We start from the raw sequence: 57671 nt of genomic DNA, 5'->3' as shown, positions 1-57671 counted from the left end.
TGCCTGCGCTTTTGGGTTGACGAGTGCCACGTCGACGGCTTTCGTTTCGACCTCGCCTCGGTGATGGGGCGGACGCCGGCGTTTCGTCAGGATGCGCCGCTGTTTGAGGCCATCCGTAACGACCCGCGTCTGGCTGAGGTCAAGCTGATCGCGGAACCCTGGGATATCGGCCCGGGCGGCTACCAGGTGGGTAACTTTCCGCCGCTGTTCGCCGAGTGGAACGACCATTTCCGCGATACCGCGCGTCGATTCTGGCTGCAGCAGAACGTCTCGCTGGGCGACTTCGCTCAGCGTTTTGCCGCATCCAGCGACGTTTTTCAGCGTAACGGCAGAGCGCCTTCGGCGGCGGTTAACCTGGTCACCGCGCACGATGGTTTCACCCTGCGCGACTGCGTTTGTTTCAATCAGAAACATAATGAGGCAAACGGGGAGGAGAATCGCGATGGGACTAACAATAACTACAGCAACAATCATGGTATAGAAGGATTAGAAGGGAGTCTTGCCGTGATTGAACGGCGCCGTGCCAGCGTTCACGCTCTTCTGGCGACGCTACTGCTGGCGCAGGGAACGCCGATGCTGCTGGCGGGTGACGAACACGGTCACAGCCAGCATGGCAACAACAATGCTTACTGTCAGGACAATGCGTTGACCTGGCTGGACTGGAACCATACTAACCGCGGGCTGACCGCGTTCACCGCCGCGTTGATTCATCTGCGCCAGCGCGTTCCGGCTTTAACCGAGAATCGCTGGTGGCAGGAGGGAGACGGCAGCGTTCGCTGGTTAAACCAACATGCGCAGCCGCTGTCCGCCGATGAATGGCAGCACGGTGCGCCGCGTATGCAGATCATATTGTCCGATCGCTGGCTGATAGCGCTCAACGCCACCGCCGAGGTGGCAGAGATGGTTTTACCCGCGGGGGAATGGCGCGCCATTCCACCTTTCGCCGGAGAGGATAATCCGGTCACTATAGCTGTCTGGCATGGGCCCGCGCACGGAGTGTGCGTATTTCAAAGGTCGTAACCTCGGGGCTTCCGGTTGGTCTCGAAGCGGCGGCGCGACGAGAAGGGCAGGCAAGCTGGGGAGTAAAAAAGGAGTTAATTATGGTTGGGGTAGAAAAGAACGATCCATTGATGCTGGCGCGTCAGTTGCCGATCAAATCCGTTGCGCTGATCCTTGCCGGGGGACGTGGTACCCGTCTGAAGGATCTGACCAATAAACGCGCGAAACCTGCTGTCCATTTCGGCGGCAAGTTCCGCATTATCGATTTTGCGTTATCTAACTGTATTAACTCAGGCATTCGACGCATCGGCGTCATCACCCAGTATCAATCGCATACGCTGGTGCAGCATATCCAGCGCGGTTGGTCGTTCTTCAATGAAGAGATGAACGAGTTTGTTGACCTGCTGCCCGCCCAGCAAAGGATGCAGGGGGAAAACTGGTATCGCGGCACGGCGGATGCGGTGACGCAGAACCTCGACATCATTCGTCGTTACAAGGCGGAGTACGTCGTTATCCTCGCGGGCGACCATATTTACAAACAAGACTACTCGCGCATGCTTATCGATCACGTCGAAAAAGGCGCGCGTTGCACCGTGGCCTGTATGCCGGTGCCTATTGAAGAAGCACGGGCGTTCGGGGTCATGGCGGTGGACGAGAGCGATAAGATTATCGATTTCGTCGAAAAACCGGCTAATCCGCCTGCGATGCCGGGCGATGCCAGCAAATCGCTGGCGAGTATGGGTATCTATGTCTTTGACGCGGATTACCTTTATGAGCTTCTGGAAGAAGACGACAGCGATGAAAGCTCCAGCCACGATTTTGGTAAAGACATCATTCCGAAAATCACCAAAGCTGGCATGGCTTATGCACATCCTTTCCCGCTTTCCTGCGTGCAGTCCGATCCGCAGTCTGAGCCCTACTGGCGTGATGTCGGGACCCTGGAAGCGTACTGGAAAGCCAACCTCGATCTGGCTTCGGTGACCCCGGAACTGGACATGTACGATCAGAACTGGCCGATTCGCACCCATATGGAGCCTTTGCCTCCGGCAAAATTCGTCCAGGACCGCTCGGGCAGCCACGGGATGACCCTGAACTCGCTGGTTTCAGGCGGCTGTATTATCTCCGGTTCGGTGGTTGTGCAGTCGGTGCTGTTCCCGCGCGTGCGGGTGAATTCATTCTGTAATATTGATTCGGCAGTCTTGTTGCCAGAGGTTTGGGTTGGCCGTTCGTGCCGCCTGCGTCGCTGCATTATTGACCGCGCCTGCGTGATCCCGGAAGGTATGGTTGTTGGGGAGAACGCGGAAGAGGATGCACGCCGTTTCTACCGCTCGGAGGAAGGTATCGTGCTGGTCACCCGCGACATGCTGCGGAAATTGGGGTATCCACAGGAGCGCTAATGCAGGTATTACATGTATGTTCAGAGATGTTCCCGCTGTTAAAAACCGGTGGACTGGCGGATGTGATCGGCGCGCTGCCTGCAGCGCAAATTGCCGGGGGCGTCGACACGCGCGTACTGCTGCCCGCATTTCCTGATATCCGCCGCGGCGTGACGGATGCGCAGGTGGTGACGCGCCGGGAGACGTTTGCCGGGCGCATCACTTTGCTGTTCGGTCACTTTAACGGCGTGGGCATCTATTTGATTGATGCCCCGCATCTCTACGATCGCCCAGGGAGCCCTTACCACGATACCAATCAGCACGCCTATACCGACAACGTGCTGCGCTTTGCGCTGCTGGGATGGGTCGGTAGCGAGATGGCCTGCGGCCTGGATCCTTTCTGGCGCCCTGACGTTGTTCACGCCCACGACTGGCATGCGGGCCTGACGCCGGCTTATCTGGCGGCGCGCGGCCACCCGGCTAAGTCGGTCTTTACGGTGCATAACCTGGCCTACCAGGGGATGTTCTACTCGTGGCATATGAACGACATTGAGCTGCCGTGGTCGTTCTACAACGTTCATGGCCTTGAATTTAACGGCCAGATCTCCTTTCTGAAGGCGGGGCTCTACTACGCCGACCATATTACGGCGGTCAGCCCGACCTATGCGCGCGAAATCACCGAGCCGCAGTTCGCTTACGGCATGGAAGGGCTGCTGCGTCAGCGGCAGCATGAGGGCCGTCTTTCCGGGATCCTCAACGGGGTGGATGACCATATCTGGAATCCGGAAAGCGACCTGCTGCTGGCCGCGCGCTACGATCGCGATCGGCTGGAAGAGAAAGCGGAAAACAAACGCCAGCTGCAAATCGCCATGGGGCTGAAGGTGGATGACAAAGCGCCGCTGTTTGCCGTTGTCAGCCGTTTGACCAGCCAGAAGGGGCTGGACCTGGTGCTTGAGGCGCTGCCGGGCCTGCTGGAGCAGGGCGGTCAGCTGGCGCTGCTGGGGGCGGGCGACCCGGTGCTGCAGGAGGGCTTCCTGGCCGCCGCGGCCGAGCATCCGGGCAAGGTCGGCGTACAGATTGGCTACCATGAAGCCTTCTCGCACCGCATTATGGGCGGCGCCGATGTGATTCTGGTGCCCAGCCGTTTTGAACCGTGCGGCTTAACCCAGCTGTACGGCCTGAAGTACGGCACGCTACCGCTGGTGCGGCGTACCGGCGGACTGGCGGACACCGTGTCCGATTGCTCGCTGGAGAACCTCGCCGACGGTCTGGCTACCGGCTTTGTTTTTGAAGATAGCAACGCTTTGTCGCTGCTGCGGGCTATTCGACGCACATTCGTCCTGTGGTCGCGCCCGTCGCTCTGGCGCTACGTCCAGCGTCAGGCGATGAATATGGATTTTAGCTGGCAGGTTGCCGCAAATTCTTACCGCGAACTTTATCAACGCTTGCTGTAACCAGGAGCCAAAGCTATGAATGTACCTTTTAGCTACTCATCACCCACCCTGAGCGTTGAGGCGTTAAAGCACTCTATTGCTTATAAGCTGATGTTTATCATCGGCAAAGATCCGGCTATCGCTAACAAACATGAATGGCTCAACGCCACGCTGTTCGCCGTTCGCGATCGCATGGTTGAGCGCTGGCTGCGTTCAAACCGGGCGCAGCTCTCTCAGGAAGTGCGCCAGGTTTACTATCTGTCGATGGAGTTTTTGATTGGCCGTACCTTGTCCAACGCGCTGCTATCGCTCGGTATTTATGAGGACGTGAACAGCGCGCTGGAAGAGATGGGGCTAAATCTTGAAGAGCTGATTGACGAAGAGAACGACCCGGGCCTGGGCAACGGCGGTCTTGGTCGTCTGGCTGCCTGCTTCCTCGACTCGCTGGCGGCGCTGGGTTTGCCGGGCCGCGGCTACGGTATTCGCTACGACTACGGGATGTTTAAGCAGAATATCGTCGACGGGCGGCAGAAAGAGTCCCCGGACTACTGGCTGGAGTACGGCAACCCGTGGGAGTTCGAGCGCCACAATACGCGCTACAAAGTGCGCTTCGGCGGCCGCATTCAGCAGGAAGGTAAACATTCCCGCTGGGTGGAGACCGAAGAGATTATTGCCGAAGCTTACGATCAGATCATCCCGGGTTTCGACACCGATGCCACTAACACGCTGCGTCTGTGGAGCGCGCAGGCCAGCAGCGAGATCAACCTCGGTAAATTCAACCAGGGCGACTACTTCGCGGCGGTGGAAGATAAAAACCACTCCGAGAACGTGTCGCGGGTGCTCTATCCGGATGACTCCACCTATTCCGGGCGCGAGCTGCGCCTGCGCCAGGAGTATTTCCTCGTGTCGGCGACGGTACAGGATATCCTCAGCCGTCACTACCAGCTGCATAAAACCTACGCCAATCTGGCGGACAAAATCGCGATTCACCTCAACGACACGCACCCGGTGCTGTCGATTCCGGAGCTGATGCGCCTGCTGATTGACGAGCATAAGTTTAGCTGGGATGAGGCGTTCGAGGTGACCTGCCAGGTCTTCTCCTATACCAACCATACCCTGATGAGCGAAGCGCTGGAGACCTGGCCCGTCGATATGCTGGGTAAAATCCTGCCGCGTCATTTGCAGATTATTTTCGAGATTAACGACTACTTCCTGAAGACCCTGCAGGAGCAGTATCCCAACGATACGGCGATGCTGGGCCGTACGTCGATTATCGACGAGTCTAACGGGCGTCGCGTACGCATGGCGTGGCTGGCGGTGGTGGTAAGCCACAAGGTCAACGGCGTGTCGGAGCTGCACTCCCGGCTGATGGTCGAGTCGCTGTTTGCCGAATTTGCCAAAATCTTCCCGATGCGCTTTACCAACGTCACGAACGGCGTCACTCCGCGCCGCTGGCTGGCGCTGGCGAATCCGCCGCTGTCGAAAGTGCTGGATGAAAATATCGGCCACACCTGGCGTACGGATTTAAGCCAGCTGAAGGAGCTGGAGCAGCATATTGACTATCCGAAGGTTAACCAGGCGGTGCGCCAGGCCAAGCTGGAAAACAAGCAGCGGCTGGCGAACTACATCGGCCAGCAGCTTAACGTGGTGGTCAACCCGAAAGCCCTGTTCGATGTGCAGATCAAGCGTATTCACGAGTACAAACGCCAGCTAATGAACGTGCTGCATGTGATCACCCGCTACAATCGCATTAAGGCCGATCCCGACGCCGAGTGGGTACCGCGCGTGAATATCTTCGCCGGCAAGGCGGCTTCGGCTTACTACATGGCGAAGCATATTATTCATTTAATCAATGACGTCGCGGCGGTGGTGAATAACGATCCGGACGTTGGCGATAAGCTGAAAGTGGTGTTCATTCCTAACTACAGCGTAAGCCTCGCGCAGCTGATCATTCCAGCGGCGGATCTCTCCGAGCAGATCTCGCTGGCGGGGACGGAGGCGTCCGGTACCAGCAACATGAAGTTCGCGCTTAACGGCGCGTTAACCATCGGTACCCTGGACGGGGCTAACGTTGAGATGCAGGAGCACGTCGGGGCGGATAATTTCTTTATCTTCGGTAATACGGCGGAAGAGGTTGAAGCCCTGCGGGCTAACGGCTACAAACCGCGTGATTACTATGAGCAGGATGAAGAGCTGCACCAGGCGCTGACGCAGATCGGCACCGGCCTGTTCAGCCCATCGGAGCCGGGACGCTACCGTGACCTGCTGGATTCGCTGATTAACTTCGGCGACCACTATCAGGTTCTGGCGGATTACCGTAGCTACGTGGATTGTCAGGATAAGGTGGATGAGCTGTACCGTCATCCGGAGGAGTGGGCCAATAAAGCGATGCTGAATATCGCCAATATGGGCTACTTCTCTTCTGACCGCACTATTAAAGAGTATGCCGACCATATCTGGCATATCGATCCGGTAAGGTTGTAACGGATTAGCCATAAAAAACGGGGCCCGCAGGCCCCGTTACTGTTTGCGGTGTTACGACGCCAGCGACAGCTCAGACTTTCCCGCGTGCTGCGCCAGCCACTCGCTGATGCGCGCCTGCTGCTCGTCATTCAGCCACATACCTTGTTTAGTGCGACGCCAGATCGCGTCATCCAGCGAACGAACCCATTCGTGCTCAACCAGATAGCGCAGTTCGGCTTCAAAAAACTCATGGCCGAAATGCTCACCCAGATCGTCCAGTGAGGTCGCCTTATCAAGGATTAGCTCGCTGTTGCTGCCGTAGGTGCGGGCGTAATGGCGGGCCATCGATTCGCTGATAAACGAAAAGCGGCGGCGCAGTTTCGCCGCGTAGTCGTCACGGTCGCTGCCGATATCGCCGCCGGGCAGCACCGCGGTTTTGGTCCATGCCGGGCCGATGCCTTTGTAGTAAGGCGTCAGTTTCTCCAGCGCGTGCTCGGCCAGCTTGCGATAGGTGGTCAGCTTGCCGCCAAAGACCGACAGCAGCGGCGCCTGCCCGTTATCATCATGGATATCAAGAGTGTAATCGCGGGTGATCGCCTGCGGCGAGTCGGATTCATCGTCGCACAGCGGGCGCACGCCGGAGTAGGTCCAGACGATATCGTCCCGCGTGAGAGGCTTTTTAAAGTGGGCGTTATAGACGTTCAGCAGGTAGTTAACTTCGTTGTCGTCGATCGCTACCGCTTTCGGATCGCCTTTATACTCCACGTCGGTGGTGCCGATGATGGAAAATTCATCCATCCACGGGATCACAAACACAATGCGTTTATCTTCATTTTGCAGGATGTAGGCCTGTTTCTGCGTGTGCACGCGCGGCACCACGATATGGCTGCCCTTGATCAAGCGAATACCGTACGGCGAGCGCAGATGCATCCCTTCGTCGAAGAACTGTTTGACCCACGGGCCGGTGGCGTTAACCAGACCGCGCGCCTGCCAGGTAAACTTCTCGCCGCTATCAATATCTTCGGCTTCGACAATCCACAAACCGTTTTCACGTTTTGCCGAGATGGCGCGGGTCCGCGTGCGCACTTCCCCGCCTTTACGCACAACCATCTGGGCATTGGCCAGCACCAGACGCGCATCGTCAACCCAGCAGTCGGAATATTCGAAACCGCGCACGATTTCAGGTTTAAGTACCGGTTCTGTGCCAAAACGCAACCCGGTTGAGCCGGGTAAGCTGGTGCGCTTGCCCAGATGATCGTACATAAACAGGCCAATGCGGATCATCCACGCCGGACGCAGGTGCGGGCGATGCGGTAAACGAAAGCGCATCGGGAAGGCGATATGCGGGGCCATTTTCAACAACACTTCGCGTTCGGCCAGCGCTTCGCTCACCAGGCGGAACTCATAGTGTTCAAGGTAGCGCAGCCCGCCGTGAATCAGCTTTGAGCTGGCGCTGGATGTGGCGCAGGCAAGGTCGCTTGCCTCCAGCATCAGTACGGATAAACCACGCCCTGCGGCGTCTGCCGCGATACCGGCACCGTTGATGCCTCCCCCTATCACAATCAGATCTTTGGTTTCCACGCTCGCCACCTCTTACACTTTCGTTTAAGCTCACAAATGTTCGATATCGCTCAATATAGCAAACAATCGCGCTATTGGTAACATCAAAAAAACATTTCAGAGTGATGCGTGTAACATATTGGCGTTTATTTAGCGCCAGGCTGTACACTAGACGCTAAAATCCAGGGCGTTTCGCCGCCTGCCTGTATATCCGTATATAAAGAAGAGAGCTTATGGATCGCTTTGAATGTATTAACGTAGAAGAAGCCCACCAGAAAATGCACCAGCAGACGGCGGTGCTGGTCGATATTCGCGACCCGCAAAGCTATGCGATGGGCCACACGCCGGGCGCATTCCATCTGACCAACGATACGCTGGGCGCGTTTATGCGCGACAACGACTTTGATACGGCGGTCATGGTGATGTGCTATCACGGCAATAGCAGCAAAGGCGCCGCGCAGTATCTGCTGCAGCAGGGTTACGACAAGGTTTACAGCGTGGACGGCGGGTTTGATGCCTGGCACCGGCATTTTCCGGCGGAAGTCGCGCATGGCGCACTTTAGGCGTTAGCGCCGGTTGTGGCTATAATATCTCCCTTTGTGTGGAATAAGCGATCCGCTGCATGTTAATGATTACCTCTTTTGCCAACCCGCGCGTGGCCCAGGCGTTTGTCGACTATATGGCGACGCAGGGCATTATTCTGACTATTCAGCAGCATACGCAGAGCGATATCTGGCTGGCTGATGAGTCCCAGGCCGGACGCGTACAGGCCGAACTGGCCCGCTTTCTGGAAAATCCCGCCGATCCGCGTTACCTCGCCGCCAGCTGGCAGTCGGGGCACACCAATAGCGGGCTGCACTACCAGCGCTTTCCCTTTTTAGCGACGCTTCGCCATAACGCCGGGCCGGTGACCTGGGGCGTGCTCTTCGCCTGCATCGCCGTCTTTGTCCTGCAAACGGTCATTGGCGATCAACCGGTCATGCTGCTGCTGGCCTGGCCCTACGATCCTTCGCTGAAATTTGAAGTCTGGCGCTACTTTAGCCATGCGCTTATGCACTTCTCGCTGATGCATATTCTGTTCAACCTGCTATGGTGGTGGTACCTCGGCGGAGCGGTAGAAAAGCGCATCGGCAGCGGCAAGCTGGTGGTGATTACGGTGATCGCCGCTTTGCTGAGCGGCTTTGTGCAGCATCAGTTCAGCGGCCCGTGGTTTGGCGGACTCTCCGGCGTAGTCTATGCGCTAATGGGCTATGTCTGGCTACGGGGCGAGCGCGATCCGCAGAGCGGCGTTTATTTACAGCGCGGCTTGATACTCTTCTCTTTAGTATGGTTAATTGCTGGATGGTTTGATGTTTTCGGCATGTCGATTGCGAACGGTGCGCACGTGGCCGGTCTGGTGACCGGGCTGGCGATGGCGTTTGTTGATACGCAGAATGTGCGAAAACGAACGTAGAGATTCCCAGGGATATTTCATGAAACAAACACAACGTCATGACGCGATTATCGAGCTGGTAAAAAAACAGGGATACGTCAGTACCGAAGAGCTTGTCGAGCAGTTTGCCGTCAGCCCGCAGACCATTCGCCGCGATCTGAATGATTTAGCCGATCAGAAAATGATTCTGCGTCATCACGGCGGCGCTGCGCTACCGTCCAGCTCGGTGAATACGTCCTGGCACGACAGAAAATCGACCCAGACCCAGGAAAAAGAGCGCATCGCCCGCAAGGTGGCGAGCGAAATCCCCGATGGCGCGACGCTGTTTATCGATATCGGTACCACGCCGGAAGCGGTGGCCCACGCGCTGCTTAACCATAACGACCTGCGCATCGTCACCAATAACCTCAACGTCGCCAATACGCTGATGGTGAAAGAGGACTTCCGCATTATCCTGGCCGGCGGCGAGCTGCGCAGCCGGGATGGCGGTATTATCGGTGAGGCCACCCTGGACTTTATCTCCCAGTTTCGCCTTGATTTCGGCATTCTCGGCATCAGCGGTATCGACAGCGATGGCTCGCTGCTGGAGTTTGACTACCACGAAGTGCGCACCAAACGGGCGATTATTGAAAACTCCCGCCACGTGATGCTGGTCGTTGACCATTCTAAATTTGGCCGTAATGCGATGGTCAACATGGGCAGCATCAGCATGGTTGATGCGGTCTATACCGATGTGATGCCGCCCGCCGGCGTACTGAAGGTGATTACCGATAACAACCTTCAGCTGGAGCTGTGCTGAACCTTTAGCATTTCCGGGTCATGCCAGAGCGTTGCTCCGCCTGACGCGCGCGATTGATGGCGTGGTGTTGATGAGTGACAGGATTATCTCCGCCGTCAGGCGGAGGGAAACCTGCCGCCGGCGATGACGTAACGGTTATGTTGCCTGAAGCGAGCCGATAGCGGCTTAAACCCCGTATCCCATCATTTTCAACAGCTGCTGGGCATGCTGAACGGCATCCTGGCGGTGCGCCACGCCCAGCTTCTGATACAAGTTACGGATATGCGTTTTAATCGTAGTGGCGGCCACGTCCAGCTCACCGGCAATCTGCTCGTTGCTGTAGCCGGAATAGATAAGTCCCAGGACCTGCCATTCGCGCTGGGTCAGCGGGCTGGTGCGGATAAGCTCCGGCACTTCCGGGTGGTTCAGCAGCCGTTCGACGAAGCTCTCGTCAAAGTGGGCGAACTTATGCCGATGATGCTGGTTGATATCGCGCAGAATACGCTGGGCGCGGTGCTGCTCCAGCTCCGGCAGCGTATTGAGCTGAATCAGCTGGCGCAGCTGCTGCGCCATCGCTTCGCCTTCAATGACAAAATGATTAATAAACCCGGTGCGGTTAGCGAGGGTGAGCGCTTCCAGCAGCGCTTTTTGCGCTTCGCTCTTACGCCCGGCCTGCCAGTAGAGCTGGTTGAGCAGCAGCAGGTTGCGGTTCAGGTCGCTCATCAAACGCAGCGAGCGGGCGTTATCGTTTAGCTCTTCCAGCACCATTTCGGCGGAATCAAAATCGCCGAGCAGGATCTGCGCGCGGGCGATATTGCGCCACTGGCTCTGCAGGAAATGGTTGTTAGCGAATTCCGGTTTTGGCGTCTGGCGCAGCCAGTTTGCCGCGGCGGCTTTATCGCCGATCATCTGCCAGTAGATCACCCGGACTTTGTCGGCATTGGATACCCAGTCGCTATGGTAATGGCCGTTGCCAAGCAGGTTTTCCAGGCGATTCAAATGGCTGCGGGCGTTATCCAGGTCGCCCCGCGCCAGCGAGCACTGTACCATCAGCGTCAGGCACTGCAGCTGCTGCTGCGGCTGATAGGAGGAAAGCACGTTCATGCCGCTGCGCGCGGAGGTCTCCGCTTCATCCAGCCGCGCCCAGGCCCACAGCAGCTGGGAGCGAATCCGCAGCAGGAACTCGTGCATCGGCAGCTGCTCAAGGTGCTGTTCGCGAATCAGCTGGAACGCTTTTTCCTGAATTTCCCAGGCGGCCTGCAGGAACCCCTGCGCAAAGAGGATTTCGCTTTGCTGGATCATGCTCCATAACGCGTAGTGCCAGACGTCATGACGGCGGGCCATCTGTTCCGTCTGCTGCATGACCGCCAGCGATTTGCTCAGCTGGCCTTTGCAGTGCAGAACTTCACCGTGTACGGATGTGGCAACGATACGGCTGTAGTAGCTGGCCAGCGGCAGTTCATCAAGGGCCACCATCGCCAGGCGCTCGGCTTCGTCCTGATCGCCCGCGTTGATCGCCACCTGGGCGCGCAGGGCGTTGAAATCCCCGTGCATGGCGGTGTCCATTTCCGTATCCATCTCCTGCTCGGCGCGCGCCAGCAGGGTATTCACTTCGCTATAGCGGTGCTGGCTCTGCATCAGCCAGGCCTGCAAAAGAATTAAACGCGGGTTTTCCAGCAGGTTTGACCACGGCAGCGCGGCGAGGGACTGCTCCAGCAAACTCAGTTCGCTGTGGTTAAACATGCCCCACGCGTGGTTGAGCAGAATATCGCGCAGCATTTTGGCGTCACCCGCGGCCAGGGCGTGATGAATGGCTTCGCTCGGGAAGCCTTGCGCCATCCAGCTTTCTGCCGCCGCACGGTGAATTTCCGGTAGCTCAACCGCCAGCTCCCACTGGCAGCGCTGGCGCAGGAAGTTGCCGAACAGCGGATGGTAGCGGAACCATTCGCCGGAATCGTCCATCCGCTGCAGGAATAAGCCCTGACGTTCAATTTCTTCCAGCTGCATCTGGCCATTCTCTTCGCCGGTAACGCGGACGATGAGCGCATCGTTCATTGAACGCAGTAGCGAACTTTTCAGCAGGAAATTACGCGTCCGCGGGTCCACGTTGTCCAGCACCTCATCGACCAGGTAGTCAGAAAGATGGCTGGCGTTAATGCCGGCAAGACGACGGGCGGAGTGGTGGGCGGAAGTATTGTTCTGGCGCGCCGAGAGGGCAATCAGCTGTAGCGCGGTGGCCCAGCCGGCAACATCGTCGCACAGCCTTTTGCTGTCGTCGGCCTCAATGGGCGAACTGAGACGACAGTCGAAAAACTGCTTGGCTTCCTGATGGGTAAAAGCCAGCTGCTGGCTGCCGATTTCCAGCAGCTGATCGCGCACGCGCAGGTTGGCGATACCCAGCTGCGGCAGATTACGCGACAGCACCACCAGCGTCATATTTTCTGGCTGATGGCGGAGGAAGAAACGCATTGCGTCATGAATCACCGGATTGCTGATCAGATGGTAATCATCAATCACCAGGAACAGCGGGCGCTGCCAGTCGGCCAGTTCAATAAACAGTTGTGCGAAGAGGGAAGGCAGGCTGGCGTACTGGCGTTTTTGCACCATCGCTTCACTGGCCGCGCAGTGGCCGCCGGTTGCCTGTTGAACGGCGGCGATAAGATAGCTGGCAAAACGCTCCTGTTGGTTATCGCCTTCATCCAGGGAGAACCAGCCGAGATCGTTTTTCCCCGCCGCCCATTGAGACACGAGCGTGGTCTTACCGTAGCCAGCCGGGCTGGTCACCAACGCGAGACGATAATTGTTCGCGCCGGAAAGTTTCGCCAGCAATCGCTCACGAACCACAGTGTGTTCAAGGCGGACCGGGCGACTTAATTTAGACGGAATCAACATAGTTCTTCATTTCGCTGTGCAAGGGAGGAGTTGCGAATTTTTTTGCGCTTCGTAATTAATATCCAATAAGGTCGGCCATAATGAATTTTATTGCAAGTTATGTCCGAGTTTTATGCTCTTGAATTTGCTCTATGTCACAAATTTGGACATAGAGATAAATTCACAGAAATCCGCGTCAGCGTGCGCGGTTGTTGGGATTGCGCAGGTTACAGACACAATAAGCTAATGTTTTATTACAAAATTAGTAGCTGTTTGTTTTTAATAAAATATTATCAGCGAAATCTTATAAGTCATCCTTTTGAGCTATTTCTACATTAAAGTACGTTTATTCCCCTGATATTTACTTTTATTTGTCGATATTTACACAACGGCGTTTCGCTTGCTTTTATCGTCCTGGCTTGTAACAAAATTTTGAGCGCCAGGCGGGCCGGTTTGTTGTTCCGGTATGGCGAATTTTGCAGCATAATTTTGGCCGGTAGGCTAACGTAATAGTGGCCACGATCACACTTTTCGCTCATCCCTGCTACTCCTCCCCGGCTAATCCCTGGCGGGATGAGGACGTGACTCCGGGAGGTCGGCACACTAACGCTAACGTTTTAGTAAAGGACCCGGATTACTTATGTCACAGACTTCTTTTAACAAAGCTCAGTTTCAGGCTGCACTGACGCGTCAGTGGCAGCATTTTGGTTTACAGTCCGCTTCCGAGATGACCCAGCGTCAGTGGTGGCGCGCCGTTAGCGGTGCGCTGTCCGAGCTGTTGTCGGCTCAGCCGGTAGCGAAAGCGGCCGAAGGGCAGCGCCACGTAAACTATATCTCCATGGAGTTTTTGATCGGTCGCCTGACCGGCAACAACCTGCTTAACCTTGGCTGGTATCAGCAGGTCAGCGATGAGCTTCAGGCCCACGACATTAATTTGACCGACCTGCTGGAAGAGGAAATCGACCCGGGTCTGGGCAACGGCGGTCTTGGCCGTCTGGCGGCTTGTTTCCTTGATTCAATGGCTACCGTTGGCCAGTCGGCGACCGGCTACGGCCTGAACTACCAGTACGGTCTGTTCCGCCAGTCTTTCGCTGACGGCCAGCAGATGGAAGCGCCGGATGACTGGGGGCGTAATAGCTACCCGTGGTTCCGCCACAACGAAGCGCTGGACGTGCAGGTTGGCCTCGGCGGTAAAGTGACCAAAAGCGGTGAGTGGGTACCGGCATTCGTGATTACCGGCGAAGCCTGGGATCTGCCGGTGCTGGGCTACCGCAACAACGTGGCTCAGCCGCTGCGCCTGTGGCAGGCTAAGCACGCGCATCCGTTTAACCTGACTAAATTCAACGACGGCGATTTCCTGCGTGCCGAACAGCAGGGCATTGACGCCGAAAAACTGACGAAAGTTCTCTACCCGAACGATAACCATCAGGCGGGTAAAAAACTGCGTCTGATGCAGCAGTACTTCCAGTGCGCCTGCTCGGTTGCCGATATTCTGCGTCGCCATCATCTGGCGGGCCGCAAGCTGGCGGAGCTGGCGGATTATGAAGTCATCCAGCTTAACGATACTCACCCGACGATTGCGATTCCGGAACTGCTGCGCGTGCTGATTGATGAGCATCAGCTGAGCTGGGACGACGCCTGGGCGATTACCAGCAAAACCTTCGCGTATACCAACCACACCCTGATGCCGGAAGCGCTGGAGTGCTGGGATGAGAAGCTGGTGAAAGCGCTGCTGCCGCGCCACATGCAGATCATCAAACAGATTAACGACCGCTTTAAAACGCTGGTGGATAAAACCTGGCCGGGCGATAAGCAGGTATGGGCGAAACTGGCGGTGGTGCACGATAAACAGGTTCGCATGGCGAACATGTGCGTGGTGAGCGGCTTTGCGGTTAACGGCGTTGCCGCGCTGCACTCCGACCTGGTGGTGAAAGATCTGTTCCCGGAATATCACCAGCTGTGGCCGAATAAATTCCATAACGTCACCAACGGTATTACCCCGCGCCGCTGGATCAAACAGTGCAACCCGGCTCTGGCCGCGCTGCTGGATAAAACCCTGAAGAAAGAGTGGGCCAACGATCTCGACCAGCTGATCAACCTCGAAAAATATGCCGATGACGCTAAGTTCCGTCAGACGTATCGCGACATTAAGCTGGCCAACAAGGTTCGTCTGGCGGAGTTTGTGAAGCGGCGTACCGGTATCGAGATTAATCCGCAGGCGATTTTCGATATCCAGATTAAACGTCTGCACGAGTACAAACGTCAGCACCTCAACCTGCTGAACATCCTCGCGCAGTACAAAGAAATCCGCGAGAACCCGCAGACGGACCGCGTACCGCGCGTGTTCCTGTTCGGTGCGAAAGCGGCGCCGGGCTACTACCTGGCGAAGAATATTATCTGGGCGATCAACAAGGTTGCCGCAGCGATCAATAATGATCCGCTGGTTGGCGATAAGCTGAAAGTGGTATTCCTGCCGGACTACTGCGTCTCGGCGGCGGAAATGCTGATCCCGGCGGCGGATGTCTCCGAGCAGATCTCTACGGCGGGTAAAGAGGCCTCCGGTACCGGCAATATGAAGCTGGCGCTGAACGGCGCGCTGACCGTGGGAACCCTGGACGGGGCGAACGTGGAAATCGCTGAGCAGGTGGGTGACGAAAACATCTTTATCTTCGGTCATACCGTGGAAGAAGTGAAAGCGCTGAAGGCCAAAGGCTACGATCCGCTGAAATGGCGTAAGAAAGACAAGCTGCTGGACGCGGTGCTGAAAGAGCTGGAGAGCGGCAAATATAGCGATGGCGATAAGCATGCCTTTGACCAGATGCTGCATAGCCTGCTGAAAGGCGGCGATCCGTACCTGGTGCTGGCGGATTTTGAAGCCTACGTGGCGGCGCAGAAGCAGGTTGATGCGCTGTATCGCGACCAGGAGGCCTGGACGCGCGCAGCGATCCTGAACACCGCGCGCTGCGGCATGTTCAGCTCCGACCGCTCGATTCGCGATTATCAGCAACGTATCTGGCAGGCAAAACGCTAAGGACAGGCCTATGGAGACTAAACGCCTTGATAACGCTGCCCTGGCGGCGGGAATAAGCCCAAGCTACATCAACGCTCATGGAAAGCCGCAGTCCATTGCTGCGGTGACCAAGCAGCGGCTGCTTGATGCGATGCATCGTACAGCGAGCGCCGTGAAGGCGGCGGTTAACCCGCTGCCTGCGGTGCAGGTGTTCACCTACGGCAAAAAGATGTCTCTGCCGGTGGCGGGCCAGGGGGAGTTCCACTGGATCCTCACCACCGAAGAAGGGAAACAGTATCAGGGCCAGGCGCGCGGCGGTGAAACGCTGCCGCTGCCGGCAAGATTGCCGGAAGGGTACCACACGCTGACGCTGACTCAGGACGGCGACCGCTGGCACTGCCGGGTCATCGTCGCGCCCGCGCGCTGCTACGAACCGCAGGCGCTGAAGGATGGCAAGAAGCTGTGGGGAACCTGCGTACAGCTGTATACGCTGCGCTCGGAGAAGAACTGGGGGATTGGCGACTTCGGCGATTTACGCGCGATGCTGCCGGAAATCGCCCGCCGCGGCGGTGCGTTTATCGGGCTTAACCCGATTCACGCGCTCTATCCGGCTAATCCGGAGAGCGCCAGTCCGTACAGCCCCTCTTCGCGCCGCTGGCTCAACGTTATCTATATAGACGTCAATGCGGTAGAGGATTTCCGACACAGCAAAGAAGCGCAGAAATGGTGGCAATCACCGGCTACGCAGCAGGCCCTACAGGCCGCGCGTCAGACCGATGATGTTGACTATACCGCCGTGACCGCCCTTAAGCTCACTGCGCTGCGCATGGCCTGGAAAGGTTTTTCCGCACGTAACGATGAGACGACGGCGGAGTTCCGTCAGTTTGTGGCGCGCGAGGGGGAAAGCCTGTACTGGCAGGCGGCGTTTGACGCGCTGCACGCCTGGCAGGTTAAGCAGGATCCGCTGCGCTGGGGCTGGCCCGCGTGGCCGAAGGCTTATCAGGATACCGATAGCCCGGAGGTTAAAGCGTTCTGCACCGAACACGCCGATGAGGTGAATTTTTACCTGTGGCTGCAGTGGCTCGCTTTCACTCAGTTTGCCGAATGCTGGCATACCAGCCAGAACGACGCCATGCCGATCGGCCTGTATCGCGACCTGGCGGTGGGCGTTGCGGAAGGCGGGGCGGAAACCTGGTGCGATCGCGAGCTGTACTGCCTGAAAGCTTCCGTCGGCGCGCCGCCGGATATCCTGGGCCCGCTGGGACAAAACTGGGGCCTGCCGCCGATGGATCCGCATATCATCGTGGCGCGCGCCTATGAGCCGTTTGTCGAACTGCTGCGCGCCAACATGCAAAACTGCGGGGCGCTGCGCATCGATCACGTGATGTCGGTGCTGCGTTTGTGGTGGATCCCTTACGGTGAAACGGCCGATCACGGCGCCTATGTGCAGTATCCGGTCGACGATCTGTTGTCGATTCTGGCGCTGGAGAGTAAGCGTCATCGCTGTATGGTGATCGGCGAGGATCTGGGAACCGTACCGGTAGAGATCGTCGGTAAGCTGCGTAAAAGCGGCGTTTACTCTTACAAAGTGCTCTATTTCGAAAATGACCACGAGAAGACTTTCCGTGCGCCGAAGGCGTATCCGGAGCAATCAATGGCTGTGGCTACGACGCATGACCTGCCAACGCTGCGCGGCTACTGGGAAAGCGGCGACCTGACGCTGGGTAAATCGCTTGGCCTGTATCCGGATGCGGTGGTACTGCGCGGACTGTATCAGGACCGCGAGCGGGCGAAGCAGGGGCTGCTGGACGCTCTGCACCGCTACGGCTGTCTGCCGAAGCGTACCGGGCACAAAGCGTCGCTGATGGCGATGACGTCGACCCTCAATCGTGGAATGCAGCGCTATATTGCCGACAGCAACAGCGCCCTGCTGGGCCTGCAGCCGGAAGACTGGCTGGAGATGGCCGAGCCGGTCAATATTCCGGGCACCAGCACGGAGTATCCAAACTGGCGTCGCAAGCTCTCCACCACCCTCGAGGCGATGTTTGCCGATGAGCAGGTGAATAAGCTGCTTAAGGATCTGGATAAGCGGCGCAAGGCGGCGAGTAAGAAGAAGCCAGCGTGATGTCAACGCGATAAAAAAGCCGGGAAGCGATTCCCGGCTTTTTCATTGTCATCCCTAAACCACCTCCTAGGGAGGTGGTGATTGCTCCTGTAAGGCTTTAGCCTGAAGAATGCCCATGTCGGAATATCTCTGCTTACTCACCACAAGTAAAAGGAGACAAACCGACATGGGACTTTACAGGAGTTCATCACATGTATATTGGCGTTGCAAATACCACATAGTCTGGACACCCAAGTACCGATTCAGGATCCTGAAAGATAAGCTGGGTAAGGAGCTGTACAGGACGATCTATATCCTCTGTGGAATAAAGGATTGTGAGGTTCTGGAGCTAAATGTTCAGCCCGATCATGTACATCTGGTCGTCATCATTCCACCAAAGATCTCGATATCAACTCTGATGGGCCATCTAAAAGGACGCAGTGCCATCAGGCTTTATAACCGTTTTCCACATATCAGGAAGAAGCTATGGGGAATCATTTTTGGTCGCGAGGCTACTTTGTCGATACGGTGGGAGTGAATGAAGAAATTATCAGACGATATGTGAGGCATCAGGAGAAAACGGAACAAACGTATGAACAGCAGATGGAATTGCTAGAGTAATCAGCGGAAGGTGACAATAGCCCCCCTTACAGGGGGCATTCTCAAAAGCCACCTTCTCAGAAGGTGGTCTTTTACTTCTGCGGACCCGATTAGCGTTTCGGCCCCGCGGCCACCAGCGCAGCGCCCGCCGGCGTATCGGTGTACTTCTCGAAGTTCTCGATAAACAGCTTCGCCAGCTGTTCCGCTTTCTCCTGCCACTGCTCCGGCGATCCGTAGGTGTTGCGCGGGTCAAGGATATGGGTATCCACGCCGGGAAGCTCGGTCGGGATCTGCAGCTCAAACATCGGCAGAGTGAAGGTTTCGGCGTTGTCCAGCGAACCATCAAGAATGGCGTCGATAATGGCGCGAGTATCTTTGATAGAGATACGTTTACCGGTACCGTTCCAGCCGGTGTTGACCAGATAGGCCTGCGCGCCGGACGACTGCATGCGCTTCACCAGCACTTCCGCGTACTGCGTCGGGTGCAGCGACAGGAACGCCGCGCCGAAGCAGGCGGAGAAGGTTGGCGTCGGCTCCGTGACGCCGCGCTCGGTACCCGCCAGTTTGGCGGTGAAGCCAGACAGGAAATGGTACTGGGTCTGGTCGGCGGTCAGGCGAGAAACCGGCGGCAGGACGCCAAAGGCGTCGGCGGTCAGGAAGATAACCTTGGTGGCATGACCGGCCTTAGAGATCGGCTTAACGATGTTCTCGATATGGTTGATCGGATAAGAGACGCGGGTGTTTTCGGTCTTCGAACCGTCGTTAAAATCGACGGTGCCGTCGGCCAGCACCACCACGTTCTCCAGCAGCGCATCGCGGCGAATCGCATGGTAGATATCCGGCTCTGCGGCTTCGGAAAGCTTAATGGTCTTGGCGTAGCAGCCGCCTTCGAAGTTGAAGACCCCGTCGTCATCCCAGCCGTGTTCGTCATCGCCAATCAGACGGCGTTTCGGATCGGTAGAGAGGGTGGTCTTGCCGGTACCGGAAAGGCCGAAGAAGATGGCGACATCCTCTTTTTCCCCTACGTTGGCGGAGCAGTGCATGGAGGCGATGCCCTTCAGCGGCAGCAGGTAGTTCATGATCGAGAACATCCCTTTTTTCATTTCGCCGCCGTACCAGGTGCCGCCGATGAGCTGAATGCGCTCGGTCAGGTTGAACGCGACGAAGTTCTCGGAGTTCAGACCCTGTTCTTTCCACTGCGGGTTGGTGCACTTGGCGCCGTTCATCACGATGAAGTCCGGCTTGAAGTTTGCCAGCTCTTCATCGCCTGGTCGGATAAACATGTTCTTCACGAAATGCGCCTGCCAGGCGACTTCGGTAATAAAGCGGACGCTCAGGCGGGTGTCGGCGTTGGCGCCGCAGAAGGCGTCAACGATAAACAGACGCTTGCCGGAGAGCTGGCGGGTCACCAGCCCCTTCAGGTGCTGCCACGTTTCCTCAGAGAGCGGCTTGTTGTCGTTCTTGCCTTTGCCTTTATCAGCCCACCACACCGTATCGCGGGTGGTGTCATCACGAACGATATACTTATCTTTTGGAGAACGGCCGGTAAAAATACCGGTATCTACGGCGATTGCACCAAGATTTGTTAATACGCCACGTTCATAGCCTTCCAGATTGGGGGCGAGCTCTTCTTCATACAAAGTATCGTAGCTGGGGTTATGAACGATATCCTGGACGTCATTGATACCATAAGCCTTGAGATCCTGCGGGGTTAAACCATTATTAACGCGCATGTCACTGCTCCTTAGCCAATATGTACTGCTTTAAATTGTAGGGTTTATTACGGGGTATAGACCGCGACCAGGCTCATAGATTTACGTATCTCGACAAACGGCGGACTTACGAAAAACGTTGTGACTCCTGTCACGAGGCGTAGGGGATTATCTCAGGAATTGGGGCATAGTTGGGGGTAGATGTTTCTTAATGGTTAAAAAGTAATTAAAAAAACTGTTGAAATGTGAATGTAATCGCTTACCTGAAAGAAAATTACGTAACTCTTTCATGGGGAATCGATTCACCACGCGCAGAAAAAGCGTTGACGCCAGGCGCGAAAAGGGAAACCGCGCCTGGCGAAGCGATGATTAGTGGAGCTGCGGGTCGGCCGGGGAGGCGTTGTTACGAATTTCGGCAATATCCATCGCATTAAAGATGTAGTGATTACCGCAGTAGTCGCAGTGCATATCGATTTCACCTTCATCGGCCAGGATGCTATCGATCTCCTCATCCGGCAGCGTTTTCAGCGCGCCGGCGCAGCGCTCGCGAGAGCAGGTGCACTTAAACTCGACGTTCTGCGGCTCGTAAACGGTGACTTCTTCTTCGTGATACAAGCGCCAGAGCACATCGTTCGCTGGCAGGGTAAACAGCTCTTCAGCTTTGATGGTCTCAGTCAGGGTGCTCAGATGTTCGAAATCCGCCGCCTGTGCGTCCTGCGCCGGCAGAACCTGCAGCAGCATGCCGCCGGCCATCGGTTTACCGTCGTGTTCACCGCTACGAATGATCAGTCGGGTCGGCAGCTGTTCGGAGCGCTGGAAGTAATCTTCGAGGCAGGCCGCAAGGGTATCCCCCTCGAGACCGACCACGCCCTGATAGCGCTCGCCCTCTTCCGGAGAGATGGTAATGACCAGATATCCGTTACCGACCATGGTTTTCAGGTCCGCCCCTTCCGGGATCTCGCCCTGGACGCGGGCTACACCGCGCATCTGCTGCTGGTTGTTGCCGTTGATCACCGCCAGCGACAGCGGGCCATCGCCCTGCAGCTGAACGGTAATATCGCCGGCGAACTTCAGCGTGGCGGTCAGCAGGCTGGTGGCAACCAGCAGTTCCGCCAGCACGGTTTTCACCGGCTGCGGGTAGCTATGGTTGGTCAGAATCTGTTCTAAAGTTTCTGAAACGGTTACCAGCTCACCGCGTACGGCATAGTTTTCAAACAGATAGCGGTGTAATTGATCGTGTTGAGTCATAATCATCTCTCTTGCGGGCCACAGTTATTCACTATCGCCGTGTTTAAATCTCATCAGGTCGCGGCGCTCTTTCTTATCCGGTCGCCTGTCGGGATGCGGCATGGTTAACGCGTTCATCTTCCGCGCCAGCGCCATTTTCTCGCGTTTCTCGATGCTCTCCGCCGTCTCTTCATAAAGCGCGACGGCTTCACTGGCGGGTCTGCGCTGTTCGGTAATGCCCTTTACCACGATGGTTCGTTCGTCATTACCCTGGCGAAGCAGCAGGGTCGCGTTCAGCTCGACCACTTTGCCCGGCTTACTGCGTTGTCCGTTATAGTGCACCTTGCCGCCTTCAATCATCTCGCGCGCCAGCGCACGGGTTTTATAAATGCGGGCTGCCCACAGCCATTTGTCCAGCCTGACGGCTTCGACGGGTTTTTCTTTCATGGCCTCTCCTGTAGGGTCAGCGAGGGGATCAGATGCCGGTAGTCATTCAACCCCGGATGGCGAGCGTAGCTTTTTTCCGCCAGCCCGGAGTCGGGGTTGGTGATACCGAGGCAATAGCGGATGCCGTACTCCGCCGCCGCGTCCAGAATCGCCTCGTTATCGTCGACGAAGAGCGTATTACGCGCGTCGAAGCCGGTTTCTTCAGCCACGGCGTGCCACAGCCGCTGATCTTCTTTCGGATAACCAAATGTGTGGGTGGAAAGCAATAAATCAAGGTGTGCATCCAGCCCGGTGTGCTTTAGCTTCACCGCCAGATTATGCGGATGGGCGTTGGTCAGCAAAATCCGCCGTTTGCCGCTGTTTTTTAGCGCCTCGAGGAACGGCACGGTATCTTCACGCAGCGCGGCCCTTGGCCCCTGCTCGCTGGTCATCGCACAAATATCCAAACCAAGGCGCTCGCTCCAGTAGTCCAGGCAGTACCAGTTTAGCGTATGTTGCACCGCGTGGTACTCCTGGCGCATCGCGTCCCTGGCTTCCTGCAGGTTGAGACCCCGCGCGGCGCCCCAGGTTTCCGGCACCAGTTTTTGCCAGAAGTAGTTGTCGAAGGCGAGGTCGAGCAGCGTGCCGTCCATATCCAGCAGAACGGTATCAACCTCCTGCCAGGCGATATCAAAATGCATGGTGGGTCTCCAGCGAGGGGGAAATTGCGCGACAGGGTATCATACCCGGTCGCGCAGAGAATTATTCTTGCGGGTCCGGCGAGGAAAGGAGATCCGGATTCAGGCAGCTTTCGTAGTATTTCTGAATCTCTTCCTGACGCTGGCGATGGCGCTGATAGCGACGAAAAGCCTGAAGGCCGTGATACGCCGTACAGCCCAGCATGGTCAGCAGCAGCAGCGTGGTGCCGAGATAGCGCCACAGACCGGTGCGATCGGGAATACGATGCAGGTTGATGTGCTGCGTCCCGTTGGCATCGGTATAAAGATTGGTGACGATGCCTTCTGCCTGGAACGGCGTGTGCATTAACATGCCCGCCAGGCGCTGAAGTTCGCTCCACTGCTGGTGTGCAGGGAAGTCGTATAACCCGGTGCCTGGCCATGGCTGATTCACCAGGTCGCTGCCTTCATCGCTGGCAATCAGGAAACCGCCGGGCGCCGGGCTATTCAGCGCCTGCGCCGCGCGCGAGGTTTCACGGCTGATGAACGGGGCGGTGGAGGTGGTGACCAGATTCTCCAGCGACTCCGCGCTTACCGGGCGTAACAGGACGTTGACGCCATCCAGCTTGCCCGCGTTTGCGCGTTTGGTCAGGGTTTCCCAGTTGCGGGTATTACCGAGGTTAACCAGCGCATTCTTCAAACGAACGCAATCGTCTTTCGCAGAGCACAGGTCGTTAGTTTTGGTGACGATATCGCCAAAGTCATCCAGCAGCACCATGCCTGACTTCTGAATGGCGGAACGCAGCGCCGGGCTGACGCGCGAATCGTCATCGGATTCGGGATGGAGCTGTCTCTGAACGGTCTGCATCAGGGCGGTGGCCTTACTGACGATATCTGACTCCGGCAGCGGCAGGGGAGGGGCATCATTCCAGACGATTTGTGAACAATCGAACGGCATAAACGGCGAGTTCTCTTTTGCCGTCCAGGCGCCCGGCGAGTGGATGTTGCACATTCCAGTGCCTTTCAGGCGCAGCGTGTCGCCGATGCGAATCTTTGACTTCTCCAGCTGGGCAACCGTCGTGGCTTCGATAGTTTGTGCGCCCTTGAGCCATGAAAGGGTGAATTTAAAGGGCATATTCAGCGGTACGCTGGCCCACAGCATCACGACGACCAGCAGCGCGCCCAGGGCGATAATCGCGCTGCGGAGCCAGTACTGAAGCGGGAAGTTTTTGACCTCATCATGCAGCGACAGGAAGCGCCCCTGGCGGACAACGTGGCGGCTAAGATAGATGTCGATATCCGTTTGTTGGCCGAGGTCCTGCGCGATCCACGGCTGCCAGTGGCGCGGGTAGATAAGATCGATAATGCCGAGGGAAATATTATTGATATGTTCCTGGTCGTTTTCACCAAACAGCCCCCAGCGTTTAGGCATGCCGCGCAGGCAGTGAATTTCCCGCAGCGATGTTTTACGTGGGGGGGCGTAAATACCCCATATGCCCGCAAGCAGGAGAAGCAACCCGCCGCCCAGTAGCCAGGGGGAAAAAACGTTGGGAGTCATCAGGCTGCAATAAAACAGCAGGAAAGCGGTGACCACCAGGATGGCTTCGCGCAGACCGTCAGGGCGGCTGAGCGCGTGCTCTTCAGGGGTTTCCGGGCGGATGTTCAGCAGCTCAATTTGTTCGCTCTCTTCTCCGCGGATGGAAGCCTGAGGCACGGAGGATTTTTCAAGCGCCAACCCTCGGGACTCGTGCGGGTAGTCGCTGAGGGTTTGCCCGTTGAGAGCAATCACCAGCGGCAGGCTATCGGTGGAGATTAATTCGACGCTGTTTTCATCATTGATGTGTTGTTCCCAGAAGGGAGGAAGATGAATTTCAACGGAATCAAGGAAGTAGCGCCATTTGTTGAGCTCGTCGGTGGTGATGCCGTAGCGAGTGATGGCTCGGGTGACGCTATAAACGGTGCCGCTCTGTTCGTTCAGGGTCAGGTTTACCGGCGCGCTGCTGGCGCCTGATGCCGGCAGCTGCTGGTTGCGGCTGAGACGGTCGAGGTATTTTTCTACGGCGCTGCGCTCTTCATCGGAAAGCTTGCGCGTCGCGGCATCGCTAAAGGCCTGCAGCAGCGGCAGGCGACGACGTCTTGCATGCGTGCGATACCACCACCCGATAAGCAATGCGCAGATTAGCAGAGCTATCAAAAATATCAGAAAGGTGCCCATGCCCATCCCATCATAGTTATTCTTTTCTTACTGGTATCGTCGGTTGCCATTCATCAATGGAGGTAAAACAGCCGTCGCAATCGGCACTCTGTTAAAGCGGGAACATCTCTTATGCAAAGCAGCAGCATACAACCTTATCAAAAACGTTAAAATCCAGGAATCAGTATATTCTCAAATACTATTCAACCTATTGACTTTTTAGTCATTGTGATAATCGGGCTCGGGACGGGAAAGTTGCAACTATGTAAATTAGTAGCGATTAGGATTGCCGAAACCGTGCTGCGTATCGCACAATGGCCGCTGTAATCACAGCATAGACCGATGACAATGAGCAAATCATTACAAAAACCCACTATTCTCAACGTTGAAACAGTCGCGCGCTCGCGCCTTTTTAATGTTGAAAGCGTGGACCTCGAGTTCAGCAACGGCGTGCGCCGAGTGTATGAACGGATGCGGCCTTCTACCCGTGAAGCCGTGATGATTGTGCCGATTGTCGATGACCATATAATCTTGATTCGCGAATACGCTGTCGGTACGGAATCCTATGAGCTGGGCTTCTCAAAAGGCCTGATCGATCCGGGTGAAAGCGTACTGGAGGCCGCCAACCGCGAGCTAAAAGAAGAGGTCGGCTTTGGCGCGCAAAAACTGACGTTTTTGAAAAAGCTGAGCATGGCCCCCTCCTACTTCTCCAGCAAGATGAACATTCTGGTGGCGGAAGATCTTTATCCGGAATCGCTGCCCGGCGACGAGCCCGAGCCGCTGCCCCAGGTTCGCTGGCCGCTGTCGCAGCTGATGACGCTGCTTGATGAAGAAGACTTTAACGAAGCGCGTAACGTTAGCGCGCTGTTCCTGCTGCGCGAATGGCTGCAGGCGCAGGGGCGGCTGTAGCGTCACTCCCGGATAACGAAAAATGCCCCACGGCGGGCCTTACGGAGCCGTTGCGGTAGGTCGTGGTAAAGGCGCCAGCCGTGGCACGATATCTACAACCGGTTTTCCGTCAGCCAAAAAAAAGCGCCCGCAGGCGCTTTTTTTGTCAGAACAGTTCGTGGGTTTCCCCCCCGCCATCGGTAATGGTGGTGCCGACTTCATGAACCGCCTGCTGGGTAGGCTGAGTGCCCTCAATAAAGTACTCAGCGCGGCTGTTACCGCCGCTGGCCAACTGACCGGTACTGCGGTCAATGTTGACCGTAATAATACCCGGCGGCGGCGTAAGCGGTTCTTCCGGTACGCCTTGCAGCACGTTTTTCATAAAGTCATCCCAGGCCGGCTGAGCGCTTTTGGCGCCGCCTTCATAGCCCGATATCTGATCTTTGATTGCCCCGGAGGCGGTGGTGCGGCCAAGGTCGCGACGGTGGTCATCGAAGCCAATCCATACCGACGTCACCACGCCAGGGCCGTAGCCCGAGAACCACGCATCTTTTGAACTGTTGGTGGTCCCGGTTTTGCCGCCGATATCGTGACGCTGCAGATCGCGCCCCGCTCGCCAGCCGGTGCCCATCCAGCCCGGTTCGCCGAAAATATTAGTGTTCAGGGCGCTTTTAATCAGGAACGCCAGCGGGGTGTTGATCACGTGCGGCGCATACTCGGGTGCGCCACTTTGCGCCACCAGCGACTGGTTCGCCTGCGCCAGCTGCGGCTGCGGAGGAACGCCGGGGTTTTGCGGGTCCTGAGAGGTCGCTACGTCCTCAACGTCTTTGTTCTCGAGCACATCGGACTTCGGCGTATCGCCATAAATCACCGGAATATTGCACTGCGGGCAGGCAATTTTTGGCCGCTCTTCAAAAATGACGCCGCCCTGATCGTTCTCGATTTTGCTGATGAAATAAGGGCTGACCAGGAAACCGCCGTTAGCCATCACCGAATAGCCGCGAGCAACCTGAAGCGGGGTGAAAGACGCGGAGCCCAGCGCCAGCGATTCTGTCCGCACGATGTTCTGCGCCGGGAAGCCGAAGCGCTGAAGATACTCTGCCGCGTAGTCCACACCCATGGCGCGCATCGCGCGAACCATGACAACGTTCTTTGATTGACCCAGCCCCTGACGCAGGCGGATAGGGCCCGCATACTGCGGCGGAGAGTTTTTTGGCCGCCAGTCGGAGCCGGAGCCGGCATCCCAGCGGGAAATCGGCACATCGTTGAGCATGCTCGCCAGCGTTAAGCCTTTATCCATTGCCGCTGTGTAGAGGAACGGCTTAATGTTAGAACCGACCTGGCGCAGCGCCTGAGTCGCGCGGTTGAACTTGCTCTGGTTGAAATCGAAGCCGCCGACCAGCGCAATGATCGCCCCGTTTTGCGGGTTGATCGATACCAGCGCCGAGTTGACATCAGGCACCTGCGATAGCCACCAGCTGCTACCCACCTGACGGACCCACACCTGCTGCCCGGCCTGCACCACATCGTTCACTTTACGCGGCGTGGCGCCCTGTTGGGTATCAGAGATAAACCGACGCGCCCAGCGGACGCCTTCCATATTCAGCGACACCGAGGTGCCGTTGCTCATGAGTGCGACGGCTTCCTGCGGGCTTGCCGAAGTGACTACCGCCGGAGAGAGCGGTCCGGTACTCGGGGTTTTTTTCAGGGTATCGAGGATTTTCTGGTTATCCCACGGCGTTTCGCCCACCTTCCACAGCACCTTTTCCGGGCCGCGATAGCCGTGGCGCATGTCGTAATCCAGCACGTTATTCCGCACCGCCTGCTGGGCGGCCTGCTGATTTTTACGGGTAATGGTGGTGTAGACGCGATAACCGTCTTCATAAGCCTGCTCGCCGTAGCGGCTGACCATTTCCTGACGCACCATTTCGCTAAGATACGGGGAGGAGAAGGCGATTTCCGGCGTATGGTAGCTGGCGTCAATCGTCTGGCTACGCGCCTGATCGTACTGCGACTGCGTGATGTAGCCTTCGCTCAGCATCCGTGAGAGAACAACGTTGCGGCGGGCGGTTGCGCGATCCATGGAGTAGAGCGGGTTAAACGTCGACGGCGCTTTAGGCAGGCCCGCAATGACCGCCATTTCGCTCAGCGTAAGCTGGTCGACGGATTTCCCAAAATAGACCTGCGCGGCCGCGCCGACGCCGTAGGCGCGGTAGCCAAGATAGATTTTGTTCAGGTACAGCTCAAGGATTTCATCTTTATTGAGCAACTGCTCGATGCGGATCGCGAGGAAGGCTTCTTTCACCTTACGCATCAGCGTCTTCTCAGGGCTCAGGAAGAAGTTGCGCGCCAGCTGCTGAGTAATCGTACTGGCGCCCTGCGAGGCGTGGCCGGAGAACATCGCGACGCTGGCCGCGCGGAAAATCCCGACCGGGTCAACGCCATGATGCTCATAAAAACGGCTATCTTCGGTGGCGATAAACGCTTTTATCAGCTCAGGCGGCATTTGCTGCAGCGTGACGGGAATACGGCGTTTTTCGCCATATTGCGCAATCAGCTCGCCATCCGCGCTATAGACCTGCATCGGGATCTGCAGGCGCACATCCTTCAGGGTTGCGACGTCGGGGAGCTGCGGCTCTATATATTTATAGAGACCAAAAATCGAGCCTGCTCCCAGCAGTACGCAACAGACTGCAAGGATAAAAAGATACTTTACGAACTTCACCGGAGATTTCTCATTTAGTTTTCATTGGGCAGTTTATAAACAAACGCGCAGTAGTATAAAGGCAAGCCTGGAGCATTGATATAGCGAAGCATATCGGCGGATAAGGAGATCGTAGGCATGGCTTTTAGAAACTGGCGCATAGGAATGCATATTCAGCAGGACCATATTGCTATCGTCGCGTTATTACTCGAGCGTTCACGCTGGGCGCTACGTCGCTGGTGGAGTATCCCGCTGATGCCCGGCACCGTGCGGCAGGGCATCGTGGTGGACGTTGAGTCGCTGGCCCGCCAGCTGCAGCCCTGGCGGCGGGAGCTGCCTTTGCAGCATCAGGCGTGTATTGCCTTCCCGGCGGCGCGAACGCTGCAAAAGCAGCTTCCGCGCCCGCAGATTTCATTACGAGAAAGCGAGCAGGCGACCTGGATCGCCAGCGCGATGGCGCAGCAGCTGGAAATGCCCGCGTCATCGCTCTGCGTCGATTATGTGGACGCCAGAGCGGTGGATGGCTGGCGGGTCACCGCCGCGCAGCGCCTGGATATTAACGCCCTCGGCCAGCTGGCAAGCCGCCTTAAGCTGAAGGTGGTCGGAATTGTGCCGGACGCCAGCGCGCTTGGCGCCTTTTTCCCCTGGCTGCCCGTCGAGGTTCAGGGGCTGGCGTGGCGTGACGAAGCGAGCTGGCTTTGGGCGACCGCTGATAGCTGGGGATGCTGTCCATGCAGCGACGTACCCTCTTTTCCCGGCCTGGTTTCCCGGGTGAACGCCGGAGAGTTTCGCCTTTGCACCTCTGCCTCGCTCGACGGCCAGAATTTTGACGCATGGAGCGTCATTCATCGCCTGCAGCCCCCGCTCCCGGCCCGTGGCGATAGCTTTACCGTTGCCCTCGGCCTGGCGCTGGGAGCGGGTCAGCCATGAGCCACATCGTTAACTTCCTTCCCTGGCGCGAAACGCGTCGACGGCAACGTCTGCGGATGGCAGGACTGCTGATTGTGGGTTTGCTGCTTATTCTGCTTGCGGCGATCCTCGCCTCACGGCTCAACAAACGGGCCAGCCACTCGCTTGAAACGGCGAGGATAAGCGCTGATGACCTGCTTTATAGCGCATTACAGCAGCGTGAACGCGCCATGCGCCAGCGCCTGCAGCAGCAGGAACAACGGCGCCTGCGCTATCTGCGGCGCGAGAGAACCGCCGCCTGGCAGCCAACGTTACAGGCGATAGCGTCGCGTATGCCGGAGCACGCCTGGTTAACGCTGCTGGAATACCGACAGAATACCCTGGTACTGAGCGGACTCACGTTGCATCTAAAGGGGCTGGCTGAGCTTGAAAAGGCGCTGGGGAGCGTTGCCGGCTTGCGTCCGCCAAAGGCGGGAGAAACGCACCGCGACAGCGAAGGGCGCTGGTTATTTCACTTCTCCATGGCCGAAGAGGACGACAATGCAGTGGGACGTTGAACGTTGGCTGACGGGGCGCAAATATCTGTTCATGATATCCGTCGCTCTGGTCCTCATCGCCGTAATCGGGTTCTGGCTACTGCTGCCTCTCAAGGCCGAAACGCCGGCGGGGCGCTCGCCGCAGGTACAGGCGCAGTGGCGAAAACTGCTGCCGCTGCGTAGCGCTTTACAGACCGCCGGCATGGAGGAAGACGCGACCCAGGTTTTTACGCCAATTGATCTTCCTATTGCCGGGGCGACGCTTATCGCCTGGCGGCCAGGGGGCTCCGCAGGCGAGATGCAGCTGGCGGTTGACTGGCAAGCGGTGCCCGCGCTCTTTTCCTGGCTGGCTCGCTGCGGGATGCGCGCTACGGCTTTCTCCCTGCAGCCGGAAAAGCAGGCGTTACGGTTGACCCTGCATCTGGAGGCGGAAGATGCGCCTTAAATGGTGGTGTTGGCTGCTGTTCCCGCTCCCGCTGCTGGCTGAAGAGCGCGATCCGTTCCAGCCCCCGGTGGACCGCTGCCGGACGGCGCAGCTTAGCCAGTGGCGCTACGGCGGTGCTATCGGCGATTCGCTGGCGCTTATGGGTATCGTGCAGGATAGCGCCGGGAAATGGCGTCGCGTGAGGGCGGAGGCGATTTTGCCCACGGGCTGGCGGGTGACGCGCCTGACGCCAGAGAAAATGACAATATCAACCGGTCCTGGGTGTGAACCCGCACAGTGGGTCTGGCTGCGAAAGGGAATAAAGAATAATGCGATGGACAAGCCTGCTGTTTCTGCTCCTGCCGCTGATGGTCGTCGCGGCCAAAAAGGATCTTCCCGTGTCGCTGGTCGTCGATGATGCGCCGGTGTCCCAGGTACTGCAAACGCTGGCGGAGCTGAAGCAAAAAAATCTCGTGGTGGCTCCTGACGTCAGCGGTACGGTATCTCTTCATCTGAAGGAGGTGCCCTGGTTACAGGCGCTGCGCTCGGTTATCGACAGCGCCGGTCTGGCCCTGACTCAGCAAGGTTCGGTCCTGTACGTGCACACTCAGGCGTGGCAAAAGGCGCAGCAGCTGCAGCTGGAAGCGGAAAAAGCAAAGCGTCTGCAGAACCTTCCTTTGCAGGGGCATAGCGTGACCTTGCATTATGCGGATGCAGAAGATTTGGCGAAGGCGGGTGAAAAACTGCTGAGCGCTCGCGGGCATATGATGGTCGATAAGCGAACCAACCGCCTGTTGATTCGTGATGATGCCCGGCACCTCCCGGCGTTAAAAGCGTGGGCCCGGGAGATGGATGTGCCCGTCGGCCAGGTTGAGCTGGCGGCGCACATCGTCTCAATGAGCGAAACCAGCCTGCGCGAACTGGGCGTTAAGTGGAGCCTGGCCGACGCCAGCAGCCCGCCGGGCTCCGGTAAATTAACCACCTTGAGCAGCAACCTGGCGGTAGGGGATGCCAGCACGAGGGCCGGGTTTAACATCGGCCGCATCAGCGGGCGGCTTCTGGAGCTGGAACTTTCCGCGCTTGAGCAGAAGCAGCAGGTGGACATTATCGCCAGCCCTCGGCTGTTGGCTTCCCATATGCAGCCCGCCAGCATTAAGCAGGGCAGCGAGATACCTTATCAGGTCTCCAGCGGCGAAAGCGGGGCGACCTCCGTTGAGTTTAAAGAGGCGGTGCTGGGGATGGAGGTGACGCCGACGGTGCTGCATCACGATCGCGTGCGTTTAAAACTCAGGATTAGCGAAAATACGCCGGGCCAGGTGCTCAAACAGGAAAATGGTGAAGCGCTGGCTATCGATAAACAAGAAATAGAAACGCAGGTTGAAATGAAAAGCGGCGAGACCCTGGCGTTAGGCGGGATCTTTGCGCAGAAAAATAAAACGTCTCGCGATGGTATTCCTCTCCTTAGCGACATCCCCTGGCTTGGTCAGTTATTTCGCCGTGACGGTAAGGATAACGAACGACGTGAACTGGTTGTCTTCATCACTCCACGTATTCTGGCAGTGCATTAAGCGGGTTTTTCATGCTAAACACGTTTCAGGTGTTTGACGTGAGGACGGATTTAGCATACAAGGGGTACCGATTTGAGAGTCGGGTACGACATCAATCCTCCCTTTCTTGTCCGGTGATTTATTCTGTTGCCAAACCAGCCGGAGTATTGAGATAATTTTTAGTCTGACTCTCGCTCTAATTGCATATGAGGTTTCAGTTCATGTCCTGCTGCGCTGGGTGTCTGCGAAGCGGGTTTACCATTAACGAATAGTCTTAGTAGTACCGAAAAAATGGCAGAGAAACGCAATATCTTTCTGGTTGGGCCTATGGGTGCCGGCAAAAGCACTATTGGGCGCCAGTTAGCCCAACAGCTCAACATGGAATTTTACGATTCCGATCAAGAAATTGAGAAACGCACTGGCGCAGATGTGGGTTGGGTCTTTGATGTAGAAGGCGAAGACGGCTTCCGCGACCGTGAAGAAAAAATCATCAATGAGTTGACGGAAAAACAGGGAATCGTGCTGGCAACCGGCGGTGGCTCTGTAAAATCCCGTGAAACGCGTAACCGTCTCTCCGCCCGCGGCGTGGTGGTCTACCTGGAAACAACTATCGAAAAGCAGCTTGCCCGTACGCAGCGCGATAAAAAGCGTCCTTTGCTGCAGGTTGATGCTCCGCCTCGCGAAGTACTGGAAGCGCTGGCGGATGAACGCAATCCGCTGTACGAAGAGATTGCAGATGTCACTATCCGCACTGACGATCAAAGCGCGAAAGTGGTAGCAAACCAGATTATTCATATGCTGGAAAGCAACTGATTCTGGCTTAATAAAGTGCGTCAGAGTAAAAGCAACTGAGGTGGACGTCGCGTTATGGAGAGGCTTACTGTAACCCTCGGGGAACGTAGTTACCCGATTACCATCGCGGCTGGTTTGTTTAACGATCCAGCTTCCTTCCTGCCACTGAAATCAGGCGACCAGGTCATGCTGGTCACCAATGAAACGCTGGCGCCGCTTTATCTGGATACCGTACGCTCCGTACTTGAGCAAGCGGGCGTAAAAGTCGATAGCGTGATTCTTCCCGACGGCGAGCAGTTTAAAAGCCTGGCGGTGATGGATACCGTTTTTACCGCGCTATTGCAAAAACCACACGGCCGCGACACGACGTTAGTGGCGCTCGGCGGTGGGGTGATTGGTGATTTAACGGGATTTGCAGCGGCCAGCTACCAGCGTGGCGTGCGCTTTATTCAGGTTCCTACCACTCTGCTGTCGCAGGTGGATTCTTCGGTCGGCGGCAAAACGGCCGTCAACCATCCTCTCGGCAAAAACATGATTGGCGCCTTCTGGCAGCCGGTTTCTGTTGTTGTCGATCTTAACTGTCTCAAAACGCTGCCGAAGCGTGAGCTCTCTTCCGGCCTGGCTGAAGTGATCAAGTACGGCGTTATTCTTGACGGCGAATTCTTCGACTGGCTGGAAAATAATATTGATGCATTGCTGGCGCTGGATGAAAAAGCGATGGCGTACTGTATCCGTCGCTGCTGTGAGCTGAAAGCTGAAGTTGTCGCCGCCGACGAGCGCGAAACCGGGTTACGTGCTTTACTCAATCTTGGCCATACTTTTGGTCATGCTATCGAAGCTGAGATGGGCTACGGTAACTGGTTACATGGTGAAGCGGTCGCTGCCGGTATGGTGATGGCGGCGCGTGCATCCGAACGTCTGGGGCGGTTTAATCCGCAGGATACGCAGCGCATTATTCATCTGCTGCAGCGTGCTGGCTTGCCGGTAAGTGGCCCGCAGGAGATGGCAGCAGAGGCGTATTTGCCCCATATGATGCGTGATAAAAAGGTGCTGGCGGGCGAGATGCGGCTGGTGCTACCCCTCGCGATAGGGAAGAGCGAGATACGCGGCGGAGTCCCGCATGATGTTGTTCTTGGCGCGATTGCTGATACTCAGCAGGCGCAACAATAAGAAGGTCTGGCCGCGTTCGCGCGGCGTTATCATTTCGGGTGACGTGCAATAGTCGTGAGCATAAGCCTTTTAGTGGGGTGTTAAATGGATGAATTAAAACCAGAAGACGATATGAAAGCCGATCGCAGCGATCGTCGTACTGGTCGTTCTCGTCAGTCTTCAGAGCGTGATGCCGATCCGCAAATCAATTTTGATGATGTCGAACTTGATGATGCAGACGATGGTCGCCCGACGCGCGGCGGCAAAGCACGCCGTGAGCGCGATGAAGAACAGTATGAAGAGTACGAAGAAGAAGTAGAGTCTGACGAAGACGATGACGAAGAGCGTCAGGTTGAGCGTCGTCCTCGTAAGCGTAAGAAGGCGCCTGCGAAACCGGCTTCCCGTCAGTACATCATGATGGGCGTGGGGATCCTCGTTCTGCTGCTGCTGATCGTTGGCGTGGGTTCCGCGCTGAAATCACCATCCTCATCCAGCGAGCAAACGGCTTCCGGCGAGAAGAGCATCAACCTGTCCGGCGAGCAGGACAATAATAATACCCAGCCTGCTGCTCAGGATTCATCAGCGGCAAACAACGCGCAGCCGCAGGATGTTTCTCTGCCGCCTATCGCGTCTAACCCGACTCAAGGTCAGGCGACGGCTGAACCCCAAGGCCAGCAGCGCGTTGAGGTTCAGGGCGATCTGAACAATGCGCTGACCCAGCAGCAGGGTCAGATTGATAGCGCGGTTGCGAATTCTACTCTGCCAACTGAACCTGCCACCGTTGCGCCAGTGCGCAATGGCACCGCGGCCCCGCGCCAGGCGACGACAGAGCGTCAGACGGCGGCGACACCGCGTCCGGCGGAGCGTAAGCATACGGTTATCGAACCGAAACCGCAGGCCACGGCGAAAGCGCCGACCCAGCCGAAGCCGGCAGCGGTCCAGCCTAAGCGTGTCGAAAACGTCGCGACCACGAAGCCGGCAGCCGCGCAGCCGACTAAGCCTGCCGCAACTGCCCAGGCCAAACCAGCCGCGACTACCGCGCCTGCTGCGACCGCGACCACCGCGCCAGCAGCAACTGCCGCTCCGGCTGCTACGGCCGCTGCGGGTAAAAGTGCGGGTGACGTCAGTTCGATGAAGTCTGCGCCGTCCGGCCACTACACGCTGCAGCTCAGCAGCTCTTCTAACTACAACAACCTCAACAGTTGGGCGAAGAAAGAGAAGCTGGAAAAATATGTTGTCTATGAGACTACGCGTAACGGACAGCCCTGGTATGTCCTGGTGAGCGGCATCTACGCTTCGAAAGATGAAGCGAAACGTGCTGTTGCTACGCTGCCAGCAGATGTACAGGCAAAAAATCCGTGGGCAAAACCGCTGCATCAGGTTCAGTCTGACCTGAAATAATGCCGCAGTGTAGTCTGAAGCGCAGGATGCTGTCGGAGCTTTCTCCACAGCCGGAGAATGTGTAATTAGTTAGGCAGCATGAAAAAGAATCGCGCTTTTCTGAAATGGGCAGGGGGTAAATACCCCCTGCTTGACGATATTAAGAAGCATTTGCCGCAGGGCGACTGCTTGATTGAGCCTTTTGTGGGCGCCGGGTCGGTATTTCTGAATACCGACTTTTCTCGTTATATCCTCGCTGATATCAATAGTGATTTGATTAGTCTGTATAACATCGTCAAGCTGCGTACCGATGACTATGTTACGGCGGCGCGTGAGATGTTTACGCCAGAGAACAACGTCACAGAGCAGTATTATCGGTTCCGTGATGAGTTCAACCAGAGCCAGGAGCCGCTGCGTCGCGCGGTGCTGTTCCTGTATCTGAATCGTCATGGCTACAATGGCCTGTGTCGCTACAATCTGCGCGGTGAGTTTAACGTGCCGTTTGGTCGCTATAAGAAGCCCTATTTTCCCGAAGCTGAGCTGTATCATTTCGCGGAGAAGGCGCAGCATGCAGAGTTTCATTGTGAATCTTATGAAGAGTGCATGAAGCGGGCAGATAACCGCTCCGTTGTTTACTGCGATCCGCCCTATGCGCCGCTGTCATCAACGGCGAATTTTACGGCTTATCATACGAATAGCTTTAGCCAGGAGCAGCAGGAGCTGCTGGCTAAAAAGGCGGAATCGCTGATGAAAAAGCGCATTCCAGTGCTGATTTCAAACCATCGCACGCCGCTTACTGAGGAGTGGTACAAAAACGCCGCTGAGACGCATATTGTGAAGGTTCGACGCAGCATCAGCAGCAACGGTGGTACACGTAAGAAGGTGGACGAGCTTCTGGCTCTGTACCGTCCGCCCAAGACCAAATAAATTTCAAGGAGATGCGGATGAAGCAGTATTTGATTGCCCCTTCGATTCTGTCGGCTGATTTTGCCCGTCTGGGCGAGGATACCGCCAATGCGTTGGCTGCGGGTGCGGATGTTGTGCACTTTGACGTGATGGACAACCACTACGTGCCGAATCTGACCATTGGTCCGATGGTGCTTAAATCACTGCGAAATTACGGTATCACCGCGCCGATTGATGTGCATTTGATGGTCAAGCCCGTTGACCGCATCGTTCCTGATTTTGCCGCCGCGGGCGCCAGCATCATTACTTTCCATCCGGAAGCTTCTGAACACGTTGACCGCACGCTGCAGCTTATCAAAGAGCACGGCTGTAAAGCCGGTCTGGTGTTTAACCCGGCCACTTCCCTGAGCTACCTCGACTACGTGATGGATAAGCTGGATGTCATCCTGCTGATGTCCGTCAACCCAGGCTTTGGCGGCCAGTCTTTTATTCCGCACACCCTGGAAAAACTGCGTGAAGTTCGTCGTCGCATTGATGAATCCGGCTACGACATCCGTCTGGAAGTCGACGGCGGCGTAAAAGTCAGCAATATCGCTGAGATTGCCGCAGCCGGTGCGGATATGTTTGTTGCCGGATCGGCCATTTTCGATCAGCCTGACTACAAAAAAGTGGTCGATCAAATGCGTAGCGAATTAGCAAAGGTTAGCCATGGATAAGTTACAAAATATTCGCGGCGTAGCGTTCGATCTCGACGGGACGCTGGTAGACAGCGCGCCGGGATTGACCGCTGCCGTTGATAACGCCCTGTATGCGCTGGAACTGCCGATGGCGGGCGAAGAGCGCGTCGTGACCTGGATTGGCAACGGCGCTGACGTTCTGATCCAGCGGGCTCTGACCTGGGCCCGTCAGGAGCGCGCGGCGCTGAGAGCGGCGCAGGGTAAACCTTCCGTCGATCATGACGATATCCCGCAGGCTGAACAGCAGGCCATTTTGCGCAAGCTGTTCGATCGCTACTATGGCGAAGTGGCGGAAGAGGGAAGCTTTTTGTTTCCTGCCGTTGCCGATACGCTGGGTGCGCTGCACGCAAAGGGCCTGCCGCTGGCGCTGGTAACCAATAAACCGACGCCGTTTGTCGCGCCGATTCTGGCGTCGCTGGATATCGCGAAATATTTTACCGTTGTTATCGGCGGCGATGATGTAAAAAACAAAAAACCGCATCCGGAACCGCTGCTTCTGGTCGCGGAGAAACTGGGGCTGGCACCCGCGGATCTGCTGTTCGTTGGCGACTCGCGCAACGATATTCAGGCCGCGAAGGCCGCGGGCTGCAGCTCGATCGGCCTGACCTACGGCTACAACTACGGCGAGCCGATTTCGCTGAGCGAGCCGGATTATATCTTTGACCAATTTAATGAACTCTTGCCTGCTTTCGGGCTACCGTACAGTGAAACTCAGGAATAAAAAATGACTAAGCCCATCGTTTTTAGTGGCGCACAGCCCTCCGGTGAATTGACCATTGGCAACTATATGGGTGCGCTGCGTCAGTGGGTAAACATGCAGGACGATTACCACTGCATTTACTGCATCGTTGACCAGCACGCGATTACCGTTCGTCAGGACCCGCAGCAGCTGCGTAAGGCCACGCTGGACACGCTGGCGCTGTATCTGGCGTGCGGTATCGACCCGCAAAAAAGCACCATCTTCGTTCAGTCCCACGTGCCGGAGCACGCGCAGCTCGGCTGGGCGCTGAACTGCTACACCTATTTCGGCGAACTGAGCCGTATGACCCAGTTTAAAGACAAGTCATCGCGCTATGCGGAAAACATTAACGCCGGTCTGTTTGACTATCCGGTACTGATGGCTGCCGACATTCTGCTGTATCAGACTAACCAGGTCCCGGTTGGCGAAGACCAGAAACAGCACCTGGAGCTGAGCCGCGATGTCGCCCAGCGTTTCAACGCTATCTACGGCGACGTGTTTAAAGTGCCGGAACCGTTTATTCCAAAATCCGGCGCGCGCGTGATGTCGCTGCTGGAGCCGACCAAAAAGATGTCCAAGTCAGATGATAACCGCAACAACGTTATCGGCCTGCTGGAAGACCCGAAATCGGTGGTGAAGAAGATCAAACGCGCGGTCACCGACTCCGACGAGCCGCCGGTTGTTCGCTACGATATCCAGAACAAAGCGGGCGTCTCGAACCTGCTGGATATCCTCTCTGCCGTTACCGGACAGAGCATTCCAGAGCTGGAGCAGCATTTTGAAGGCAAAATGTACGGTCACCTGAAGGGCGAAGTGGCTGAAGCCGTTTCCGGCATGCTGACCGAACTGCAGGAGCGCTATCACCGATTCCGCGGTGATGAAGCATTCCTCAATCAGGTCATGAAAGAGGGTGCGGAGAAAGCCAGCGCTCGCGCTTCCGTTACCCTGAAAGCGGTTTACGAAGCGATTGGTTTCGTCGCTAAACCCTGAGCAATTTGCTGGTCTCAGCGCAATAAAAAGCCGGGTGCAATGCATCCGGCTTTTTAATTTGTGAGCGGTTTTGAGCTACATCAGCGTCATTAATGGTTGGAGAACCAGTTCAGCTTATCGCGCAGGCCGACCACGCGGCCGACAATAATCAGCGCCGGGCTGGCCATTTGCTGGGCCAGAATATCCAATTGCTCTAACGTGCCGGTGACAACCTTCTGCGTTATCGCCGTTCCGTTTTCAACGATGGCTGTGGGCATATCCGCCGCCATGCCGTGGGCAATCAGTTTTTCCCGGATCGCCGGGGCCTGGTTCAGGCCCATATAAAACACCAGGGTTTGCTTTTCAACCGCCAGGTTTTCCCAGTCCAGCTCGCCGCCGGTCTTGAGGTGGCCGGTAACCAGGCGCACGCCCTGGGCAAAATCCCGGTGGGTCAGGGGAATGCCCGAGTAGGCGGAACAGCCTGAGGCCGCGGTAATTCCCGGTACAACGGAGAACGGAATACCGGCATGGCACAAGGTTTCCAGCTCTTCGCCGCCGCGGCCAAAGATAAACGGATCGCCGCCTTTCAGTCGTACAACGCGTTTCCCCCCCTGGGCTTCGCGCAGCAGAATCTGGTTAATCTCTTCCTGCGGTACGCAGTGGTAGCCCGAGCGTTTACCCACGAAGACCCGGTCGGCATCGCGGCGCACCAGATTCATGATATCGTCGGAGACCAGGCGGTCATAAACCACGACATCGGCCTGCTGTATTTGCTGCAGGCCTTTGAGGGTCAGCAGTCCGGCGTCGCCGGGGCCGGCGCCCACCAGTACCACTTCACCGCGATGATCCAGCGGCTCGGTCAGCAGCTGCTCCGTGGCGTCAGCGACGGCCTGGCGGTCCTCGTTGGCCAGCGACTGCGCCAGCCTGTCGTTAACAAACAGTTTCTCCCAAAAGCGTCGGCGCTCGCCGACGGTGGCAAACTGTTTTTTCACCCGTGAGCGCAGCTGACCAGCGTAGTGGGCCAGCTGGCCTAAATGCAGCGGTAAAACTGACTCCAGCTTTTCGCGCAGCAGGCGCGCCAGAACCGGCGAGGTGCCGCCGGATGAGACGGCCACCATCAGCGGCGAGCGGTCGATAATCGACGGCATAATAAAGCTGGCCTGCTGAGGGGCGTCGACCACGTTACAAAATATTCGCCTTTCTTCCGCTGACGCGCTGACCCGTTGATTAACCGCTTCGTTGTCGGTTGCGGCAATGGCCAGCCAGCAGTTATCCAGCAGAGCAGGATTAAACTCGCCCTGCACCAGGGTCAGCATGTTTGCATCGGCCCATACCTGGAATTGCGGCACAAAATCCAGGGCATTGACCGTTAATCTGGCGCCGGCGTCCAGTAACAGGCGAGCTTTACGTTCAGCCACATCGCCGCCGCCGACTAACAGGCAGTCGCGATCGCGTAATTGGCAAAATATAGGCAAATGGTCCACGACATTCCCTCTTAATTATTGGCAGCAGCCTTAGAATCTGGCTATCAGGCTATCTTATTTATCAGGTTGAACCTGGGCAATGTTCAACCTGCCTGCACCGATTAGGTCTACTGAGCCAGACTCTTAGTCTCGTTAGTTTTTTCCGGGGCGGGGCGCTCCGATTGCGGCGTAGCATACCAATAACCCAATCCCATAAATACGACACCGGACAAAGTATTGCCGAGTGTTACCCATAACAGATTGTGACCGATTCCCGCAAGCCTGTAGGCATCGCTATGATGGCCAAACCAGGAGAGGGCAAACAGCGTCATGTTGGCGACGGAGTGCTCATAGCCGGACGCGATAAACGCCAGCAGACACCACCAGATAGCAATAAATTTTGCCGCGCCTTCGGTACGGATTGCCATCCAGATCGCCAGACACACCAGCCAGTTACACAGTGCGCCTTTGAAAAAGAGCGCCATCGCGGATTGGCTGGTTTTTGCCAGCGCGACGGTGTGGACGAGGCTGGTATCGACCGGCAGCAGGCTGCCGCCGCCCCAGCTATACAGCAGCGCCACGAAAACGGAACCCGCAAGGTTACCCATCCAGGTTTGCGGCAGAATCGCCCACATCTGCCCCTGGCTGATGGTCCCCGCCTTCACGCCCAGGGTCAGGAACATGGTGTGGCCGGTGAACAATTCAGAGCCGGCGATAATCACCAGCGTTAACGCAATGCCAAAGGTGGCGCCCATCACCAGCGGGCGAACGGCAGGGTCGAGCAGGTTGCCGAGGGTGAATATAAGGATGATGCCGAGGCCGACGTAGGCGCCCGCCATCATGGCGCTGACCCAGAAGCTGAGTGGATGATTGGCCGAGAGGCGCGCAATGCGCCCGGCGTTGGCCGCGCACTTGTTTATTGTGTCCGTAAACATAGGAGTTCCTTTAGCACCTCATCCCTTGCGCTGGCTCTTGGTTAGCTGCCTTCGCGATGCAGTACAAATGATGTTGTGCCATAAATTGAAGAAAAAAATGCAAAAAAAGGGAGGCGTTGCGCCTCCCGTAAAGTGATTAACTGCGTAGCTGCACGACGCCGTCTTTCACTCGGGCTTCATAGTGCGCCACCGAATGGCTTTCATCTTCCATACACAGGCCGTCGCGCAGGCGGAAGCGCTGCTTTTTCAGCGGACTGGCAACCCACAGCTCGCCCTGATGCTCGGCGATCAGGCCGCGAGACAGGACGCTGGATTCAAAGAACGGGTCGATATTGCTAATCGCAAACACCTGGTCGCCGTGATACGGGCGGAAAATCGCCACCTGTTTGTCGCCTAACAGCGCGCAGACGCCGGTTTCCGGCAGGATGTCATCGAGTTTGCAGATGTTTTTCCACTGGCTCATGCGTTTTCCTCCACCAGAGTTACCGGGATACGTTCGTACGGCGTGGCCGGGCGATGTTGTTCACGCTCAGGCACTACCTGGACGTTAGGGTCGCGCTTGTCGCTGTTGATAAAGTGTTTGAAGCGTACCTGGGCCGCTGGCGAGTTAACGGTTTCCGTCCACTCGCAGACTACCGCTGCACGCAGGCGAGCCATCTCTTCTTCCAGATGCTCGTTCAGTCCCAGCTTGTCGTCGATGATGACCGACTTCAGATAATCGATGCCGCCTTCCAGGTTGTCCAGCCACGGCGCGGTACGGGTCAGTTTGTCGGCGGTACGGATATAGAACATCATGAAGCGGTCGAGGTATTTCATCAGCGTTTCGCGGTCAAGATCCGCTGCCAGCAGATCCGCGTGGCGCGGCTTCATGCCGCCGTTGCCGCAGACGTAAAGGTTCCAGCCTTTCTCCGTGGCGATGATGCCGACGTCTTTACCCTGGGCTTCCGCACATTCACGGGTACAGCCGGAGACGCCAAACTTCATTTTATGCGGCGTACGAATGCCTTTGTAGCGGTTTTCCAGCTCGACGCCGAAACCCACGCTGTCGCCTACGCCGTAGCGGCACCAGGTGCTGCCTACGCAGGTTTTCGCCATCCGCAGCGCCTTGGCATACGCGTGACCGGTTTCGAAGCCCGCGTCGATCAGCTGACGCCAGATTTCCGGCAGATCGTCTTTTTGCGCGCCGAACAGGCCGATACGCTGAGAGCCGGTGATCTTGGTGTACAGATTAAATTCGCGGGCGATACGGCCGACGGCCACCAGGCCTTCCGGCGTGATTTCGCCGCCCGCAGAGCGCGGGATAACGGAGTAGGTGCCGTCTTTCTGGATGTTGGCCAGGAAGTTGTCGTTGGTATCCTGCAGCGGGGTATGCTGCGGCTTGAGGATATATTCGTTCCAGCAGGAAGCCAGCAGAGAGCCCACGGTCGGTTTACACACTTCGCAGCCGTAGCCTTTACCGTGTTTCGCCAGCAGCTCTTCAAAGGTTTTGATGCCTTCCACCCGGATGAGGTGGAACAGTTCCTGACGGGAGTACGCAAAGTGCTCGCACAGGTTATTGTTGACTTCGATGCCCTGTTTCGCCAGTTCGGCGTTGAGCACCTGAGTCACCAGCGGGATACAGCCGCCGCAGCCGGTACCGGCTTTGGTTTCTGCCTTCAGCGCCGCCACCGTGTGGCAGCCTTTATTAATGGCGGCAATCAATGCGCCCTTGGTGACGTCAAAGCAGGAACAAATTTGTGCGCTGTCCGGCAGTTTATCGACGCCGATGGACGGCTTACCGCTGCCCGCGTGCGCCGGCAGGATCAGCGAGTCGGGGTTTTCCGGCAGTTCGATGGCGTTCAGCACCAGCTGCAGCAGGTTGCCGTAATCGCTGGTATCGCCCACCAGCACCGCGCCGAGCAGGGTCTTGTTGTCAGGGCTGACGATAAGGCGTTTGTAGACCTCTTTGCTTTCGTCGAGGTAAACGTAGCTGCGCGCGCCCGGCGTACGACCGTGAGCGTCGCCAATGCCGCCGACGTCAACGCCCAGCAGCTTCAGCTTGGCGCTAAGATCCGCGCCTTCAAAGGCGTTTTCGGTCTGGAGGATATGGTCAACGGTAACCTGAGCCATTTTGTAGCCCGGGGCGACCAGGCCGTAAACGCGGTTGTTCCAGCTGGCGCATTCACCGATGGCGTAGATATCCGGGTCAGAGGTCTGGCAGGCGTCGTTAATCACGATGCCACCGCGCGGAGCGACTTCCAGACCGCACTGGGTGGCCAGCTTATCGCGCGGGCGGATACCGGTAGAGAAGACGATAAAGTCGACTTCCAGCTCGCTGCCGTCGGCAAAACGCATGGTTTTACGCGCTTCGGTACCTTCCTGAACGATCTCTTTGGTGTTTTTACTGGTGTGCACGCGCACGCCCATGCTTTCAATCTTGCGACGTAGCTGTTCGCCACCCATCTGATCCAGCTGTTCCGCCATCAGCATGGGCGCGAATTCAATCACGTGGGTCTCAACGCCGAGATTTTTCAGCGCGCCCGCGGCTTCGAGGCCTAACAAACCGCCGCCGACGACCGCGCCGCGTTTGCTGCGGCGGGCGCAGGCTTCAATCGCGTTAAGGTCTTCAATGGTACGATAAACAAAGCAGTCCTGGGTTTCAGAACCTTTAATCGGCGGGATCCACGGGTAGGAACCGGTCGCCATAATCAGCTTGTCATAGAAAACGGTACGGCCCGCGCTGGAGTGGATAACCTTCTCCTGGCGGTTGATGGTGATGGCGCGTTCGCCGACCAGCACCTTAACGCCGTGCTTCTCGTAGAAACCTTCCCGTACCAAAGAGAGTTCTTCGGCGGTATGGTGAGAGAAGTAGGAGGAGAGGTGCACGCGGTCGTAGGCGATACGGGGTTCTTCACAGAAGACGGTAATATCGAACAGGCTGGCGTCGGATTTATCAAGAAGGTCCTCAATAAAGCGGTGGCCGACCATACCATTACCAATGATAGCGAGTCTGACTTTGCTCATTTTTGCCTCGATTTCTTTTATATTACCGCCTACCTTAACGATTCAGCCGCGACACTTATTGATGCAAATCAATTACACCTTTACCTACTACTTAAGTGGTATGTTTATGATTTGTCAGTATTTTTATAAGTAACGGAAAACGCTGGCTTTTCCTTTTTGCTTTTTTTATGTACAAAATTAGCAACGGATACCCACGGCGGGTTGAGTAAAACTTCAGCAACAATTACGGGAGTCATCGATATGACAGCAGCGCCGCTTTGGTTAATTGAGAATGTTCGTCTGCCCGATCGCGAAGGGTTATGGCAGATAGCGATAGACAAGGGGCGCTTCGGGGATATCACCCCTATGGGGGAGGCGCGCAAAGAGAATTTTGAAGTGCTGAACGCCCGCGGCGGACTGGCCATCCCCCCTTTTATTGAGCCGCATATCCACCTTGATACGACCCAAACCGCCGGAGAGCCGAACTGGAACCAGTCCGGGACGCTGTTTGAAGGGATTGAGCGTTGGGCGGAGCGTAAGGCTTTATTGAGCCATGAGGACGTTAAAGCCCGCGCGTGGAAGACGCTGAAGTGGCAGATCGCCAACGGCATCCAGTTTGTTCGTACCCACGTTGATGTTTCCGATCCGACGCTGACCGCGCTCAAAGCCATGCTGGAGGTAAAGCAGGAGGTCGCGCCGTGGGTAGAGCTGCAGATTGTCGCCTTCCCCCAGGAGGGCATTTTATCCTACCCCAATGGTGAGGCCCTGCTGGAAGAGGCGCTGCGTCTGGGGGCCGACGTGGTGGGCGCGATTCCGCATTTTGAATTTACGCGCGAATATGGCGTGGAATCCCTGCACATCGCTTTCCGTCTGGCGAAAAAGTATCAGCGGCCTCTGGATATCCACTGCGATGAAATTGATGATGAACAGTCGCGGTTCGTTGAAACCGTGGCGGCACTGGCGTTAAAAGAGGGGATAGGTCCGCAAGTAACCGCCAGCCATACCACCGCGATGCACTCCTACAATGGCGCCTATACGTCACGTCTTTTTCGTTTGCTGAAGCTCTCCGGCATTAACTTCGTCGCTAACCCGCTGGTCAATATTCACCTCCAGGGACGCTTTGACGACTATCCGAAGCGTCGCGGTATCACGCGCGTGAAGGAGCTGATGGCGGCGGGCATTAACGTCTGCTTTGGCCATGACGATGTATTTGACCCCTGGTATCCACTGGGGACCGGCAATATGCTGCAGGTGCTGCACATGGGTCTGCACGTTTGCCAGATGATGGGCTATCAGCAGATTAACGAGGGACTGAAGCTGGTCACGGAAAATAGCGCGCGCACGTTTGGCCTGAGCGATTACGGTATTGCGACGGGGAACACGGCGAATCTGGTGATTCTGCCCGCGGAAAACGGGTTTGAGGCCGTGCGTTGTCAGGTTCCGGTGCGTTGGTCAATCCGCCAGGGGAGAGTCATCGCCACCACGCAGCTGGCGCAAACCTGGGTTCAGATGGATCGGGGCGGTGAGGAGCTGTTCTTTACCCGAAATAGCCCCTTTGCCGGAACAAAGGGGCCTGAGGCTTAGTGCGATTCCGCTGCCGCGTTGTTCTGACGGTGGCGGGAGACGAAGCCGAGGATCAGACACATCACAAACACCACGGCATAGAGGCCGTTAGCGGTATGCAGCGCTGCCAGCGGACCGCTGGCGGCAACGATAGGGCCGGTCACGACGAAAGTCAGCATAGTACCCACGGTTCCGCAGGTCAGAATGAAGTTCACCAGCTTCGGCGACGACACTCGGGTTTGCTGTGAACCCAGGGTGATGATCGACGTATAGATGGCGCTGGAGAAGAAGCCGAGGGTCAGAATAAACCACGGCATATGCTCCGGCGAACCGTTGATAAACAGATACATCAGTACCATCGCTACGCCCGCCAGCACGGTCAGAATACGCTGCAGGTCGAAGAAGCGCAGGATGAAGCTGAAAGACCACATGCCGATCATGTACGACATCCAGAAATCGCTCACCAGTTTACCCGCATCGCCAAGGCTCATGCCCAGGCCTTTGGCGTATTCCGGTACCCAGGAGATGAAACCCAACTGGCCGAGGATGTAGCATAGCGCAGCGATGGAGAGGAACAGCACGCCGATACCCCATTTCTCTTTCACTACCGGCTGGCTATCCTGCAGGGCTTTTTTGCCCAATACCGGGAATTCACAGCCGAAGGTCAGAATGAAAATAGCGACGTAGACCAGGCCGATGCAGGCATAAACCCAGTACCATTCGATGCTGCGCGCCAGCAGATAAGCGGCCAGCATCGGGAAGATCATCCCCGCCATGCTGAAGAAGGAGTCGGTGAACAGCAGACGCGCCCCGCGCTGACGGCCTTCATACATATGGGTGATCAGGAAGGTACCAATCGACATGGTAATCCCGCTGACCAGCCCAAGCACGAACATCGAAGCGGAAAACAGCGCCAGGCTGTGGCTGAACATTAAACCCGCGACGGCCAGAACCATCAGGATAAAGCCAAAACGCAGCTGGGTTTTCAGCGGAACAATTTCCATCAGCCAGGCGTTCAGGAAGATAGAGATCAGGATACCGGCATTAAGGAAAGTAAAGGTGTTGCTCATACTGGAAACGGGCAGATGAAAATAATCTGCGATATTTCCCATCACCATCCCGGTGACAATCACCAACGCGCCGGTCAGGGCGTAGGAGAAGAAGCTGATCCATGTGAGCTTGATACGATTGCTGTTAGTCATGACTGGCCTGTGAATAGAAATGTAAAGCGCGTTGACTCTGCGCCGGGCGGACAGATTTTATGCGTTAGCGTGATTCAAGCAAACGTTTATTCTGAAATTTATATATTTTTGCAATTCTTAGTGTGACTAATATCACATTTATCTATTTGGCCGATCGCCAGGCCCACCGTTACAACTGTTTCAGCTAAGTAAAATTAGGTAAAAGGCTGGCCCAGGATGCAAAGGCTCTTTAGAATCAAAGCACTCGGTTTTTATTCTGCTCCGTTAAGGAATTTCCATGCTCAAATCAACTCTCGCGGCGGTGGCTGCCGTTTTCGCCATTTCAGCATTCTCCCCGGCCATGGCGGCAAAAGGGGATCCCCATGTGTTGCTGACCACGTCTGCGGGCAATATTGAGCTTGAGCTGAATAGCCAGAAAGCACCGATCTCGGTGGATAACTTCCTCAAGTACGTGAACAGCGGCTTTTATAACAACACCACTTTTCACCGCGTGATCCCGGGCTTTATGGTGCAGGGCGGCGGCTTTAACGAGCAGATGCAGCAGAAACAGCCTAATCCACCGATTAAAAACGAAGCCGACAACGGCCTGCGCAATACGCGTGGCACCATCGCCATGGCGCGTACCGCCGATCAGGACAGCGCTACCAGCCAGTTCTTTATCAATATTGCGGATAACGCCTTCCTCGATCATGGCCAGCGTGATTTTGGCTATGCGGTGTTTGGTAAAGTCGTTAAAGGTATGGACGTGGCGGATAAGATTTCTCAGGTGCCGACCCATAACGTTGGGCCGTATCAGAATGTACCGTCCAAACCTATCGTGATCCTTTCCGCAAAAGTTCTGCCGTAATTTTATTTTGCGCGGGTAACCCGTACCCGCGCAGCCCCCGCTTCCCTGCGAAATCGTTTTTTGCCGCTTATACTTGTGGCAACTGCGGACGCGTCAGGGAGGTGTTAAATGAAAAAGCTCACCGAAAAACAGAAATCCCGTCTCTGGGAGGATCGACGTAACGTGAATTTTCAGGCCAGCCGACGGCTGGAGGGCGTCGATGTTCCGCTGATAACCCTTACCCCCGAAGAAGCCCTGGCGCGCATTGCGGCGTTAAGGAGTCACTATGAGCGATAAATTCGGCGAGGGGCGGGACCCCTATCTCTACCCCGGTCTTAAGGTGATGCGCAACCGCCTGGGGATTCGCCAGGCTCAGCGACTTGAGCAGGCGGCGTGGGAGCTGACCGCATTACGCGCGGCAACCATTGAACTCGGGCCGTTGGTGCGGGGATTGCCTCATCTCTGCGCTATTCATCGCCAGCTCTATCAGGATGTCTTCGACTGGGCGGGGCAGCTGCGTGAAGTGGATATCTATCAGGGCGACACCCGTTTCTGCCATTTCGCCTATATCGAAAAAGAGGGAAACGCGCTGCTTCAGGATCTTGAAGAGGAAGGTTATCTGGTGGGTCTCGCGCAGGATAAATTCATTGAACGTCTTGCTCATTACTACTGCGAAATTAACGTCCTGCATCCTTTCCGTCTCGGTAACGGCTTGGCGCAACGCATTTTCTTTGAGCAGCTGGCTATCCATGCGGGCTATACGCTGGATTGGCGCGATATTGCGGTCGATGCGTGGAACCAGGCCAACCAGAGCGGAGCGATGGGCGACCTTTCTCCACTGCGGACGATATTTCGCAAAGTGGTAAGCGAAGCGACGGAAACTGAGTAGAATAGCGCGGTTCTTTGTTCCCGGAGCCGCTATGATCCTGCTTATCGATAACTACGATTCTTTCACCTGGAATTTGTACCAGTATTTCTGCGAACTTGGGGCGGAAGTGCTGGTCAGGCGTAACGACGAGCTGACGTTAGCGGACATTATTTCCCTGGCGCCAGCGAAAATAGTTATCTCGCCGGGCCCCTGTACGCCGGATGAGTCGGGGATTTCACTGGCGGCGATCCGCCATTTTTCCGGCCAAACGCCGATCTTAGGCGTTTGCCTCGGCCATCAGGCCATCGCCCAGGTTTTCGGCGCCGCTATCGTACGAGCCGCCAAAGTCATGCACGGAAAAACGTCCCCCGTTAGCCATACCGGTCAAGGGGTGTTCCTTGGACTGAATAACCCGCTTACGGTGACCCGCTACCACTCCCTGCTCATTGATCCGCTAACGCTGCCTGAATGCTTTGAGGTGACCGCCCGCAGCGAAGAGGGGGAGATCATGGGCATTCGCCACCGCGTGTTCGATCTCGAGGGCGTGCAGTTTCATCCGGAGAGTATTCTCAGCGAGCAGGGCCACCAGCTGCTGGCAAACTTCCTCAATCGGTGATTTGTAGTTGCCATGAGTTGATTTTTTATGCATATTTTGTGATTAGATTATCATAATCATTGCTGCATAACGTAAAGGATGGGCACCACATGGCAACTGAACAACCGGCAATCACCCGCGCTACATTCGATGAGGTCATTTTGCCGATTTATGCACCGGCAGAATTTATTCCGGTGAAGGGTAAGGGAAGCCGGGTATGGGATCAGCAGGGTAAAGAGTACGTTGATTTCGCCGGTGGGATTGCCGTGACCGCGCTCGGTCATTGCCATCCGGCGCTGGTGGCGGCACTGCATGAGCAGGGTGAAAAGCTGTGGCATACCAGCAACGTTTTTACCAACGAACCGGCCCTGCGACTCGGGCGGAAGCTGGTGGATGCGACTTTTGCCGATCGCGTCGTGTTTATGAACTCCGGTACGGAAGCTAACGAAACGGCTTTCAAGCTGGCTCGCCATTACACCGTGACCCGCCATAGCCCGTACAAAACCAAAATCATCGCTTTCCATAATGCGTTTCACGGTCGCTCGCTTTTCACCGTCTCGGTCGGCGGTCAGCCGAAATATTCCGACGGGTTTGGGCCGAAACCGGCCGATATCGTTCACGTGCCGTTTAACGATTTACACGCGGTGAAAGCCGTGATGGACGATCATACCTGCGCGGTGGTGGTCGAGCCGATTCAGGGTGAAGGCGGAGTGACGGCGGCGACGCCGGAATTCCTGCAAGGATTGCGCGATCTCTGCGACCAGCACCAGGCACTGCTGGTGTTTGATGAAGTACAGTGCGGTATGGGGCGTACAGGCTCGCTGTTTGCCTATATGCACTACGGCGTGACGCCGGATATTCTGACCAGCGCCAAGGCGCTTGGCGGCGGCTTCCCTATCAGCGCGATGCTGACCACCCATGATATCGCCAGCGCTTTCCACGCCGGTTCTCACGGCTCAACCTACGGCGGTAACCCCCTGGCCTGCGCGGTCGGCGGAGCGGCCTTCGATCTGATTAACACGCCGGAAGTGCTGGACGGCGTCACCGCGAAGCGCGAGCTGTTTGTTGAGCACCTTCAGCGCATTGACGCGCGGTTCGATCTGTTCAGCGATATTCGCGGCATGGGTCTGCTTATCGGCGCCGAGCTGAAGCCGCAGTATCACGGGAAGGCGCGCGATTTCCTCTACGCCGCCGCAGAGGCGGGCGTCATGGTGCTCAATGCCGGACCGGACGTGATGCGCTTCGTACCGTCGCTGGTGATTGATGATAGCGATATTGCTGAAGGCATGGCGCGCTTTGCCCTGGCGGTTGAGCGGGTGCTTAGCGCTTAGTGGCGCGCAGCCAGATGCCATGATGCGGACGCTGACGCCATGCCACCGATGAAATGGTGTGCATGGTGTTCAGATGCCCGAGGATGCGCTGCAAATGCTGCTCCATCGTACTGAGCGGGCCGCGAGGAACCTCCGCATCCTGCGCCTCCATAATGTTCACATCCCCCGCGCTGCCCGGCCCGTCGGAATCCAGCCGCTGCTGGCAGCGCTGGAGCGCAATCTCGCAGGATTCCAGATAACGCTGCGCCAGATCCGGCGTCAGCATATTGTGCTCGCGCGCCAGAGTGGTCATCGCGTTAATATGCTCGACAATAAACTGGCTGTGGGTCACCCACAGCTTCATGTCTTCCAGATAGTGCGAGTTAAAGCCGGGTTCCTGCATCGCCTGATTCAGCGAGTTAAACAGCGCGTTATGCGCCTGATTAACGCGCATGCGCTGGTAGGCCAGCGCCGGGGCCTGATGATCGTCGCTGAGGATCAGCCTGATCGCTTCCTGATCGGCTTCCAGCGCATCGTGGGCATTTTTGCGCAGCAGCCCGCTTTGCCACTGCGGCCATAGCCAGACCATTCCGCCGAAGGCGATCAGACAGCCAATCAGCGTATCAATCAGTCTGGCGATGATAAACTGCTCGCCGTTCAGGGTGAGCAGCTGCAGAGTGTACACCGCCGTCACCGTAAACCCGACCATCGCCCAGCCGTAGTGCTTGCGGATAATCAGATAGCTTAACAGCGTGATGAACAGCATCGCGGTCAGCGTATAGCCTTCAGGAACGTGAAAGTGCAGCGTGAGCCCGGCAATGACCAGTCCCGCAATGGTTCCGGCAGCCCGATGGACGATACGTACCCGGGTTGCGCCGTAGCCGTTTTGCGTCACGAACAGCACGGTCATCAGGATCCAGTAGGGCTTAGGCAGATGCAGCGCGCTGCCCATCAGGCTGGCGACGCTCAGCATCACGCTGATACGCGCCGCGTTTCGTAACGCCGGCGACTTAAGCGACAGATAGTTTTTCAACGCGGGCAGCAGCGGCAGGCGGCGGGTTTTATCCGCCATCAGGTTACGCGCGTATAGCGGGCGCTGGGTGCGCAGAACCCTGGCAATGCGGCTGAAGTGCCAGGCGCAGAACTGGCCAACCGGATTATCCGGATGCTGCCAGGCGATTTTTTCCAGCGCGCCGATCTGTTTATCCATCTGAAAGCGCTGAGGATAACGGTGGTAGAGGAGATCGTCCGCCAGCTCCCGCAGGCGGGCGGCAACGGTTTGCGCGTTCCAGCGAATCACCGCTTCCGCGTGGCTGCGCTCCACCAGTTTCTGCACCTCTTCCGGCTGATGAAGACTGACGGAAATATGTTCCTGAAGGTCCAGTCCAACCTGGAAAGCGCGCAGCAGGCGTTTGTGATCGCTGCGCTGGTTAGCCGCCAGCATATGCATCTGCTGATAGCACTGGGTAATCAGATCCACCACCTTCTGCTGGCGGTTGAGCAGCGGCGGCAGCGATGTGGCGGGGTCCGTATGCTGGGTAAGCAGACTGTATTTGGCCTCGCAGTAGTTGGCCAGCTCCCGGTAGAGCAGGCTTAATGATTCGCGCAGCGGCTGTTCGCGCCACAGCCAAAACCAGAACCAGTTAAACACGCCATACCATAAGGTGCCCATGGCGTAGATTAACAGCGGCTCCCAGATCGGCATATTGCCAGCGAGACTGAGGGTAAAAATAGCCGCGATAAGCGAGGCGGGCAGCAGCCGAGCGTGCAGGGAGCTGATTTCGGCGGTGACGCCGAGGATGAGCGCCAGACCCGTGAGGATCAGCGGCAAAGGGATGTCTCGCTGCAGAAGGAGCTGAACGATCAGGCTACAGCCGGCAAACAGGCTTCCGCCGATAATCAGGCGTTTAAAGAAGCGTTTATGCGGCGTATCCAGCCCGGCAACGTTGCAGCAGGCGGGAACAAGAGAAAACAGCAGCCCCTGCTGGAGATGACCGAGCAGAAGCCCAATCGCAACCGGCAGACACAACACCAGCGTTTGCCGCAGTGCATAGTTGACTTCCGGGTGGTAAATCAGCCTGCGCCACATGAGGGGAAAACAAAAACGGCGTATTATCAGGCAATACGCCGTTTTACCGACTTAACGGGTACCGTAGACGACGATAGTTTTACCGTGCGCGGAGATCAGGTTTTGATCTTCCAGCATTTTCAGGATGCGGCCAACGGTCTCGCGGGAGCATCCGACGATCTGACCAATTTCCTGGCGGGTAATTTTAATTTGCATACCGTCCGGGTGGGTCATCGCATCCGGCTGTTTAGCCAGGTTCAGCAGCGTCTGAGCGATACGACCGGTAACGTCAAGGAAGGCGAGGTTGCCGACTTTCTCAGACGTGACCTGCAGACGACGAGCCATCTGCGAAGAGAGACGCATCAGGATGTCCGGGTTAACCTGGATCAGCTGACGGAACTTTTTGTAGGAGATTTCGGCCACTTCACATGCGGTTTTCGCACGTACCCAAGCGCTACGCTCCTGGCCTTCTTCAAACAAGCCTAATTCACCGATGAAATCGCCCTGATTAAGGTAAGAGAGGATCATCTCTTTACCTTCTTCATCCTTGATGAGTACAGCCACGGAGCCTTTAACGATGTAGTACAACGTTTCTGCTTTCTCACCCTGGTGGATCAGCGTGCTCTTTGATGGGTACTTATGAATGTGGCAATGAGACAAGAACCATTCAAGGGTAGGGTCTGTTTGCGGTTTGCCAAGCACCATGCGCGGTTATCCTCTGTTATAAGCTATCTCCGGGTGCCGACACTACACGGCATCCGGGCATGCAATCGTATTGAATCCCTATACCTGGGAATCCGGCTGAAAGTTTTCTGCAGCCTGTAATGTGAACTCCTCTGCATACATGCAGTACATCAATGTATTACTGTAGCATCCAGATTGTTTTAGCATAGCTTTCGCCGCATGTCTCCTGGTGTCTCGCTTCAGCATGACCCAGGTCGCCTTCCGTTGCGAGAATTGTTATGTACGCGTAATCTGTCAGGAAAATTACAGCCCTGGAGTTAAATTTATGCAAGCGCGAGTGAAGTGGGTTGAAGGGTTAACCTTCATCGGTGAGTCGGCTTCTGGCCACCAGATTCTGATGGACGGCAATTCCGGGGATAAAGCGCCCAGCCCAATGGAAATGGTACTGATGGCGGCAGGCGGATGCAGCGCGATTGATGTGGTTTCCATATTGCAGAAGGGCCGCCAGAACGTCACCAACTGCGAAGTTAAGCTGACCTCGGAGCGCCGCGAAGAGGCGCCGCGTCTGTTTACCCATATCAATCTGCATTTTATCGTGACCGGTAAAGAACTGAAGGACGCTGCCGTGTCTCGCGCGGTCGACCTGTCGGCGGAAAAGTATTGTTCCGTCGCGCTGATGCTTGAGAAAGCGGTAAACATTACCCACTCTTATGAAGTGATCGAAGGGTAAGCCGAACGCGCCCCGGCCGGCAATCGCGCCACCGGGGTTCTGGCTACTCGCTGATTTTCCGGCCTTCCATCAGCCGTTCAACCAGCGGCGCCATAATCAGTTCCATCGCCAGCCCCATTTTCCCGCCCGGTACCACCAGGGTATTCATATGCGAAATAAACGAGCCCTGCAGCATCGCCAGGAGCCAGGGGAAATCGATATTTTTTAGATTACGGAAATGGATAACGACAAAGCTTTCATCCAGTGAAGGGATGGCTTTGGCCGCAAACGGGTTGGACGTATCCACCGTCGGTACGCGCTGAAAGTTGAGGTGGGTGCGTGAAAACTGCGGGGTGATAAAGTTGATGTAATCTTCCATCGAGCGGACCACGGAATCCATGACCGCCTCACGAGAGTGTCCGCGCTCGCTGGTGTCGCGGATAAGCTTCTGGATCCACTCAAGATTGACGATGGGCACCACGCCGACCAGCAGGTCGACATGGTTTGCTACGTTATGCTGCGGCGTCACGACGCCGCCGTGCAGGCCTTCATAAAACAGGACGTCAGTCGGTTCCGGCAGCGGCTGCCAGGGCGTGAAGGTCCCCGGAACCTGATTCCACGGCACGGCCTCGTCATAGGTATGTAAATATTTGCGCGACTGGCCTTTGCCGCTTTGCCCATATTCGGCGAACGTGTGTTCCAGCAGGCCGAAGTCGTTAGCCTCGGGGCCAAAGTAGCTGATATGTTTGCCCTGATCGCGCGCTTTACGGATCGCCATGTCCATTTCCGGACGGGTATAGCGGTGAAAGCTATCGCCTTCAACTTCGGCGGCGTGCAGATTAAGCTGGGCGAAAATTTTGCGAAAGGCGAGGCTGGTGGTCGTGGTTCCCGCGCCGCTGGAGCCCGTGACGGCAATCACCGGATGTTTGGCAGACATAACAACTCCCAGAGTAAACGATAGTGTGTGCCGCCTTAGCCGTGAAACTGCTTGCGGGGCATGATATTCACCGTTTCGTGCAGTTCTGACCACACCAGCACGGCTTCTCCGCTTTTCAACTGCTGTTTAACATCCGCGACTTTATCCGTCAGCGAACGTTCATGTTCACCATAATCGGTGCCTTCACGTAATACAAAACTTTCGATCAGGTTATCCAGCGTTTCGGGATCGAGATCTTGCCAGGGAATGATCATATTTGCGCTCCTAGCCAACGGGTTAGCCAATCCGGGATGCGTTTTTCAAGCCACATTTCAGGCTTACGCAGCGTGCCGCCGACGAAGCCAACGTGCCCGCCGTGCTCCGTGAGCTGATATTCGACATTCGCCGGCAGCTGCTCCTGCGGGGGAATCGAGTGGTGATCCATAAAGGGATCGTCCTTCGCGTGAATAATCAGCGTGGGCTTAGTGATATCGCTCAGGCGCGGCATGGCGCTACACTGGCGATAGTAGTCCAGCGCATCGGCAAAACCGTGGATCCTGGCCGTAATGCAATCGTCAAACTCGCGGATACGGCGCATGCTTTTTAGCTGTCGTAAATCGACGGGCAGAGAGCCGGGATAGGCTTTTAGCTTACGCGCGGCGTTGGCTTTCAGCAGGTTGAGCAGGTAGCGCTGATAAACGCGGGAGAAACCTTTGTCCATATGATAGCTACAGGCTTCCAGCATAAACGGCGCCGAGACGATAACCGCGGCATCAACGGGAATAGCGTCGCCTTCTTTTGCCAGCAGGCAGCCCAGCATATTGCCCCCGAGCGAATATCCCACCGCGGCGGTGGGAACCGTGCCGTACTCGCGCTGGAGCCAGCGCAGAAACCAGGAGCCGTCTTCCGTTTCGCCCGAGTGGTAGATGCGGTTATTCCGGTTGGGTTCGCCGCTACAGCCGCGAAAGTGCATCACCACGCCCAGCCAGCCGCGCTGCATTGCCGCATGGATAAGTCCGTGTGCGTAAGGGCTGTGTAGGCTCCCCTCCAGGCCATGAAATACCACCAGGCGAGGTTTATGGCGCGCCTGAGAAGGGTCTTCACTCCATGCCAGATCGACAAAATCGCCGTCCGGCAATTCCAGACGCTGCCAGTGGGGAGTAAAGCGGAGTTTGCGACGGATTAGCCGCGGCAACATGGTTTGCAAATGACGATTGCCTACGCCGCGCATCGGATGAAACTGCTGCGAGTCGTCTTCAGGGGGCGTCATTTCTGTAGGAGTGATATCAACCATAGCACCAGAGCAATAAATAATCTTTATAACATACTATACCGCGCATGAAGTGCGCAGGTTAGCCCATATGTGGCCTTGCGGCTAATCGGTCAGCAGGTTACGTGAAAAGAGATGAAAATCGACGCCGGGTTTACGCCGCCATAGCCGCGCTTTCCGCGCGCCGGTTGCCGCTGTTTCACCGGTCTCTTCAAACATTCCGGAGGCTTCGAAGCGGCGAATCAGGCTTTTGCGTTGAATCGGCTGACCAAGGATGATTTCCGTGGCTTCCAGCAGCTGACCATGGGTAAAGGTCTCCGGCAGACAGTAAACCGGCAGTAAAGAGTACATCGTTTTTTGGCGTAAGCGATGCAGACCGGCGTCGATAATCTTTTGATGATCGAAAGCCAGCGAATAGCAATCCAGCTGCGCCACCGGTACCCAGCGGGCATCGCTGACGCTGGCGATATGCGGCTGACACTCTACCCACGAGATTAACGCAAACCAGGCGATAGTCAGGCTCCAGCCGCGCGGATCGCGATCCGGCCCGGAGAAGGTGTCGAGCTGCTCCAGCCATGACGGTGAAATCCCGGTTTTTTCCGTGAGCTTACGTAGCGCCGTGGCGCGGGTTGAATCATCGTGCGCCAGATCGATAAAGCCGCCGGGTAGCCCCCACGCCCCCTGCTGCGGTGGATTAGCGCGCTCAACCAGCAGAACGCACAGCGCCCCTTCATGCAGGGTAAACAGGACGCTGTCGACGGTCACCAGCGGCGAGGGAAAGCGGCTGGCATCGTATTGGCTGAGGTATTCGGCATCGTTGGTCATAGAGCGCTCGCAGCGGAAAAGAACGCTGACAAGTGTACCAGCCCCTTCCTGTGCAGCAAGCCTCCATTTTTATTATTGTTTTTCAATTGATTAGTCAAAATCTCCGCTTAAATGACATTTAACGCTTGCACAATATGTGTCTTAGAGACATTATTAATTGTGTCTTAGGGACACAATGTAATGAGCGGAGGTCATCATGAGCGAAAAATTTACCCTGGAACTGGATGATGAAGCGTTTACGCTTGCCAGCGGCGTCTTTCCCGATGGCGCTGTGTGGCTGAAGGTGACCGATCCACTACCGCCTTCCGCCCGTCTGATGCGCATCCGGGCGGTTGCTCTGCGCGACATGAACGATTTTATGCTACTGGCGCAGCTGGTGGAGGCCGTGCGTCATGTTACCGACGTGACGTTTAGCCATCTGGAACTGCCGTGGCTGCCGTGGGCGCGTCAGGATCGTCATATGGTGCCGGGAGACAGCTTTGCGCTGAAGGTCTTTGCCCGGCAGCTTAATACTCTTGGCTTTGACAAAGTCGTGGTGCTTGACCCGCACAGCGATGCCGCAGCGGCGGCAGTCAATAATATGGTCGCGGTGGCTCAACAGCACTGTCTTCTGCAGAGCGCCGGTCTGCGTCAGGCTATTGCTGCCGGGGAGCTGATGCTGGTGGCGCCGGATGCCGGCGCGCTAAAGAAGATTCATCCTGTGACTAAAGCCTGCGGTGCCGGAGAGTTCGCGATCCTCGGTAAAGAGCGTGACCTTGCCAGCGGCGCGTTAACCGGTTTTTCCCTGCTGGCCGGTGATGTCGCGGGTAAAGCAGTGCTTATTGTTGACGACCTCTGCGACGCAGGCGGCACCTTTATCGGCTCGGCGCAGGTGCTGCGCGAGGCGGGCGCCCGCAGCGTGAGTCTGTACGTC

The 57671-nt window shown here is 56.6% G+C and carries 49 protein-coding genes and 1 pseudogene (2 of these 50 cut by a window edge); 31 read left to right on the top strand and 19 right to left on the bottom strand.

The genetic code is table 11. From position 1 onward, the window contains the following. The 4 genes from glgX to glgP form a co-directional block, all read left to right on the top strand. On the top strand, nucleotides 1-1020 hold the 3' portion of the coding sequence (gene glgX / locus BJF97_RS26915; RefSeq protein WP_032694237.1) for a glycogen debranching protein GlgX. 957 nt of this gene lie to the left of the window's left edge; the window shows 1020 of its 1977 coding nt (coding positions 958-1977); its start codon lies beyond the left edge, outside the window; it ends in the stop codon at nucleotides 1018-1020. A gap of 80 nt (nucleotides 1021-1100) precedes the next feature. Beyond that, nucleotides 1101-2396, top strand: coding sequence for a glucose-1-phosphate adenylyltransferase (glgC, locus tag BJF97_RS26910; protein WP_004106488.1), 1296 nt, complete (start codon nucleotides 1101-1103; stop codon nucleotides 2394-2396). Next, entirely contained in the window at nucleotides 2396-3829 is a 1434-nt protein-coding gene (gene glgA, locus BJF97_RS26905) for a glycogen synthase GlgA (RefSeq protein ID WP_004854984.1), read from the top strand. The genes glgC and glgA overlap by 1 nt, the downstream gene beginning before the upstream one ends. A 15-nt stretch (nucleotides 3830-3844) precedes the next feature. Then, nucleotides 3845-6292, top strand: coding sequence for a glycogen phosphorylase (gene glgP, locus BJF97_RS26900; RefSeq protein WP_014227071.1), 2448 nt, complete (start codon nucleotides 3845-3847; stop codon nucleotides 6290-6292). A gap of 51 nt (nucleotides 6293-6343) precedes the next feature. Here glgP and glpD read toward each other — a convergent pair whose 3' ends face one another. Beyond that, nucleotides 6344-7852, bottom strand: a complete 1509-nt coding sequence (gene glpD / locus BJF97_RS26895; protein WP_032694238.1) for a glycerol-3-phosphate dehydrogenase — start codon at nucleotides 7850-7852, stop codon at nucleotides 6344-6346. 212 nt (nucleotides 7853-8064) lie between these two features. On the opposite strand from glpD, the gene glpE reads away from it, so the two are divergent. From glpE to BJF97_RS26880, 3 genes are read left to right on the top strand one after another with little or no spacing between them, the layout of a single operon-like run. After that, complete coding sequence (glpE, locus tag BJF97_RS26890) at nucleotides 8065-8394, top strand: thiosulfate sulfurtransferase GlpE (RefSeq protein ID WP_004126086.1); 330 nt, start codon at nucleotides 8065-8067, stop codon at nucleotides 8392-8394. Nucleotides 8395-8453: 59 nt separating this feature from the next. Then, complete coding sequence (gene glpG, locus BJF97_RS26885) at nucleotides 8454-9284, top strand: rhomboid family intramembrane serine protease GlpG (RefSeq protein ID WP_014227070.1); 831 nt, start codon at nucleotides 8454-8456, stop codon at nucleotides 9282-9284. A gap of 19 nt (nucleotides 9285-9303) precedes the next feature. After that, nucleotides 9304-10062, top strand: a complete 759-nt coding sequence (locus BJF97_RS26880) for a DeoR/GlpR family transcriptional regulator (RefSeq protein WP_004106478.1) — start codon at nucleotides 9304-9306, stop codon at nucleotides 10060-10062. Between the two features lie 165 nt (nucleotides 10063-10227). On the opposite strand, the gene malT is transcribed toward BJF97_RS26880, so the two are convergent. Next, nucleotides 10228-12933, bottom strand: a complete 2706-nt coding sequence (malT, locus tag BJF97_RS26875; RefSeq protein WP_014227069.1) for an HTH-type transcriptional regulator MalT — start codon at nucleotides 12931-12933, stop codon at nucleotides 10228-10230. Between the two features lie 619 nt (nucleotides 12934-13552). Here malT and malP point away from each other — a divergent pair. The 3 genes and pseudogenes from malP (at nucleotide 13553) to tnpA (ending at nucleotide 18647) form a co-directional block, all read left to right on the top strand. Continuing rightward, on the top strand, nucleotides 13553-15943 hold the full coding sequence (gene malP, locus BJF97_RS26865) for a maltodextrin phosphorylase (RefSeq protein WP_009654839.1): 2391 nt from the start codon (nucleotides 13553-13555) through the stop codon (nucleotides 15941-15943). A gap of 10 nt (nucleotides 15944-15953) precedes the next feature. Further along, nucleotides 15954-18047, top strand: coding sequence for a 4-alpha-glucanotransferase (malQ, locus tag BJF97_RS26860; protein WP_014227067.1), 2094 nt, complete (start codon nucleotides 15954-15956; stop codon nucleotides 18045-18047). Between the two features lie 166 nt (nucleotides 18048-18213). After that, nucleotides 18214-18647, top strand: a pseudogene (tnpA, locus tag BJF97_RS26855) (IS200/IS605 family transposase). A gap of 89 nt (nucleotides 18648-18736) precedes the next feature. On the opposite strand, the gene pckA reads toward tnpA, so the two are convergent. The 5 genes from pckA to BJF97_RS26830 all read right to left on the bottom strand — a co-directional run bounded on the left by pckA (nucleotide 18737) and on the right by BJF97_RS26830 (nucleotide 24883). Beyond that, nucleotides 18737-20359, bottom strand: coding sequence for a phosphoenolpyruvate carboxykinase (ATP) (gene pckA / locus BJF97_RS26850; RefSeq protein WP_032693746.1), 1623 nt, complete (start codon nucleotides 20357-20359; stop codon nucleotides 18737-18739). Nucleotides 20360-20707: 348 nt separating this feature from the next. Next, on the bottom strand, nucleotides 20708-21592 hold the full coding sequence (hslO, locus tag BJF97_RS26845) for an Hsp33 family molecular chaperone HslO (protein ID WP_160741635.1): 885 nt from the start codon (nucleotides 21590-21592) through the stop codon (nucleotides 20708-20710). 18 nt (nucleotides 21593-21610) lie between these two features. Beyond that, complete coding sequence (gene hslR, locus BJF97_RS26840) at nucleotides 21611-22012, bottom strand: ribosome-associated heat shock protein Hsp15 (protein ID WP_014227064.1); 402 nt, start codon at nucleotides 22010-22012, stop codon at nucleotides 21611-21613. Next, complete coding sequence (gene yrfG / locus BJF97_RS26835) at nucleotides 22009-22692, bottom strand: GMP/IMP nucleotidase (RefSeq protein WP_004854954.1); 684 nt, start codon at nucleotides 22690-22692, stop codon at nucleotides 22009-22011. The genes hslR and yrfG overlap by 4 nt, the downstream gene beginning before the upstream one ends. 61 nt (nucleotides 22693-22753) lie before the next feature. Next, nucleotides 22754-24883 (bottom strand): intracellular growth attenuator family protein, encoded by a 2130-nt coding sequence (locus BJF97_RS26830; RefSeq protein ID WP_032693745.1) that lies wholly within the window; start codon nucleotides 24881-24883, stop codon nucleotides 22754-22756. Nucleotides 24884-25210: 327 nt separating this feature from the next. Here BJF97_RS26830 and nudE point away from each other — a divergent pair, with 327 nt between their 5' ends. Then, a complete protein-coding gene (gene nudE, locus BJF97_RS26825) occupies nucleotides 25211-25771 on the top strand; it encodes an ADP compounds hydrolase NudE (RefSeq protein ID WP_004854946.1) in 561 nt (186 codons plus the stop codon). A 145-nt stretch (nucleotides 25772-25916) separates the two neighbouring features. On the opposite strand, the gene mrcA is transcribed toward nudE, so the two are convergent. After that, nucleotides 25917-28475, bottom strand: a complete 2559-nt coding sequence (mrcA, locus tag BJF97_RS26820; RefSeq protein WP_009654857.1) for a peptidoglycan glycosyltransferase/peptidoglycan DD-transpeptidase MrcA — start codon at nucleotides 28473-28475, stop codon at nucleotides 25917-25919. Nucleotides 28476-28592: 117 nt separating this feature from the next. On the opposite strand from mrcA, the gene BJF97_RS26815 reads away from it, so the two are divergent. The 12 genes from BJF97_RS26815 to trpS all read left to right on the top strand — a co-directional run bounded on the left by BJF97_RS26815 (nucleotide 28593) and on the right by trpS (nucleotide 38563). Continuing rightward, nucleotides 28593-29384, top strand: coding sequence for a hypothetical protein (locus tag BJF97_RS26815; RefSeq protein WP_032693744.1), 792 nt, complete (start codon nucleotides 28593-28595; stop codon nucleotides 29382-29384). Then, nucleotides 29381-29920, top strand: a complete 540-nt coding sequence (locus tag BJF97_RS26810) for a PilN domain-containing protein (protein ID WP_014227060.1) — start codon at nucleotides 29381-29383, stop codon at nucleotides 29918-29920. The genes BJF97_RS26815 and BJF97_RS26810 overlap by 4 nt, the downstream gene beginning before the upstream one ends. Then, nucleotides 29904-30344 (top strand): HofO family protein, encoded by a 441-nt coding sequence (locus BJF97_RS26805; protein ID WP_032693743.1) that lies wholly within the window; start codon nucleotides 29904-29906, stop codon nucleotides 30342-30344. Before BJF97_RS26810 ends, BJF97_RS26805 begins: the two co-directional genes overlap by 17 nt. Next, nucleotides 30334-30741, top strand: coding sequence for a HofP DNA utilization family protein (locus tag BJF97_RS33145; RefSeq protein WP_014839685.1), 408 nt, complete (start codon nucleotides 30334-30336; stop codon nucleotides 30739-30741). Before BJF97_RS26805 ends, BJF97_RS33145 begins: the two co-directional genes overlap by 11 nt. After that, the gene (hofQ, locus tag BJF97_RS26800) at nucleotides 30650-31891 is read left to right on the top strand and encodes a DNA uptake porin HofQ (RefSeq protein WP_032719989.1); all 1242 of its coding nucleotides are present in this window, start codon (nucleotides 30650-30652) and stop codon (nucleotides 31889-31891) included. Before BJF97_RS33145 ends, hofQ begins: the two co-directional genes overlap by 92 nt. A 270-nt stretch (nucleotides 31892-32161) precedes the next feature. Beyond that, nucleotides 32162-32683, top strand: a complete 522-nt coding sequence (gene aroK, locus BJF97_RS26795) for a shikimate kinase AroK (RefSeq protein ID WP_004106441.1) — start codon at nucleotides 32162-32164, stop codon at nucleotides 32681-32683. Between the two features lie 54 nt (nucleotides 32684-32737). Continuing rightward, complete coding sequence (gene aroB, locus BJF97_RS26790; protein WP_004854923.1) at nucleotides 32738-33832, top strand: 3-dehydroquinate synthase; 1095 nt, start codon at nucleotides 32738-32740, stop codon at nucleotides 33830-33832. Between the two features lie 84 nt (nucleotides 33833-33916). Then, a complete protein-coding gene (damX, locus tag BJF97_RS26785) occupies nucleotides 33917-35212 on the top strand; it encodes a cell division protein DamX (protein WP_032693741.1) in 1296 nt (431 codons plus the stop codon). Between the two features lie 78 nt (nucleotides 35213-35290). Then, a complete protein-coding gene (gene dam, locus BJF97_RS26780) occupies nucleotides 35291-36118 on the top strand; it encodes an adenine-specific DNA-methyltransferase (RefSeq protein ID WP_014227055.1) in 828 nt (275 codons plus the stop codon). Between the two features lie 17 nt (nucleotides 36119-36135). Further along, the gene (rpe, locus tag BJF97_RS26775) at nucleotides 36136-36813 is read left to right on the top strand and encodes a ribulose-phosphate 3-epimerase (RefSeq protein WP_004126039.1); all 678 of its coding nucleotides are present in this window, start codon (nucleotides 36136-36138) and stop codon (nucleotides 36811-36813) included. Continuing rightward, nucleotides 36806-37555, top strand: coding sequence for a phosphoglycolate phosphatase (gene gph, locus BJF97_RS26770; RefSeq protein WP_025107839.1), 750 nt, complete (start codon nucleotides 36806-36808; stop codon nucleotides 37553-37555). Before rpe ends, gph begins: the two co-directional genes overlap by 8 nt. A 3-nt stretch (nucleotides 37556-37558) precedes the next feature. After that, a complete protein-coding gene (trpS, locus tag BJF97_RS26765; RefSeq protein ID WP_004854910.1) occupies nucleotides 37559-38563 on the top strand; it encodes a tryptophan--tRNA ligase in 1005 nt (334 codons plus the stop codon). 89 nt (nucleotides 38564-38652) lie between these two features. Here trpS and cysG read toward each other — a convergent pair whose 3' ends face one another. From cysG to nirB, 4 genes are all read right to left on the bottom strand, one after another. Continuing rightward, a complete protein-coding gene (cysG, locus tag BJF97_RS26760; protein ID WP_032693740.1) occupies nucleotides 38653-40026 on the bottom strand; it encodes a siroheme synthase CysG in 1374 nt (457 codons plus the stop codon). 107 nt (nucleotides 40027-40133) lie between these two features. After that, nucleotides 40134-40940, bottom strand: a complete 807-nt coding sequence (nirC, locus tag BJF97_RS26755) for a nitrite transporter NirC (protein WP_014227053.1) — start codon at nucleotides 40938-40940, stop codon at nucleotides 40134-40136. A gap of 136 nt (nucleotides 40941-41076) precedes the next feature. Beyond that, on the bottom strand, nucleotides 41077-41403 hold the full coding sequence (gene nirD / locus BJF97_RS26750) for a nitrite reductase small subunit NirD (RefSeq protein ID WP_014227052.1): 327 nt from the start codon (nucleotides 41401-41403) through the stop codon (nucleotides 41077-41079). Continuing rightward, nucleotides 41400-43943: an NADPH-nitrite reductase large subunit gene (gene nirB, locus BJF97_RS26745; protein ID WP_014227051.1), complete on the bottom strand. Its 2544-nt coding sequence runs from the start codon at nucleotides 43941-43943 to the stop codon at nucleotides 41400-41402. Before nirB ends, nirD begins: the two co-directional genes overlap by 4 nt. A gap of 240 nt (nucleotides 43944-44183) precedes the next feature. Between nirB and BJF97_RS26740 the strand changes: the two genes are divergently transcribed. After that, complete coding sequence (locus tag BJF97_RS26740; protein ID WP_009654835.1) at nucleotides 44184-45506, top strand: cytosine deaminase; 1323 nt, start codon at nucleotides 44184-44186, stop codon at nucleotides 45504-45506. On the opposite strand, the gene tsgA is transcribed toward BJF97_RS26740, so the two are convergent. Continuing rightward, nucleotides 45503-46687, bottom strand: coding sequence for an MFS transporter TsgA (gene tsgA / locus BJF97_RS26735; RefSeq protein ID WP_032693739.1), 1185 nt, complete (start codon nucleotides 46685-46687; stop codon nucleotides 45503-45505). The genes BJF97_RS26740 and tsgA overlap by 4 nt on opposite strands. A 277-nt stretch (nucleotides 46688-46964) precedes the next feature. Here tsgA and ppiA point away from each other — a divergent pair, with 277 nt between their 5' ends. The 5 genes from ppiA to argD all read left to right on the top strand — a co-directional run bounded on the left by ppiA (nucleotide 46965) and on the right by argD (nucleotide 50307). Further along, nucleotides 46965-47534, top strand: coding sequence for a peptidylprolyl isomerase A (gene ppiA / locus BJF97_RS26730; RefSeq protein WP_004854889.1), 570 nt, complete (start codon nucleotides 46965-46967; stop codon nucleotides 47532-47534). 108 nt (nucleotides 47535-47642) lie between these two features. Beyond that, on the top strand, nucleotides 47643-47810 hold the full coding sequence (locus BJF97_RS26725; protein WP_004854887.1) for a YhfG family protein: 168 nt from the start codon (nucleotides 47643-47645) through the stop codon (nucleotides 47808-47810). Beyond that, the gene (locus BJF97_RS26720; protein ID WP_014227050.1) at nucleotides 47800-48402 is read left to right on the top strand and encodes a putative adenosine monophosphate-protein transferase Fic; all 603 of its coding nucleotides are present in this window, start codon (nucleotides 47800-47802) and stop codon (nucleotides 48400-48402) included. The genes BJF97_RS26725 and BJF97_RS26720 overlap by 11 nt, the downstream gene beginning before the upstream one ends. 31 nt (nucleotides 48403-48433) lie before the next feature. Next, the gene (gene pabA, locus BJF97_RS26715) at nucleotides 48434-48997 is read left to right on the top strand and encodes an aminodeoxychorismate synthase component 2 (RefSeq protein WP_014227049.1); all 564 of its coding nucleotides are present in this window, start codon (nucleotides 48434-48436) and stop codon (nucleotides 48995-48997) included. A gap of 89 nt (nucleotides 48998-49086) precedes the next feature. Next, complete coding sequence (argD, locus tag BJF97_RS26710; protein ID WP_014839676.1) at nucleotides 49087-50307, top strand: bifunctional acetylornithine/succinyldiaminopimelate transaminase; 1221 nt, start codon at nucleotides 49087-49089, stop codon at nucleotides 50305-50307. Here the strand turns inward: argD and BJF97_RS26705 are convergent. Together BJF97_RS26705 and crp are read right to left on the bottom strand one after the other, a co-directional pair. Further along, entirely contained in the window at nucleotides 50297-52375 is a 2079-nt protein-coding gene (locus BJF97_RS26705) for a YccS/YhfK family putative transporter (RefSeq protein WP_014839675.1), read from the bottom strand. The genes argD and BJF97_RS26705 overlap by 11 nt on opposite strands. A 51-nt stretch (nucleotides 52376-52426) precedes the next feature. Next, nucleotides 52427-53059 carry a cAMP-activated global transcriptional regulator CRP gene (gene crp, locus BJF97_RS26700; protein ID WP_000242758.1) on the bottom strand — a complete coding sequence of 211 codons (633 nt, stop codon included), beginning with the start codon at nucleotides 53057-53059 and terminating at the stop codon, nucleotides 52427-52429. A 304-nt stretch (nucleotides 53060-53363) separates the two neighbouring features. On the opposite strand from crp, the gene BJF97_RS26695 reads away from it, so the two are divergent. Continuing rightward, complete coding sequence (locus tag BJF97_RS26695) at nucleotides 53364-53768, top strand: OsmC family protein (protein WP_004854875.1); 405 nt, start codon at nucleotides 53364-53366, stop codon at nucleotides 53766-53768. 43 nt (nucleotides 53769-53811) lie between these two features. Here the strand turns inward: BJF97_RS26695 and BJF97_RS26690 are convergent, their stop codons facing one another. From BJF97_RS26690 to BJF97_RS26675, 4 genes are all read right to left on the bottom strand, one after another. After that, the gene (locus BJF97_RS26690) at nucleotides 53812-54684 is read right to left on the bottom strand and encodes a phosphoribulokinase (RefSeq protein ID WP_004854874.1); all 873 of its coding nucleotides are present in this window, start codon (nucleotides 54682-54684) and stop codon (nucleotides 53812-53814) included. A 35-nt stretch (nucleotides 54685-54719) separates the two neighbouring features. Further along, nucleotides 54720-54938 (bottom strand): YheU family protein, encoded by a 219-nt coding sequence (locus BJF97_RS26685; protein ID WP_004125965.1) that lies wholly within the window; start codon nucleotides 54936-54938, stop codon nucleotides 54720-54722. After that, nucleotides 54935-55894 (bottom strand): hydrolase, encoded by a 960-nt coding sequence (locus BJF97_RS26680; protein ID WP_231719137.1) that lies wholly within the window; start codon nucleotides 55892-55894, stop codon nucleotides 54935-54937. Before BJF97_RS26680 ends, BJF97_RS26685 begins: the two co-directional genes overlap by 4 nt. 144 nt (nucleotides 55895-56038) lie before the next feature. Then, nucleotides 56039-56758 carry an NUDIX hydrolase gene (locus tag BJF97_RS26675; RefSeq protein WP_032693738.1) on the bottom strand — a complete coding sequence of 240 codons (720 nt, stop codon included), beginning with the start codon at nucleotides 56756-56758 and terminating at the stop codon, nucleotides 56039-56041. Between the two features lie 196 nt (nucleotides 56759-56954). On the opposite strand from BJF97_RS26675, the gene prs reads away from it, so the two are divergent. Continuing rightward, a protein-coding gene (gene prs / locus BJF97_RS26670) for a ribose-phosphate diphosphokinase (RefSeq protein ID WP_032693737.1) crosses the window boundary here: on the top strand, nucleotides 56955-57671 show its 5' portion. Its footprint extends 153 nt past the window's final position; 717 of the gene's 870 nt are visible here — the first part of the coding sequence; the start codon lies at nucleotides 56955-56957; its stop codon lies off the right edge, out of view.

The sequence above is a fragment of the Klebsiella sp. LTGPAF-6F genome, assembly GCF_001753185.1.
Taxonomy (GTDB): Bacteria; Pseudomonadota; Gammaproteobacteria; order Enterobacterales; family Enterobacteriaceae; genus Klebsiella; species Klebsiella michiganensis.
This window is presented reverse-complemented; position numbering and strand designations above follow the sequence as displayed.

Bases quoted from the DNA above. Each gene is read 5' to 3' on its own strand.
- malP (WP_009654839.1), top strand. From the start codon at position 13,553: ATGTCACAGACTTCTTTTAACAAAGCTCAGTTTCAGGCTGCACTGACG.
- gph (WP_025107839.1), top strand. From the start codon at position 36,806: ATGGATAAGTTACAAAATATTCGCGGCGTAGCGTTCGATCTCGACGGG.
- malQ (WP_014227067.1), top strand. From the start codon at position 15,954: ATGGAGACTAAACGCCTTGATAACGCTGCCCTGGCGGCGGGAATAAGC.
- yrfG (WP_004854954.1), bottom strand. From the start codon at position 22,692: ATGCATTTTGATATCGCCTGGCAGGAGGTTGATACCGTTCTGCTGGAT.
- glgP (WP_014227071.1), top strand. From the start codon at position 3,845: ATGAATGTACCTTTTAGCTACTCATCACCCACCCTGAGCGTTGAGGCG.
- BJF97_RS26690 (WP_004854874.1), bottom strand. From the start codon at position 54,684: ATGTCTGCCAAACATCCGGTGATTGCCGTCACGGGCTCCAGCGGCGCG.
- BJF97_RS33145 (WP_014839685.1), top strand. From the start codon at position 30,334: ATGCGCCTTAAATGGTGGTGTTGGCTGCTGTTCCCGCTCCCGCTGCTG.
- BJF97_RS26805 (WP_032693743.1), top strand. From the start codon at position 29,904: ATGCAGTGGGACGTTGAACGTTGGCTGACGGGGCGCAAATATCTGTTC.
- pckA (WP_032693746.1), bottom strand. From the start codon at position 20,359: ATGCGCGTTAATAATGGTTTAACCCCGCAGGATCTCAAGGCTTATGGT.
- ppiA (WP_004854889.1), top strand. From the start codon at position 46,965: ATGCTCAAATCAACTCTCGCGGCGGTGGCTGCCGTTTTCGCCATTTCA.
- damX (WP_032693741.1), top strand. From the start codon at position 33,917: ATGGATGAATTAAAACCAGAAGACGATATGAAAGCCGATCGCAGCGAT.
- BJF97_RS26685 (WP_004125965.1), bottom strand. From the start codon at position 54,938: ATGATCATTCCCTGGCAAGATCTCGATCCCGAAACGCTGGATAACCTG.
- crp (WP_000242758.1), bottom strand. From the start codon at position 53,059: ATGGTGCTTGGCAAACCGCAAACAGACCCTACCCTTGAATGGTTCTTG.
- tsgA (WP_032693739.1), bottom strand. From the start codon at position 46,687: ATGACTAACAGCAATCGTATCAAGCTCACATGGATCAGCTTCTTCTCC.
- BJF97_RS26880 (WP_004106478.1), top strand. From the start codon at position 9,304: ATGAAACAAACACAACGTCATGACGCGATTATCGAGCTGGTAAAAAAA.
- aroK (WP_004106441.1), top strand. From the start codon at position 32,162: ATGGCAGAGAAACGCAATATCTTTCTGGTTGGGCCTATGGGTGCCGGC.
- trpS (WP_004854910.1), top strand. From the start codon at position 37,559: ATGACTAAGCCCATCGTTTTTAGTGGCGCACAGCCCTCCGGTGAATTG.
- BJF97_RS26725 (WP_004854887.1), top strand. From the start codon at position 47,643: ATGAAAAAGCTCACCGAAAAACAGAAATCCCGTCTCTGGGAGGATCGA.
- rpe (WP_004126039.1), top strand. From the start codon at position 36,136: ATGAAGCAGTATTTGATTGCCCCTTCGATTCTGTCGGCTGATTTTGCC.
- nirD (WP_014227052.1), bottom strand. From the start codon at position 41,403: ATGAGCCAGTGGAAAAACATCTGCAAACTCGATGACATCCTGCCGGAA.
- glgC (WP_004106488.1), top strand. From the start codon at position 1,101: ATGGTTGGGGTAGAAAAGAACGATCCATTGATGCTGGCGCGTCAGTTG.
- nirB (WP_014227051.1), bottom strand. From the start codon at position 43,943: ATGAGCAAAGTCAGACTCGCTATCATTGGTAATGGTATGGTCGGCCAC.
- BJF97_RS26830 (WP_032693745.1), bottom strand. From the start codon at position 24,883: ATGGGCACCTTTCTGATATTTTTGATAGCTCTGCTAATCTGCGCATTG.
- BJF97_RS26680 (WP_231719137.1), bottom strand. From the start codon at position 55,894: ATGCGCGGCGTAGGCAATCGTCATTTGCAAACCATGTTGCCGCGGCTA.
- aroB (WP_004854923.1), top strand. From the start codon at position 32,738: ATGGAGAGGCTTACTGTAACCCTCGGGGAACGTAGTTACCCGATTACC.
- BJF97_RS26720 (WP_014227050.1), top strand. From the start codon at position 47,800: ATGAGCGATAAATTCGGCGAGGGGCGGGACCCCTATCTCTACCCCGGT.
- BJF97_RS26740 (WP_009654835.1), top strand. From the start codon at position 44,184: ATGACAGCAGCGCCGCTTTGGTTAATTGAGAATGTTCGTCTGCCCGAT.
- hslR (WP_014227064.1), bottom strand. From the start codon at position 22,012: ATGAAAGAAAAACCCGTCGAAGCCGTCAGGCTGGACAAATGGCTGTGG.
- nirC (WP_014227053.1), bottom strand. From the start codon at position 40,940: ATGTTTACGGACACAATAAACAAGTGCGCGGCCAACGCCGGGCGCATT.
- pabA (WP_014227049.1), top strand. From the start codon at position 48,434: ATGATCCTGCTTATCGATAACTACGATTCTTTCACCTGGAATTTGTAC.
- nudE (WP_004854946.1), top strand. From the start codon at position 25,211: ATGAGCAAATCATTACAAAAACCCACTATTCTCAACGTTGAAACAGTC.
- hslO (WP_160741635.1), bottom strand. From the start codon at position 21,592: ATGATTATGACTCAACACGATCAATTACACCGCTATCTGTTTGAAAAC.
- argD (WP_014839676.1), top strand. From the start codon at position 49,087: ATGGCAACTGAACAACCGGCAATCACCCGCGCTACATTCGATGAGGTC.
- glpG (WP_014227070.1), top strand. From the start codon at position 8,454: ATGTTAATGATTACCTCTTTTGCCAACCCGCGCGTGGCCCAGGCGTTT.
- BJF97_RS26675 (WP_032693738.1), bottom strand. From the start codon at position 56,758: ATGACCAACGATGCCGAATACCTCAGCCAATACGATGCCAGCCGCTTT.
- malT (WP_014227069.1), bottom strand. From the start codon at position 12,933: ATGTTGATTCCGTCTAAATTAAGTCGCCCGGTCCGCCTTGAACACACT.
- BJF97_RS26815 (WP_032693744.1), top strand. From the start codon at position 28,593: ATGGCTTTTAGAAACTGGCGCATAGGAATGCATATTCAGCAGGACCAT.
- glgA (WP_004854984.1), top strand. From the start codon at position 2,396: ATGCAGGTATTACATGTATGTTCAGAGATGTTCCCGCTGTTAAAAACC.
- BJF97_RS26705 (WP_014839675.1), bottom strand. From the start codon at position 52,375: ATGTGGCGCAGGCTGATTTACCACCCGGAAGTCAACTATGCACTGCGG.
- dam (WP_014227055.1), top strand. From the start codon at position 35,291: ATGAAAAAGAATCGCGCTTTTCTGAAATGGGCAGGGGGTAAATACCCC.
- glpE (WP_004126086.1), top strand. From the start codon at position 8,065: ATGGATCGCTTTGAATGTATTAACGTAGAAGAAGCCCACCAGAAAATG.
- BJF97_RS26695 (WP_004854875.1), top strand. From the start codon at position 53,364: ATGCAAGCGCGAGTGAAGTGGGTTGAAGGGTTAACCTTCATCGGTGAG.
- BJF97_RS26810 (WP_014227060.1), top strand. From the start codon at position 29,381: ATGAGCCACATCGTTAACTTCCTTCCCTGGCGCGAAACGCGTCGACGG.